We start from the raw sequence: 57,671 nt of genomic DNA on the forward strand, positions 1-57,671 counted from the left end.
GTCGCGGCCTCGGTCAGTGTCACGCAGTGGGTCATCGCCCCGCACCTGCATGAATTCCTCGCGGCCCATCCGCAAACCCGTGTCCGGTTTCTCAGCGCGATCTGGCCAGATGATTTCCTGAGCGCGCGCGCCGATGTGGAAATTCGGTTTGGATCGGCCAAACAGGTTGGCCGCGCCGCAACCCGTTTAGAGCCCAGCCAGTTGATCACGCTCAAATCCGCAAAGCTGGATCAGCCTTTCGACACCCTGCCACGCATCGAGGCCGTGGGCACATCGGGCGGATGGCGGGCTTGGGGGGATGCCTATGGCAATCCCGCCGCCCCCAGCCTGTTTGCAGACTCTTACGGAATGGCGCTGCATCTGGCCATGCAGGGGTTGGGCGTTGCGCTGGTCAGCGCCTTGCTGGCCCGCGATGCGGTTCAATCAGGCCAACTGATGCGCGCGCATCCCGGATCCCTGAACGCCCAAGAAGGATACTGGCTGTCTGTGAACGAAAGCCACCCCTCAGCCTTGCTGTTTCGTGACTGGCTGCTGACCAAGATCCAATCTGCGCACGCTTTGGACTAGTCCAGATAGGGCGCAGCCATTTCGTCCAGCACAGCCATGACGGATGCGACGTGATCGTGATCCAAAGCTGCTGCATGGGGCTCTGCAAAGCGGCCACTGTCATTGTCAAAATAACGGCCTGTTGCCGCTGAAAAACGAGGACCCAACGCTGCGTCAACGAGAATATCCGCCCCGATATTCAGATCACTGCCCGCCAAACCGAAACCTTCCTTGACCATCTTGGATGCCAGAAGCGAGCCAGGATTGACCGAAACGACAACCGGCCCATTCGGCATTTGCCCGGCAAGCGCCGCAGACCAGATGGTGATCGCAAGCTTGCTTTGCGCATAGGCTTCCATATCGCCCATGGCCCGAAAGCTCTGCATCGCCGACACATCCACAGGAGCCTGCGCCGCCGAGGACAGGTTCACGACGCGGCCCGACTGCGGCATTGAAGGCAGCAAAAGACGCGTCAGCACATAGGGGGCCAATGTATTGACCTCGAACCGGACATCCCGTCCGGTTTCGGTCAGAACGTCGGGGGTCTTCAGGACCCCAGCGTTGTTGATGAGGATGTCCAGCGACCCATGCCCAGACTTCACGTCTTGCGCCAGTTTGACCACGTCCTGCATTTTCGAAAGATCAGCCAAATAGGTGTCAGATCCAGCGCCGACCCGGGCTGCCGCTGCATTCAGACGGTCCCGATTGCGCCCGTGGATCAGAACGGTGTGACCGGCATTTGCCAGTTTTTCGGCCGTCAGCAGGCCAATGCCGTCTGTTGCCCCAGTGATCAGAATAGTCTTGCCCATTGCTACGCTCCCTCCGTTCCAAATTCCGGCAACAGATCCCGCGCGATCTGCGCCATTGTGTCTTCTGTATCCGCCCTGTTCAGCCGCAGGTTCAAAGCCACATGATTGATCCCATGGCGTTGAAGGTCCTGCAGATACGTCCTTAGGAAATTCACACCAGACGCAAATCCAAGATGGATTGGGTGCGGCGCGGCGTCTGGATCTGCCAAAAGGTCGACATAGAGCGATTGTATCACCGGCTTGTTCGGCAACTTATGTTCCGTGATCCTGTCACGGTAGGCAGCCACGCTTTGCCCCTGTGCCGCAGCATCCCGCGGGTAAGTGATCCACCCGTCTCCATGTGCGGCGACCCAGGCAGGTGATTGTTGCGCACCGCCTGTGATCATCAATGGGAGCCGTGCACCATCTGGTTTGGGCAACATGTCCAAACTGCCCCCCAAGCTGCCTTGTCGGGCATTCAAATTGGGGAAATCGTCGGCCATCGCCCGAATATAGTCAAAACTGTCCCGAAACCGCACACCACGGTCGGGATAGTCCATATTCATGGCCGGATACTCTTCGGGACGATCCCCGGACGCGACGCCAAGCAGCAGACGCCCCCCTGACAACACATCGACAGAAGCCGCCGCCTTTGCCACATGGGCCGGATGCCGCAATGGCAAGATGATCGACGCAACGCCCAGCGCAATGCGGCTGGTGGCCATGGAAAGCGCTCCGAGATAGACAAACGGATCAAAAACCTGCCCAACGTCACCAAAACTGGGCACATTGAACGGCACATCCCGCAACCATATCGCGGCAAAGCCCAATGCATCCGCCAACTTCACGCGTTCAATGTGCCGTGTCAGATCGGGCACCGCGCCAACCGCATAGGAATCGAGAGGCGCGACCAATCCAAGGGTCAGCTTTCCCGGTACAAATGCCGAATTGTAAGCCGCATTGATCTGTGGAAACGGCTGTCGGTGTATGTCCAAACTCAGGCCCCCTTCGGTGCGATCGCCCAGACAAACGCAGGAACGGCCCCTGCCAATCTGGCATGGTGTAGAATAGGATATTGCCAAATCCAAAATAAACGGCAGAATTTTGCATTCTTAATTCGGATTCTGGATATAATTGAATGGACACAGAAGCCCTTCGCCTGTTTGTGCTTGCCGCTGAAAAACGAAATATCAGCGCAGCGGGTCGCGCACTTGGTCTGGCGCCGGCGGTGTCCAGTGCCCGTCTGGCGAAACTGGAACAAACCGTGGGCGCTGACCTACTGCACCGGACAACCCGCAAGGTCGCACTGTCGATCGAGGGCACAGAATTCCTGCCTTTCGCACGGGAAATACTGGCCCAAGAGGATGCCGCGCTTTCTGCATTGGGTCGAAGGGAACATGTCATTTCAGGCAGGCTACGTTTCACGGCGCCCAGCACCTTCGCTCAACTCTACATCGCCCCAGTGCTGCCGCTGTTTTTGAAACAGCACCCCGGCATCACGCTGGATCTACACCTGTCCGATCTGCAGCTTGATCTGATCGAGGGAAGCTATGATCTGGCCCTGCGCAACACGGTCATGGCTGACAGCAGTCTGAAGGGTCGCAAACTGTCTGACGACACGCGTGTTCTTTGCGCGGCGCCAGAGTATCTCAGCGAATTTGGCATGCCCCGCACACCAGAGGATCTGGATCAGCATCGCCTCATTGCGTTTCGGGATCAAACGCCGCGATCTTTGGTTGGTCCCAACGGGGCAATCGCGCGCTTTGACACGCGCGCGGCTTCGGGCCGGTTGATTGTGGATGACGGCCTTAGCCAAAAGATCGCCACGATCCATGGTGCCGGAATATCGCTGAACTCTCTGTGGAGCGTGCAAAACGACTTGCGTGAAGGCAGGTTGCAGAAGGTCCTGCCAGACTGGCGCGGAGAGGCTGACTCGGCGCTTTGGCTGATTTATCCCAAAGCAAATGTACTGTCGCCCAAAGTCCGCGCGTTGATCGATTTTCTTTTGAAGCACGTCAAAGACAACGCTGACTTGGCGACGGCGGGATCGCCCGGCATTTAGCCAAAGACGACCCCGCCTAAATGGTCACGCAAGGCTGGGCAGCCAAAGGACGATCCAGGGGAACGTCACCAAAAGCGCAATTGTGATGGCGTCGGCGATAAAGAACGGCGTCACGCCGCGGAACACATCCTGCACCGAAAGATCATCCCGAACCCCGGCCACCACAAAGCAGTTCAGACCAATGGGCGGTGTGATCAGGCAAAACTCGGCCATTTTGACCACCAGAATACCAAACCAGATCGCACACATTGGGCCGCTCATCCCAAACGTGCTGTCCGCCGCGCTGACAAATTCGCCACCGTTCAGCGCCATGACCGCCGGGTAGACCACAGGCAAGGTCAGAAGCAGCATGCCGATGGCATCCATGAACATGCCCAGCACCGCATAGGCGAGTAGAATGCAAACAAGGATCAGCATCGGGCTGTATTCAAGCGAGGTGATCCAGTCCGAAAAGGCACTGGGCAGATCCGCAAAGCCCAGAAAACGGACGTAGACCAGCACACCCCAGATGATCGTAAAGATCATCACGCTCAGCTTGGCCGTTTCCAACAATGCCTCTTTGAGCTGCGGCCAGCGCATCCCGCGGTAAACAGCCATGAGAAAGACCACGAACGCGCCGATGGCCCCTCCTTCGGTCGGCGTGCCCCAGGCATCACCGCCAAAGGGATTGTAGACAAAGCAAATAATGGTCACGACCACAAAGATGATGGGTAATGCCGGAGGCAAGGACTCAAACCTTTCGCGCCACGTAAAGCCGCTCAGTGGCGGGCCAAAATCCTTGATCGTCAGAGCCATGGTGATGATCAGACCTGCGTAGATCAGCGCGGAAAACGCGCCGGGAATGAAACCCGCCAGCAGCAGCTTGCCCACGTCCTGTTCCACGATGATTGCATAGATCACAAGGATCGCAGAAGGCGGGATCAGGCTGGCCAAGGTGCCGCCCGCAGCAACCACACCCGCAGCGAATTGCTTGTTGTAGCCGATCTTCAGCATCTCGGGGATCGCGATCCGCGCAAAAACAGCCGAGGTGGCAACAGAAGCGCCCGATACGGCAGCAAACCCGGCTGTTGCGAAGACGGTCGAGACAGCCAATCCCCCTGGCACCCATGCGATCCAGCGTTTCGCCGCCTCGAACAGCGCTTTGGTCAGACCGGCATGATAGGCAAGATAGCCAATCAGGATGAAGGTGGGGATCAGGCTCAGCGCCTGACTGGACACTTTGGAGTGAGGCACCTGCCCGGCCGTCTTCACGGCCACCGTCAGTGCCCAACCAAAATCGTCGATGCCATAGTCCTTCTTGGCCCAGAATATCCAGATCAGGCCCAGCATTCCCGCCAGTCCGGCGGCAAAGGCCACGCGCATTCCCAGAACGACAAGCACCAACAGGCCGCCTGTCACCCAAATTCCAATTTCGATCGGTTCCATCAGTCCTGTTCTTTCACTTGCTCGGCTTCCATGCGCGCTTGTGTTGCGGCATCGGCGATCAGTGGCACGGCAATCGGACGGCCGGTCACTATGGCCCGGGCGTAGGCCCAGACCTGCAGGCAGAGCCGCAGGCACAACACCCCAAAGGCTAGGGGAGCCATCAGCTTTGCAGGCCAGATCGGCAGAGCGATGTCCATCGAGCTATCGCGGCTCCACATTGGTGCGCCAAAGTCGAAACTGCGCTGGAAATGCGCCCATGAGCCCCAGACCATCAGCGCCATGAGCAGGAGAACCGCCAGCGTGGTAATCAACTCGACGCTATAAAGCGCCCTGCCCTTCAAGGCGCTGACCAGAATGTCCATCCGAATGTGGCCGCCTTCGCGCATCACAAAGGATACGCCCATAAAGGCGATCAACGGCATGACCTGTTCGATCCAGTCCACATAACCCGGCAAGGGGGCATTGATTGCGTTGCGCCCGCTGACCGACACGACAGCCAGCAGCATCAGACTGAAGACAGCCAGTCCGCTAACAAGGGCAAAGCCGCGTTCAAGCCGCAATAATGCATGGTCAAACGCACTGAGCGCGCTGTCATCGGACAGCACGAGAGAGGGGGTCGCCATATTGGCCTCATGGAATTGTGTAGGAGGTCGAACCGGCCCCGCGATCCAGAAACCGCGGGGCCAAGCGAATTACATGCTCTCGGCAATCATGCCTGTGACCATGTCATAGAGCTCTTGGGCTGGCAGACCTGCCGCGCCGTTCTGCTCGATCCACGCAGCAGCCGCAGGGGCCGCGGCCGCCTCTTTGAACGCATCGATTTCTGCATCCGAGAATGTCACGGTCTCGATGCCGCGTTCCGCCAGCGCAGGGCCCCATGCTTCCATGGTCGCGCCATTGTAGTTGGCGATGTAGTGATCCAGCGACTCTTCGATCGATCCAAGCAGCGCTTCGCGATGTGCATCGCTCAGACCTTCAAGAGCATCGGTGTTCACCACCACCGGGCAGTTGACCGTGCCGGGGTTCAGGTTTGCTGTCCACCACGTGCCGTTTTCAATTGTTCCAAAGGACATATGCGCATGCGGTGCAAAGGCCACGGCCTTGACCACTCCGCTGTCCATGGCCTGACGAACCTCGGACGCAGACATGGAGGTGGGCACGGCGCCGATGGTTTCCATAGCTGCACCGATGCCGCCAGTTGCCCGGACGCTCAGACCGTCAAAGTCAGCGAGCGTGGACGGCGCGGCGCCCATACCGACGATGTTGTACTGCGGCAGTGGCGATGGCATCAGCAGCGTTGCATTCCAGCGCGCCAGATCGGCGACGGTCGCCGGATGCTCATAGACCGCCATGGACAGCTTCACTTCCTGCTCCAGCGAAGACACACCAAGGAACGGCAGTTCAAGCACGGTGATCGACGGATTCTTGTCGCGGTGATAACCTGCGCAGAACTGCGCCATTTCAAACGCGCCGATCGAGATGCCGTCAAGGTTCTCACGGTTCTTGGACAGGCCGCCGTAGCTGATGTTCAGCGTGAATTCGCCGCCTGTCTTCTCGCTGACCAGTTCGGCCAGTTTTTCGACGTGCTCGGTAAAGGCCCGGCGTTTACCCCAAAGCGAAACGTTCCACTCTGTCGCCAGTGCTTCACCCGCAAATGTTGCCGCGATGGTGGCCGCGACAGCGCCGCTCAGATACTTGTTCATTCCTTCTCTCCTCCCAAGGAAATACGATGGAATGGAATAAAGCAGGTTCTGGGCTGCGGGACTCATGAAGAAAAACGCGCGGGCCTGACGCACTGGCCTGCGGATTTCCGCAGAGCTGACATTGGCGACATAAAACCCCCGGATGTCAGAGCAGAGAATCCTTGTCCAAACCCAATTTGACGATCTTTTCGTTCAACGTGCGCCTGCCGATGCCCAGCGATTCCGCCGCGTCGTCCATACGCCCCTGATGGGTCTGAATGGCCCGGCCGATCACCTGTCTCTCAAAGGCTGCCACGGCCTCGCGCAGACCCGGACGCGCCGCCGGGTCCAGCCCCGTTCCAGAGATCGCATCCTGCATCGAGCCCGTTCCATGACGCGCCATCATGACCCGCCGTTCGGCAACATTGCGCAACTCCCGCACGTTTCCGGGCCAGTCATGTGCCAGCAAGGCAGACAGATCGGCATCCGCGACATCCGGCGGATCGATTTCGTACAAGGCACTGAATTCCTGCAAGAACCGCTGCATCAGCAGGGCCACGTCATCCAATCGATTGCGCAGAGGTGGCAGATGCAGGGCGAAACCATCAAGCCGATACAGTAGATCACGCCGCAACCGGCCCTCACGCGCGGCCTGCTCTGCGTCTTCGTTGGTAGACGAGATGATCCGCAAATCAACGGTCTGAACGCCGCCTTGGCCCGGCGACAGCACTTCGCCGGTTTCGATCAAGCCCAGCAACATCGGCTGCACGCCCAAGGGGCATGCGCAGATTTCATCCAGAAACAGCGTCCCGCCATTCGCGTTTTGTGCGATATGGGCCAGGTGCTCAGCACTGATCTGCGCTGCGCTGACCTTGACATAGGGCCCGTCACAACGGGCTGAAATATCGTGCAGCGCCCGCGCGACCAGATCCTTGCCTGTGCCTGTCTCTCCGTGCAGCAGCACTGATGCATCGCTTTCGCCAACCATGGTGATCGCTTCACGCAGACGGTGCATGTCGTTGGTCTGCCCCAGCAGAACCCGGTCCAGCCCGGACACCTGATGCAGGCGTTCACGCAGACGCATATTACGCGCGCGCATCTGGTTTTGTTCAGCGGCATGAGACAGGATCAGCAGCAGCCGCTTGGGGTCATACGGTTTTTCGACAAAGCTATATGCACCTGCGCTCATGGCTTCGACGGCCATCGGAATATCACCATGCGCCGAAATCAGGACGACCGGCTGCGTTACGGGCAAGGTCTTCAACAAATCTAGCCCGGTCATGTCCGGCATACGCACATCGCTGAGAATGACATCCGGATTGAACTGATCGATCCAAAGATGCGCTTCGGTCGCGCGCGCCAGCGCCTTGGCCGTCCAGCCCGCCGCTTCGATCAGATCAACCAGTGAATTCCGCATAAGCCGGTCATCATCAATGATCAGGATGCGATAGGCCGTCATTGGTTGTTCCCCGATTGGCGTTTTGGCAGTTCCACCCGAAAGACCGCCCCCTTGCCCGGATCAGAGCGGGCCGCGATCGTGCCGCCGTGATCGGCAACAATACCAGCTGAAATCGTCAGGCCCAGCCCCATGCCATTGCCGCTGGCCCGCGTTGTGGCGAATGGTTCCTTGAGATCCTCAAGGCTCTTGTCACCCAGCCCCGGCCCGGTATCGGCGACCTCAAACCAGACCGTATCCTGATCCGTTCCGCTGCGGATAACAATCCGCCGCTCAGGCGCGCCCTCGATGGCATCCAGCCCGTTGCGCACGATGTTTGTAACCACCTGTTCTATCCGCAAACGGTTTGCAAAAAGGCTGGTGTCATCATTCAGACCCGAAGCATCCACCGTTGCTGATCTGGCCTCAATGCTGGGTTCGAGCAGTTCCAGCGCATCGCTGATGATGTCGCGTAAATCGCATGTCTCGAAACTGTCTCGCCCCTTTCGCGAAAAGAACTTTAGCTGCTGCGTGATGTTTTCCATGCGCGCGACCAGCCCCTGCATCTTGTCGGCCAGAGGTGTTGGGCCCACCGTCATCTCGGATGCCGCGATCTGATTGCGCATAGCTGCGATTGGCTGCCCCAATTCATGGGTCACCGACGAAGCGAGCGTTCCCAATGCCGCCAGACGCCCTGCCCGTTCCAGCTCGGCTTGGGTCTTTTGCAGGTTTTGTTCGGCCAGTCTGCGTTCTTCAATCTCAACTGCGAGCCGGGTGTTCGCGTGGCGCAGCGCCGTTTCCTCGCGCTCGGATTCGCGAAGCGCCAGCCGTACCCGGCGCAACCGGTTGACCTGCAGAGCGCTAAAGCTGAGCAACACCAACGCCAGAAAAGCCCCGGTGGTCAGAGAGGCACGGGTCATCGCCGGATCGTCCGGCGCAAAAAAGTGCAACGACCAGCTATTGGGCAAATCTGCGGTGCGCAGATAGAGCAGGTCTTGTCCTCCGACCTGCGCGGTCTGCCGGTTCAGGTCGAATTCCCAGTCCAGAGCCTCAAGCGGTTCATTCCCGAATTGACGGGAGGCCAGAATGTTCTGCCGCTGGTCATTGGTCAGTCCGCCCAAGGTGCGGTAACGCCACTGCGGATCGGACGCCAACAGCACAACACCATCTGCATTGGCCAGAATGATCCGTTCGCCCGAGGCCTGCCAGGTGTCCTGCAAGGCAGACAGATCGACCTTGATGGCAATGACGCCCTTGGTGCCTTCGCCCGGTGGACGCACTGCCATGGCATAAAAGTAACCCGGAATGCCGGTGGTTGCCCCAATCCCGTAAAATTCGCCCAGCTCTCCGCGCATGGCGTCCTGAAAGTAGGGTCTGAATGCGTAGTTTTGCCCTTTGAAACTGCTGGGGCTGCTGGCGTTCGATGCTGCGATGGTCTGGCCAGTGCTATCCATCAGATACATCGCATCCAAACCGGCGCTTTGCGCAAAACGGGCCAGTCGATAGTCGAGATCGGGATCAACCGTGCCCGTAAGGCTGCGACCAACCACCGGATCAAGCGAGAGCAGAAAAGGCAGATGCGCAAAGTGTCTCAGCTCAGAGGTCAGCGTGCTGCGATAGAGGGTCAGTCGCGCGGCGGCCTTTTCGATTTCTTCAGCCTTGAAATAGGAAAACGAGGCCCAGTACAGCGCCACCGAGGCAACCATCAGCAAAGCGACGGTCAACAGACTGAAAAGGCGGTTCGGCATGGTCGGCCTCGGGCTGGCGGCATCCCCCTGCCGCGTGTGCCCCCATGTCATGCCGCATTCCGCGCGGTTTTCAAGGTACTTCGGTTACAAGCTCTTCAGAGATGTCAACAACGCGGGTGCCCCAGCCATCGCAGGCTTGGGCCAAACCGGGCGGCAAGGCGGTGTCCGTGAACACGGTATCCACGTCGGCCAGCGAACCGATCCGTGCAGGCGCGCTGCGTGCAAATTTCGTATGATCCGCCACGAGAAACGTCTTGCGCGACTGGCGCAGGATAGTCTGGCTGACGCTGACCTCCTGAATATCAAAATCCAACAGATCGCCGTCGCGATCCAGCGCCGAGCATCCGATGACCGCTAGATCGAACTTGAACTGCCGGATCGTCTCGGCCGCCAGCGTACCCACCAAACCGCCATCCGCGCGGCGCAGGCTGCCGCCCGTCACGATGATTTCGCAGCTTTTGTTGGCAACCAGAATGTTGGCGACGTTCATGTTGTTCGTCACCACCATGAGGTTTTCATGATGCAGCAACTCTTCTGCAACCGCTTCGGTCGAGGTTCCGATGTTCAGAAACAGCGAAACCCCGTTGGGAACCTCGGCTGCGCAGGCACGGGCCATGGCGCGTTTGGCCGATTGGTTCAGCGACCGGCGCTCTTCGTATCCGATGTTATGTGTGCCCGAGGGCAAGACAGCCCCCCCATGCACACGTTCCAATCGGCCTGCCTCGGCCAGATCGGTCAAATCCCGGCGGATCGTTTGAAGCGTCACGCCAAAGCGTGCCGCTAGCCCTTCGACAGTGACCTTGCCTTCGCGCCGCGCGATTTCGAGGATTTCCGGATGCCGGAAGGTCTGCGACATGATTTGTCTTTCATTCGTTTTTCGCCCGACATGTCGAGGCACAGGCACACAAACCCAAATCCAAGGCCAAATCAAACCCTATTGGCGAGCTAGGCGGCACAAACTCACAAAAACGCGCCCCTTGGTTACGCCCTTGCCTCGAAAAGTGGCCGCTTTTCACCGAAACGAACACAAACGAACATCACTGGCTTGCCTTTTTACCTCGATACGCGCAAAACGCATCTGAATTGAAACTGGGGTCGACTCATGCAAGGCAACACAGAAAAGCAGGTCAAAGACCTGTTCATCATTGGCGGTGGCATTAATGGCTGCGGGATCGCACGGGACGCCGCCGGGCGCGGATTGTCAGTCAGCTTGGCGGAAATGAATGATCTGGCCTCTGCGACGTCTTCGGCCTCGACCAAGCTGTTTCATGGCGGGCTGCGTTACCTTGAATACTTCGAATTCCGCCTTGTTCGCGAAGCGTTGATCGAACGGGAAGTGTTGCTGAAAGCAATGCCACACATCAGCTGGCCAATGCGATTTGTACTTCCTTATCATAAAGATATGCGGTTTGAATCTAACACGCCCACGTCCCGGCTATTGGGTTTCTTCATGCCGTGGATGAAAGGCAGACGTCCGTCGTGGCTGATCCGTCTGGGCTTGTTTCTCTATGACAATCTTGGCGGTCGAAACATCCTGCCCGGTACGCGCACCGTCGATTTGACTACCTCTGCCGAAGGCGGGCCGTTGGACGATCGCTTTGCCAAAGCCTACGAATATTCAGACTGCTGGATCGAAGATTCCCGTCTGGTGGTCTTGAATGCACGCGACGCACAGGCCCGTGGTGCCGAAATCATGACCCGGACCAAAGTCCTGTCTGCGCGTTCGGAAAACGGTATTTGGGAAATTGAAACGCAAAATATCGAAAATGGCGAAACGCGCACGGAATACGCCCGGATGCTCGTCAATGCAGGCGGTCCATGGGTCGGGGACATCATCCAATCCAAGGTCAGCCTGAATTCCCGCGAAGGCGTGCGTTTGGTTCGCGGCAGCCATATCGTGACAAAACGGCTCTTTGACCACGAAAAATGCTATTTCTTTCAGGGAACCGATGGACGCATCATTTTCGCAATCCCCTATGAGACCGATTTTACATTGATCGGTACAACGGACGCCGAACATGATGATCCGTCGACAAAGCCGGAATGCACCGATCAGGAGCGCGACTACCTGCTGAACTTTGCCAACGATTACTTCAAGCAGGAGTTGACCGCCGAGGATGTGGTCTGGACCTACTCGGGTGTGCGCCCGCTTTATGATGATGGCGCCAGCAGCGCCACGGCGGCCACACGGGATTACACGCTCAAGGTCGATGTCAGTACCGGTGCGCCAATCCTGAACATCTTTGGCGGCAAGATCACCACTTATCGGCGTCTTGCGGAAAGCGCACTGGAACACATCGGCAAGCATCTGGACGTGGCCAAAGACCCGTGGACCGCAGGTGCCCCCCTGCCCGGCGGAGATTTTGCGGTTGATGGTGTCGAAACGCTGATTGCCGAATTGAAACGGGCCTATCCGTTCCTGACCGATTTCTGGGCCAAACGCCTTGTGCGCGCCTACGGAACCGAAGCCTCGAAAATTCTGGGTGACGCCAACTCAGCTGAAGATCTCGGGCAGGACTTTGGCGCCACCCTGACCGAAACTGAAATCCAATGGCTGATGACACGCGAATATGCGCGCACGGCGCAGGATGTGGTCTGGCGTAGGAACAAGCTGGGGCTGAGACTGTCTGCCCAGCAGATCAATACGCTGGACGACTGGATGGCCCAAAATCGGGCAGAGGCGCCCGTCGCAGCCGAATAGATCGGCACGCGCCGGCCCCTGTGATCTAGGGGCCGACGCCAATGATTAGGCCACGATCACTCAGCCCAAAACCGCGCGGGTGACATCGCCCAGCTTTGAGGCGATTTCATCTGCTTCGTCGCGGGTCAGACAGAACGGGGGCGCAAAGCCAAGAATGTCGCCCTGTGGCATTGCCCGCGCAATCACACCGCGCTCAAGCAGCGCAGCGGCGAGACGTGGCCCGACCTTGTCAGCGGGATCAAAGAAGCCGCGTGTTTCGCGATCTTTGACAAATTCAACCGCACACAAAAGCCCTTCGCCGCGCACTTCGCCCACATGGGGATGAGACCCCAACGCATCCTGCAAGACGGCTTTTAAATACGCTCCAACATCGCGGGCATTCGCAATCAGATCCAGATCGTCGATCAGTTTAAGATTGGCCACGCCCGCAGCAGCGCCGATTGGATGGGCAGAATAGGTCCAGCCATGCCCGATAGGCCCGTTTTCGTCGGTCCCTCGCTCCAGCACGGCCCAGACCTTGTCACTGACAATGCTCCCTGACAGCGGTGCGTAGGCCGAAGTCAGTCCCTTTGCGATGGTGATGATATCAGGCCGCATCCCATAGTGATCCGATCCGAACATGCTGCCCAAACGGCCAAAGCCTGTCACCACTTCGTCCGCGATCAACAAGATGTCATGGCGGTCCAGCACTTCTTGAATCGCGGGCCAATAGCCATCAGGCGGCGGCACCAAGCCGCCGGTTCCCAAAGCGGGCTCGCCAATGAAGGCCGCGATGGTATCGGCCCCTTCCTTGGCGATCAGCGCTTCGAGGGCCTCAACACAATGCGCGACGAACTGTGCCTCGGATTGGTCATGGTCCGCGCGGCGGTAGTAGTACGGCGCTTCTGTATGAAGAACCTGAGCCAAGGGCAGATCGAATTTCTTGTGGAACAGCTCCAGCCCCGTCAGCGACCCGGTCATCAGGCCGGACCCATGATAACCACGCCAGCGCGAGATGATCTTTTTCTTTTCCGGACGCCCGAGGATATTTTTGAAATACCAAACCAATTTGATGTTGGTTTCATTCGCGTCCGACCCTGAAAGACCAAAGTAGACCTTGCTCATGTTCGACGGAGCGCGGTCCAGTACCATTTTGGCGAGGGTAATTGACGCCTCTGTGCCGTGACCGACATAGGAATGATAGTAGGCCAGTTCCTTGGCCTGATCCGCGATGGCCTGCGCGATTTCAGGACGGCCATAGCCGACGTTCACACAATAGAGCCCGGCAAAGGAATCCAGCAAACGATTGCCGTCACGATCCTCGATGTGACAGCCACTGCCTCCGGTCACGATCCGTTGCGGCAGATCTCCACGGGCAAAATCGGCCAGATGTGTGGATGGATGAAAGAAGTTTTCCCGGTCCCATTGGTCCAGTTGGTCATTTCTGAGCATTGGCTTACCCCAAGCCTTGGGCGGCGCGCCGCCAGTTGCAGAATGGAGAGCCTGTCGCGCAACGGCCTTGGGTGGCCCGAACGGCAAGCTCCGCTCCGCCCCGGCAGCAGCGCGCAATGCCTTTATTGCCTGAGACACCGAAAAACTAACCCAAGAGAAAACAATGCACCAGTTTGGATTGTGTGAAAGTCTCCGGTACCATCACAGCACTCTACCGGCGCCATACCGCTTGCCCGCCAAGATCCGATCTCCGAGCTGGATATCCTGCCCCGAGATGATCTGCAGGAACTGATCCATATCCAGATTGCGGCCAGTGATGATTGTGGCCACCGGGCCCTTGGGTTTTCTAAGTTTTCCAGCCAGCATCGCAGCCATACCGACAACGCAGGCGCCTTCGGCCACGATGCGATCTTCGAAGAACAAGACCTGCATGGCATCGCGGATCTCTGCTTCGCTCACCAGTACCACATCGTCAAGCAGTGCATTGCAAAGCGGAAAACTGAGCTGGTTGTTCAAGCCGATGCCACCGCCCAGACTGTCTGCCAGACTGGCGACCTCTTCCACCTCGACCGGGTGACCTGCCTTGATCGAGGCATGCATGGCCGCGCCGCGATCCATCGAGATGCCGATCACTTCGACAGCGGGGTTGATCGCTTTGGCCGCAACACAAATTCCGGCAGCCAGACCGCCGCCCGACAAAGGCACGAGGATGGTCTTGAGATCTGGCCGGGCCTCCATCATCTCAAGCCCGATGGTGCCCTGCCCCGCGATGACAAACGGATCATCAAAAGGCGAGATTTCAACCAACCCGTCGGAATGCACCAAACGCTGGCTTTCCGCCATGGCATCGTCCTGACTGGTGCCTGTGATGGAAACCTCTGCGCCCAAGGCCTTGATGCCATCGATCTTGGCCTTTGGCACCAGCTCCGACATGCAGATCACCGCACGCAGCCCTTTTTTGGCGGCTGCATAGGCAACCCCTCGGCCATGGTTGCCAGTCGAGCAACAGGTCACACCGCTAACGCTTTCGGGCAGGTTCATGACTGCATTGTAGGCTCCGCGCAGCTTGAACGCGCCAATCGGCTGCATGTTTTCAAGCTTCAGCAGGAAATCCTGACCACAAAGCCGACTCATGAATGGCGACGGCACCATCGGCGTTTGATCGGCAACGCCACGGATCACTTGCTGAGCCTTGGAAATATCTGCAAGTGTCACGGGCACGCTCTGGTCTCCTTTTGATTGGATACGCGGCGCCCGGCGCCGTATGTCTGGCACGGGGACAGCACCACAGGTTCAACAAAGGTGTCAACGGCCCCGGTCAGACACAGCGCTAAGGAGATCGCCTTGGACAGGCTTGAAAACACCATCGCCCTTCTGTCCGAGTTTGTCGCGTTTCCGACGATCTCTTCTGACTCCAATCTCGACATGATTGCCCGTCTGGCCAATCTGCTGGAGCAGGCCGGCGCACGCGTCGAAACCTTCCACAATCCCGAAGGCACCAAGGCCAATCTCTTTGCCACCATCGGTCCCGAGCGCGATGGCGGCATCGTTCTATCAGGGCATTCAGATGTGGTGCCCGTCACGGATCAGGAATGGACCCATGATCCCTTTGCGATGGTTCGGCGCGACGAAAAACTGTTTGGGCGGGGAACCTGTGACATGAAGGGGTTCATCGCGGCGGCGGTGAGTATGGCGCCGCTTTTTGCACAGCGCGCCCGCACGCGACCGATCCATTTCGCGTTCACCTATGAAGAAGAAGTCGGCTGCATCGGCGCGCAGGCTCTGGTCGAATCCCTGAAGGCCAAGGGCATTCGCCCTGCCGTTGGCATTATTGGCGAGCCAACAGAGATGCGCATCATCGAGGGTCACAAGGGGTGCTGCGAATACACCACTCGCTTTGAAGGGCTGGCCGGGCATGGGTCCGCGCCGGATCGCGGCGTGAATGCGGTGGAATATGCCGTGCGCTATGTGGCCCGTCTGATGGAGCTGCGCGAAACCCTGAAGACCCGCGCCCCCCACAACAGCCGGTTTGAGCCTCCCTGGACAACGATCAACACTGGCGCTGTCCATGGTGGCATTGCGCACAACGTGATTGCGGATCATGCAACGGTGGACTGGGAAATGAGGCCGGTTCAGGCATCGGACGGGCCTTTTGTGCGGCAGGACATGCAGGCCTATGTGAACGACGTGCTGCTGCCGCAAATGCGGGCCGTCTGGCCTGATGCGCGCATCGAAACGGAAACCATGGGCGAAGTGGGCGGACTGGAGCCCACCGAAACAAACGAAGCCAAGCGTATCGTCGCCGAGCTGACGGGTGCCAATGATTCAGATGTGGTCGCCTTTGGCACCGAGGCGGGGATCTTTCAGTCCATGGGCATGGATGTTGTGGTATGCGGCCCCGGTTCTATCGATCAGGCGCATAAGGCGGATGAATTTATCGAAATCAGCCAGCTTTCTCGCTGCCTCGACATGCTGGAACGGCTGGCCGGCAAGCTATAGTTCGTTTGACCTCGGGCGGGCGGTTGCGCGATGCTGACCGCGCAGCGCCCCTACGGCGTCACCCAAAACGGAGCCCACCATGAAGGCCTTTTTCGATCCGCGCCAAAAATCCCATGACCCGCAACACTTCATGGCGCGCGGACAACGGCTGCCCAGCCCAGAGGCGCCGAAACGGGCTGACATTCTTTTGCGCGGCGCACAGGCTGCGGGGTGCCACGTCGAAACCCCGCCTGACCACGGCCAAGCGCCCATCAGCGCCATTCACAGCGCCGAATACCTGTCTTTTTTACAAACCATTCATGCCCGCTGGAGAGCGATGCCCGGCGCCGGTGACGAGGTTATCCCGAACGTCCACCCTGCCAATCGCACCGACAGCTATCCCAGTTCGCCGATTGGGCTGGCGGGTTATCATCAGGCAGACACCGCATGCCCGATCTCGGCTGAGACATGGCACGCGGCCTACTGGTCGGCTCAAACAGCGCTGAGCGCCTCTGAAGCGGCGTTGAACGATGGCGTGGCCTATGCGCTGTGCAGGCCACCGGGCCATCACGCCTTTGGCGATCTGGCAGGCGGCTTTTGTTTTCTCAACAACGCGGCCATCGCAGCCGAACACCTGCGGTGCAAGGGGCTGCGCCCTGCAATTCTGGACGTTGATGTGCACCATGGGAATGGCACGCAAGGGATTTTCTATGAACGCAGCGATGTGTTGACCGTCTCGATCCACGCCAATCCAGAGGCGTTTTATCCCTTCTACTGGGGCCACGGGTCGGAACGCGGCAAAGGCGCGGGCCTTGGTTCAAATCTGAACCTGCCCTTGGCGCTCGGAACGGGCAACGACGGTTTCATCGCCGCGCTTGAAACAGCGCTGGACCGGATCACCTGCTTTGCTGCCGATGTGATCGTCGTGGCGCTTGGACTGGATGCGCATGAATCCGATCCGTTTCAGGGCCTGACGGTGACAACCGAAGGGTTCGGTGCCATTGCCGCTGCCATAAAGGCCGCCGGAAAACCCACCGTGCTGGTGCAGGAAGGTGGCTATGTCTCGGACGATCTGGGTGCCAACCTGACCCGGTTTCTTGACGGCTATCTGGGCCGCTGACCTTCCCTGACGCGGCCCAGTCAAAATAAAACACGCGCCCCAAAGGACGCGTGTTTCTTTGTCAAAGCTCAGTCGGGATCAGTTGCCGTAGGCGTAGGACGGCAACCAAGTCACCAATGCCGGATAGGCAAAGACAATCACCAGACCAAGCAGCTGAACCAGAACGAACGGGATCACGCCGCGATAGATGTGCGCCAACGAGATCTCGGGCGGACAGACCCCCTTGAGATAAAACAGCGCAAAACCGACAGGCGGTGTCAGGAACGAAGTTTGCAACGTGACCGCCACTAGGATCGCGAACCAAACCACCGACGGGTCATTGACCACTCCGAAACCATTGATCGCGAGATCAAGCGAAAGGATCACCGGCAGCATCAGCGGCATGATGATGATCGTGATTTCGATCCAATCCAGCAAGAATCCCAGCAGGAATACGATGAACAGGATAAAGCCCACGGTCATGTAGGGATCACCGTCAAAGGCATTCAGAACCAAGTGCTCGATGATTTCATCGCCGCCGTAACGGCGCAGAACAAAGGCAAAGAAGTTTGCCGCAAGGAAGATACCAACGATATAACCAGCGGTGTTCAAGGTTGACCGGCTGACATCCGCCATGACGCGCATATTAAGCTTGCCATTAAACAGCGCCAGCAAGGTTGCGCCCAAGGCACCGAGACCCGAAGCTTCGGTCGGGGTTGCGATACCGGCAAAGATCGAGCCAAGAACCAGCAGGATCAACAGCATCGGCGGCACGACGGCCAAGAGCACTTCCTTGATGACAGGCCAGCCCACCTCGTCCGCCTTTTCGGGCGCGGGCATCGCACTGGGGTTCAGAAACCCGTAGATGACGATGAAGACGATATAGAGCGCGCCCAGCAAGAGGCCGGGGAACAACGCGCCCATGAACAGATCACCCAGACTGATGGCAAGCTGATCGGACATGATCACCAACATGATCGACGGTGGGATCAGAATACCCAAGGTGCCCGCCGATGCGATGGTGCCTGTCGCAATCGGTTTGGAATAGTTCTGGCTCATCATTTGGGGCAATGCCATGACCCCTAGCAGGGTCACCGACGCGCCAATCACCCCTGTTGATGCCGCAAGGATGATACCGATCAGCAGAACTGTCAGGGACAAGCCACCACGCAGACCGCCGAACAGCTTTTGCATAGACTGCATCATGCGCTGTGCCACGCCGGACTGATCCAACATGAGGCCCATGAAAATAAACATCGGCAAGGCTACGAGAACCGGGTTTTTGACAATCGATCCGAACAGACGCCCGGACAGTGCCTGCAATTTCTGATAGGCTATGCCGGTGCGATCAAACTCGATGATGTCGCGGAAGGTGCCCCGGAAAGGATCTAGGAAGAATTCCGCGATCAGGACAAAGATCAGCGAAATCCCGACCAGAGCCATAGCCACGGGGATGCCGCGAAACAGCATGAAGATGAAACCACCGAACATGAAAAGAACAGCAATTTCGTTCAGGGTCAGGAACTGACCAAGAAAACTCAGCATCAGCGTGCCCTCCGCGCGTCACGCAGGATGGCAGCGCCAATCAGCATGAGTGTCAGCCCCAAAGAGATGACGATTGTGTATTTGATATCCCAAGGACCAGCCTCGAATTCGTCAAAGATTGGCTTGCGCGAAATCGTGCGGGGGATTTGCCCTTCGGGCAATGTCAGCCAGTGATAGCTGTACAGCACGTAGTAAAGGATCAGGTTTACGACGAACATTGTCGATGGGAATGCCCAGAGCAGTTTGCGGCCCAGCGTCGGTTCGGTCAGAACCTTCATCCGGCGCAGGTACATCGACCACAGCGCCACCGCCATCAGCACAAAGGACAGATTGAGCAGGATTTTCAGGATCCAGAGATTATGCAGGCCGTTGGGACTGTCTGAACCTTCGTCGGCCATGACCGAGGCGATTGCATAGCCAAAGGTCACGTCCCAGCTGAGAATGACAAAAGGCAAAAAACACCAGACCAGCGCAAAGATATCGATCCGCGCTTTGCGCTTGGGATCGTAGTTGTCATAGAAAATATCGACGCGCACATGGCTGTTGGTGGTCACCGCATAGGCCACGCCTATCAGAACCGCTGCACCGTACAGCCACCACTGGAAGTCATCCAACCATGCCTGATTGTGCCCAGCCTGCCGCAAGATGACCTGCGCACAGATAGCGATCATGAGGATCGGAAAGATCCAGGCAAAGATGTTGGAAATGCCAACAACCAGGCGGTCGCCCTTGTTGTGCTCGGCCCGGTCAATTTCGCCCGGGTCGTAAATCGCCACAGGCATTTCTGCCACCTGCGGATCGGTGCCATCCTGCATGATGTCAGCCCCCGTCAATTATTTTGGGTGTTTCGCGCCATAGTGCGCAGATGGGCAGGCCAAGCGGCCTGCCCAAATGGTGTCACGAGTACCGCAATCAGTTGCGTGGGCGCGGCAGGTAGATGGTGTCGCCCCAGGTTTTATAGCCCGCGCGGAATTCGCTCAGGTCATCCCAGACTTCCTTGAAGTAGGCGTCTTCTGCTGCCAGCTCTGCCGCCACTTCGTTCCATGTGCTTTCGAACACGGCCAGCTGCTCGGGCGTCCAGCTGCGGATGTTCACGCCATTCTGCTCAACGTTCTCAACCATCGCGCCAAAGTTGGTCGCTTCGCCTTCGGCATAGTTGGTTGTGATGTTGGCAAGGCAGGCGATTTCAATCTGCATCTGCGATGCTTCGTCCAGATCGTCCCAGCGATCCTTGTTGACCAGCAGTTCGAACATGGTCGCAGGCTGGTGCCAGCCGGGGAAGTAGTTGAACTTGGCGATCTGGTGGAAACCAAGACGCGCATCGATGCGGGGCATCGAGAATTCTGTCGCGTCAATCGCGCCGCGCTCAAGCGCCGGGAAGATGTCGCCACCTGCCAGCAGGGATGTCGAAACGCCCAGACGCTGCATCACTTCGGCACCCAGACCGAAGAAACGCATGTTCAGACCCTTGAGGTCATCAAGCGAGGTGATTTCGTTCTTGAACCAGCCGGATGTCTCGGGCGCGATAACGCCACAAGGCTGAACGTGCACGTTGTAGCCGTTCTCATCATACATGCGCTGCATGAGGGCGTGACCGTCATCATAAAGCATCCACGCGAGGAATTCGCCGGCCTCTGGGCCGAATGGAACCGCCGCGAACAGCGAAGCCGACGTGATCTTGCCCTGCCAGTAGCCGGACGTGGTGAAGGCCGCGTCGACAGAACCGTTGGACACAGCGTCCAGCGCTTCGAGTGTCGGGACCAATTCACCGGGATCGAAATGTTCAAATTCTACGTCGTTTGAAATGCCGTTGATCTTTGCAACGAAGTCGGTCGCCGCGGTGCCGAGGATTGGCAGGTTCTTACCGAAGGCAGACGTCATTTCGAACGTCTCCTGCGCCTGAACGGTGCCAGCAGCGATAAAGGCCGCGACTGCGGCTGTGGTAAAGGTTTTCATTGATGATCTCCTCCCTGAGATGCGTATTTACTCGCCGTTTTCCTCTGGCGGGCGGCGTGCATTCGGAACGTTGCCCGTTTGCCAGCGGCAGGTCAACCGCGAGTTGGTAACAAAACTAGACCAAAAACCCGCATGTCAAGAATTAGATGTGTTCTTTTCAGGCAATCAGCGCGATCGACCAGCCGTTAGCGCTAAAGCGATTCTACCTGTTCCAGCACCGTGGTCACCGCCCGCGCCAAGCTGTCCATCGCCCCTGCCAATTCGTCATCCGAAGCAACAAAGGGCGGCGCGAGCAGGACATGGTCACCGGATTTCCCGTCACGTGTGCCGGGCATTGGATAGCATACCAACCCCTCGGCAAAGGCCGCCTTTTTCAATTTGCCCGCGAGACCCAGCCGCGCATCGAACGGTGTTTTGCTGTCCCGGTCGGCAACAAATTCGATCCCCCAGAAAAACCCGCGGCCGCGAATGTCGCCAACATGTGGGTTCTGGCCGAAGCGGGCATGCAGCATGCCTGCGAAATCCGCGCTGCGTTCAGCCACCCGCGCAGGCAGGTCGTTGTCGAGCAACTCGCGCACCACGGCCAGCGCCGCAGCCGCTGCCACCGGATGACCCAGATAGGTGTGCCCATGCTGGAAGAACCCCGAGCCATCGCGAATGGCGTCGTAGATTTTTCTTGAGCTCAGCATGGCCCCAATCGGCTGATAGCCCGCGCCCAGCCCCTTGGCGATACACAGGATATCCGGCGCAACCTGATCGGCATTGCAGGCAAACAGATGCCCGGTGCGACCCATGCCACACATGACTTCGTCGAGGATCAGCAAGACACCGTAGCGGTCGCAGATTTCGCGAATGCGCTTGAAATACCCGGCAACAGCGGGCACCGCGCCCAAGGTGGCCCCCACCACAGGCTCGGCCATAAAGGCCATGACCGTGTCAGGCCCCAATCGCAGGATTTCCTGCTCCAGTTCATCCGCGACCCGTGCGCCATAGGCTTCAACCGTTTCATCGGGCTGGCGTTCGGCATATTCGTAGCAAGGCGAAATATGGCTGACATCCACCAGCAGGGGCGAAAACTGTTCCCGGCGCCATTCGTTTCCGCCGGCGGCCAACGCTCCGAGAGTGTTGCCATGATAGCTCTGGCGGCGCGCGATCAGGTGGCGGCGCTGCGGCTGGCCAACTTCCACGTAATATTGCCGCGCCAGTTTGATTGCGCTTTCGACCGCTTCGGACCCACCTGAAACAAAATAGACCCGGTCCAGATCGCCCGGGGCGTTCGCAATCAGCAAATCAGCCAGTTCCTCGGCCGGGTCCGACGTGAAAAAGCCGGTGTGGGCAAAGGCCAGTCGGTCAACCTGATCCTTGATTGCAGAAGCCACACGGGCGTTCGAATGCCCAAGACAGGATACCGCCGCCCCACCTGAGCCATCGAAATACCGCTTGCCTTGTGCGTCCACCAAAAAACAGCCATCGCCGCGCACGGCGGTTGGCAAATCACTGTGGCAATGGCGGGGAAATACGTGGCTCATGTCTGTCTCCAAAGACGAATCTGCGACAAGCGGACAGTGCCAGTCTATGTGCAGGACGCCGAATGGATGCAAAGAGTTTTGCCCATCCCAAATTAAAAAACCGTGCCGGGTCAATCATCCAGATATGTTTTCTCTGCACGCCCCCGATAGGCCTGCAGATACTCTTCGGGCACTTCGCTTCCGTCGGCCAGAAACGGCAATATCCCTTTGCGCAAAGACGCACCGCGCGCATTCATGATTTCATGGTCAGACTTGGTGACACGCTGCGCGTTGCGCCTGCCCCATTGCGCCAGCATACCGTAGAGCCGATCAATGACTTCCTGGTGGGCATCGTGCTTGGCGAGGTCGTGGAATTCGTCTGGATCCTCGTACAAGTCAAAGAGCATCGGGCGCATGCCGCCTTCGGCGTGCATCATCTTGTAGCGGCCATCAAAAACCATGAACAAACGGCATTCATTTGGCATGAGCCCAAGGCGCGCGGCCTGCTGCGTTGAGGAATAGTCGAATTCGGATATGGCATAGTCCCGCCAGTCCGGCGTCTCGCCTCGCAACCAAGGCAGCAGGGACCGCCCCTCGAGGATGTGCCCCGGAACCTCGCCGCCTGCTGCCTCAACAAAGGTTGGCGCGAGGTCGATCGACTCGACCAGCGCATCGCAGGTGGTGCCACGGGTCGTATCGGCCTCGGGGCGCGGATCATAGATGATCATCGGAATCTTTACGGATGGATTGTGGAACAGGTCCTTTTCTCCAAGCCAGTGATCGCCCAGATAGTCGCCGTGGTCTGATGTCAGCACGATCATTGTGCTGTTCAGCTGATCGGTTTGCTCAAGGTGATCCAGCAAGACCCCTAATTGATCGTCGCACTGTTTGATCAGCCCCATGTACGCGGGAATAACTTTGGAGCGCACCTCTTCGCGCTGAAACGCCTGCGCGATCTTGTTGCTCTGATAGGCCCCGAAGACAGGATGCGGGTCTTCGCGTTCGGCCGCGTGTCGGCGTGCGGGCGGCACGTGTTCAGGGCCAAACATGGCGTGGTAAGGCGCGGGCACGATGTAGGGCCAGTGCGGCTTGATATAACTCACATGCGCGCACCAGGGCGCCTTGGCCTGCTTGATGAATTCAATCGTCTGCCGCGTCAGCCACGGGGTTTCGCTGTCTTCCTCGCGAATGTTGGCCGGCTTATCGGCATTGGCAAAAATCCAGCCCGTGGCCACATCGTTGTTTTCATCCACGCCCGCATTGGCGTGATTGGCCCAAGGGTTGTCACCGGGATAGCCTTTGGATTTCAGATATTCGTTATAAGGCGAGCGTTTTTCGTCATAGAACCCATCCGGGCCCTGCGCCCATAACCCGTCATCCCGCTGCCATGCGTCAAATCCACATTCCGCCTGTCGCGCGCCAATGACACTGTCCGCCGCAAGCCCCAAGCGGGCCATGCCTTTGGCATCAGCCTTCATACGGGTTTTGCCGATCAGCCAGCAATCCATGCCGGACGCGCGCAAATGATCTCCGAGGGTCTGTTCGCCAACGCGTAATGGAAAACCGTTCCAGGCCGCCCCATGCGATGACACATAGCGCCCGGTGTAAAAACACATCCGGCTGGCACCGCAAATGGGCGATTGCACAAAGGCATTGGTGAACCGCACGCCCATGGATGCGACCCGGTCAAAGTTGGGTGTTTCCAGATGCGGATGGCCTGCGCAACTCAGATAGTCAAAACGCAGCTGATCATACATGATAAAAAGGATGTTCACGCCGGTATCTTTCGTCTTGGGCGACAGGTCAGTTCGCGCTGCGCATCAGTTGATTTCAGGTTCCGGCACCGGAGCGCCATAATCAGTTCGCAGGAAGTCAAAGTCACATCCCTTGTCGGCCTGCTCCACATGCTTGGAGAACATGACCCCGTATCCCCGCTCGTACCGCGGTTTCGGCGCAGTCCATTCCGCCTTACGGGCCGCCATGTCCGCATCAGACACATCGACGTTCAGCGATCGGTTCGGGATATCCATTTCGATGATGTCCCCGGTCCGGATCAGGGCCAGCGGACCGCCCACAAAGGCCTCGGGGGCGACATGCAGCACGCATGCGCCGTAGGAGGTGCCAGACATACGCGCGTCGGACAGGCGCACCATATCCCTGTGTCCTTGCTTGAGCAGGGCCTTGGGCATCGGGATCATGCCCCATTCCGGCATGCCCGGTCCGCCCTGAGGACCTGCATTGCGCAGAACCAGAACGTGATCCGGCGTCATCGGATAGTCTTCGTCATTGATGATCTCTTTCAGCTCAGCGTAGCTGTCCGCGACAATGGCCGGTCCGCGATGCTTTTGGAATTTCGGATCCATCGCGGCGGGTTTGATCACAGCGCCATCCGGTGCGAGGTTGCCGCGCAACACCGCAAGGCTGCCTTCATGGTAAACCGGGTTGGACAGCGGTCTGATCACGTCATCGTTGAAGTTTTCCGCGTCTGCGATGTTCTCGCCCATGCTCTGGCCGTTCACCGTCATGACGCCGAGATCCAGCTTGTCGCCCAACTCCTTCATGAGGGCCGGCAAACCGCCCGCATAAAAGAAATCCTCCATCAAATAGTCACTGCCCGAGGGCCGAATATTCGCAATCACAGGAGTGGTGCGGCCAATCTCGTCCAGATGATCCAGCGTCAGCGGAACCCCTGCCCTGCGCGCCATGGCGATCAGGTGGATGATGGCATTTGTGGAACAGCCTGTCGCCATGGCCACCGTGACGGCGTTTCGGGTGCTTTCCCATGTCATGATCTTGTCCGGGGTCAGATCTTCCCAGACCATATCCACAACGCGCCGACCGCACGCCGCGGCCATCCGTTTGTGCCCGGCATCCGGCGCAGGGATCGAAGACGCACCGGGCAAGGTCAGGCCCCATCCGTCCGCAATGCTCATCATGGTTGAGGCCGTGCCCATGGTCATGCAGGTGCCATAGCTGCGCGCAATACCGCCCTGCACACCGTCCCACTGATCCTTGGTGATCTTGCCTGCGCGCCGTTCATCCCAGTATTTCCAGACGTCTGTGCCAGAGCCCAGTTTCTGACCGGCATAATTGCCGCGCAACATGGCGCCCGCCGGCATGTAGATAAACGGCAATCCCATGCTGACCGCCCCCATGACCAAGGCGGGGGTCGACTTGTCACATCCGCCCATCAGAACGACGCCATCCACCGGATGTGAACGCAGGGTTTCCTCGACTTCGAAGGCGCCCATGTTTCGATAGAGCATCGAAGTCGGTTTGAGGAACTGTTCTGAAAACGCATGTACGGGCAGCTCAACCGGCATCCCGCCAGCCTGATACACGCCTTTTTTGACGAATTCGGCCCGGTCACGCAGGTGATGATGGCAGGGCGAGAGATCGGACCATGTGTTGATGATCGCAATCACGGGCTTGCCTTCCCAGTCTGCGCCATCAAGCCCCATTTGCATCGCGCGGCTGCGGTGTCCCATTGAACGCAGATCGTCCGGTGCAAACCACCGAGCCGACCGCAGATCCTGCGGCTTTTTCATGTCTCGCCCTCCTCACGATGCATTTTGTCGTACTATCCGGCCCGCGCGTGGCGCAAGCAACCCCCAGCGCACAGGGAAATCAAATCTAGGGCTATGGCACTTGGTGGATCACGCGCATATGTTAGCGCTAAATAGCTGCCGTCGCGGCCAACTCAGGGAGAGGGAGCGAGACTATGAGCAACGCCGACATCGGATTGGTAGGACTTGGCACCATGGGGGCGATGCTTGCCCTGAACATCGCCGACAACGGGTTTCGCGTTGCCGTTCACAATCGAACGACATCCCGTATATCTGAATTCATCAAGGACGCAGGCCCGCTTGCCGAAAAATTTGTTCCGGCTGAAACCCTGCAGGACATGATCGAGGCGCTGACACCGCCGCGCAACATCATCCTCATGGTGCCGGCGGGTGCCGCCGTGGACAGCCAGATCGCCGCCCTGCGCCCCCTTTTGGATGACGGCGACATGATCATCGACGCCGGTAATGCGAATTTCCACGAAACCCAGCGACGCGCCAAGGAAGCGCAGCAAACCGGTCAGGCCTTTTTGGGAATTGGCGTTTCAGGTGGTGCCGAAGGCGCGCGCTTTGGCCCATCGATCATGGGCGGCGGTGAGAAACAAAGCTGGGATCGGGTTGCGCCGATCCTGCAGGCGATCGCGGCAGACTACGACGGTCAACCCTGCGCCACCTGGATGGGCACCGATGGCGCGGGCCATTTCGTCAAAACCGTTCACAACGGCATTGAATACGCCGACATGCAACTGATTGCCGAAACTTACGGCATCCTGCGCGACGGCGCAGGCAAGTCTGCGTCTGAATGCGCAGGTATCTTCGAGACCTGGAACAAAGGGCCTTTGCAAAGTTACCTGATCGAGATCTCTGCCAAGGTTGCCGAAGCCCAAGATCCTGAAACCGGCAAGGCGATGCTGGACGTCATTCTCGACAAGGCCGGTCAAAAGGGTACCGGGCGCTGGACTGCAATCGAGGCCCAGATGCTCGGATCGCCCGTGCCCGTGATCGAAGCAGCGGTAGCCGCCCGCAACCTGTCAGCCGCTCTGGATCAACGGAGTATGGGCGAGGAATTGTTCGGATCCCTCAGTGGCTCGCTGCCACCCGAAGCGGCGGATTCCAAACTGCTGGAGCAAGCCTTGGTCGCGGGCAAGATCCTTTGCTATGCGCAGGGCTTTGACCTGCTGGCCCGGGCCAGCGCGGAATATGACTGGTCGCTTCCCATGCCTGACGTTGCAAAGGTCTGGCGTGCGGGCTGTATCATTCGGTCTGCCATGCTCGACGATATGGCCAGCGCCTTGGAAACAGAGCCGGTTTCGCTGTTCTTTGCCGAACCCTTCCGCAGCATGATCGCAGAGACAATCCCATCGCTGCGCAGGGTGGTCGTCGAAGCGCAAAGCGCGGGGTTGCCAGTGCCCGCGATGGCCTCTGCGCTGGCCTATTTCGACACGCTGACCCGTGTGCGCGGCACGGCCAATATGATCCAAGCGCAGCGCGACTATTTTGGAGCCCACGGTTTCGAACGCGTCGATCAGGACGGCAAAGATCTGCATGGCCCCTGGCTCGATCAGCATTTGAAAGAGTAATCAAAACAATGCACCCGGCCGCACTGAGCAATCACAGCGGTCGGGGTTTTCTGCGCCATTCAAGCGTTCCAGACCACCTTGGTTACGTCTGACACATCATATCCCGCAAGCCCCTCGGCACGCTTGCGGAAACGCTCGGACCGGCAAAACTGAACAAAGGTCTGCATGGGCGTCTCGAACCATGCTTTGCGGTCCACGAGAAGATCAAAGCGCTCTTCGATCACCGGAACAAATCCCAGCCCGTAGAGCTCTGCGATGGATTGCAGCCCAAAGGTCACGTCTGCCTCGTTGCGGCAAAGCGCCTGAACTGCGTCGTCTTCGGTGCGCGCCTCAGGCACCATGTCCAGATCACCCAAAGCAAGACCCGCATCCGCCGCCAGATGCGCAAAGAGACCAGCCGTGCCGGACTCAGCCTGACGCGGCACAAACCTGAGGCCGGACAGCGCGCCCAGCCCCGTCGGTTTTTCGAGCCCGTCGCGGTAGACAATCCCGCGGCGACGGCTGGCAAAGCGGATCAACACAGCATTTTGCTCACTGGCGACACGGGCGACGGCCTCGGTGTTCCACTGACCGGACCCTTCGTCATAGATGTGCAAACCGGCTGCGATCCCTTCGGCCTGACAAAACCGCGACAACCCATCATGCGATCCGTCAAAGTAGCTGGCCAATCCGCTGCGCGATTCTCGCAACGCCCAATCCAACAAGGGATCGTGGCTGCCCAGAACGACCGCGACCCTTGGCTTTGTTGCAGTGGCCACGCCGCCCGATTGCGCGCGGGCGATCCAAGCCCGCACTTCTGTGGCTGGAAACAACAGCTTTCCCGTGGCGCGCGAACACGGCAACGCCCCGGATGCCGCTAGATCATAGACTTTGCGTTCCTTAAGCCGCAGCAAGTCAGCAAGTTCGTGAACCGTCAGGAATTCCGGCTCGGTCGTCCCTTCCATGCTCATGATCCGCCGGCCTTCGCATTGGCGAAAAACAACTGCTGCCCGTCCACCTCATAGGTCGAAATAGCGGTCTGCCCCGTTGGTGACAAAAGCCAATCCACAAAGGTCTGCGCCGCTTCGGCGTGAACCGTCGGACATTTGGCGGGATTGACCGGGATCACGCCATATTGGTTGAACAAGGCCGCGTCACCTTCTGCCAGAATGCCGTAGTCTGCCTTGCCTCCAAAGCTGATCCATGTTGCGCGGTCTGTCAGGGTATAGGCACCCATACCGATTGCCGCATTCAAGGTCGCGCCCATGCCCGATCCGGTTTCACGGTACCACGCTCCCGAGGCAGCGATCGCATCCACGCCTGCATCCTGCCACAAGGCGCTTTCCTTTTTGTGGGTGCCGGAATCGTCCCCCCGGGAGGCAAACAATTCCCCGCTTTGCGCGATGGCGCGCAACGCCGTTGATGCGTTGGACTGCCCCTTGATGCCTGCCGGATCGGCCAGAGGGCCCACGATCACAAAATCATTGTACATCAGATCACTGCGTGACGTTCCGTAGCCGTCGCGCACGAACGCAAGCTCGGCGGATTTGGCATGCACCAGCAAGACATCTCCATCGCAATTGCGGGCATTGCGAATGGCTTGGCCTGTGCCGACTGCAACAACACGGACCTTGATCCCGGTTGCCTCACTGAAAGCCGGAAGCAGATGATCATAAAGACCCGAATTTGCCGTCGACGTCGTGGACTGCACGAGAATGCTGTCAGCCGCTTGCACAGGGATCGGCACCATCAGAGCCATTACGGCAGCGCATAGAACATCAGTGGGTTTCATTCAAAAATCCGTCCTTGGTTATGCGGGTATCCGGCCAGCCAGAAAATCGCGGGCCGCAGCGCTTTTGGGCTGGTCAAAGAAGTCTTTGGACGACTGGTGTTCGGCAATGCTCCCGGCATTCAGGAACACAACATCGTCCGCCATTCTGCGGGCTTGCCCAATGTCGTGGCTGACAAGGATCACGCGCAACCCGTTTGCACATGCGCCGGCCACCACGGTCTCGATCGCCCGCGTCGCAGCCGGGTCGAGACTGGCCGTCGGCTCATCCATCAGCAAAACATTGGGCCGCGTAGCCAAAGCACGGGCCAAAGCCAGCCGCTGCTGTTCCCCACCCGACAACAGCCGTGCCGGTTGCCGCGCCTTATGTGCCAGCCCCACATGCTCGAGCACGGCCAAGGCATCTGAACGGTCCAGCCCCCGCGCCTTGAGAACAAATTCCACGTTCGCCAAAACCGAGCGGCGCAGCAAAACCGGCTTTTGAAAGATCAAGGACTGATGCCTTGTGGCCTCAGCCGCTGGCAGCCCGTTCCAGTCGATGGATCCGCAGGTCGGTTCGATCAACCCATGCAGCGCGCGCAAAAACAGGCTTTTGCCTGCGCCATTGGGGCCCATGATCACCGTGCAGCCGCCGCTGCTCAGGGTAAGATCAATGCCCTTCAACAGTGTGTTGCCCTCAACGCAAAGCCCCAGCTGGAGGACACGCAGGGGCATCATCGTCCCGCCGGCGCTGCGCGCGATCTGTCCGCTTGCGTCAAACATAGGCATGCCTCCGGGCGGTCAGGCGCAATCCATGTACGGCCGCATTCACCCCCAGCGCGATCACCATCAGCACGATCCCCAGCCCCAGCGCCAGCCCCAGATTGCCCTTGGACGTTTCCAAGGCGATGGCCGTTGTCATGACGCGCGTCAGATGATCGATATTGCCGCCCACGATCATCACCGCGCCCACTTCGGCCACGGCGCGTCCGAAACCGGCCAAGGCGACCGTCAGCAAAGTGAACCGGCCATCCCAAACCAGGGCTTGAATTGTCTGAATCGGCGTCAGTGACAACGAGCGAAACTGCTCTGCATATTCACCATGCAAATCTTCGAGAACCTGACGGGACAAAGCCGCCACAATCGGCATGATCAGGATCGTCTGTGCGATGATCATGGCGGTCGGCGTGTAGAGCAGGCCCAAGAACCCCAATGGTCCGGCGCGCGACAGATGCAAATAGACGAGCAATCCAACAACGACCGGCGGCAGCCCCATCAGGGCATTCATCACCACCAACAAAACGCCCCTGCCCCGAAACTGGCGTGTTGCCACCAAGGCGCCCAAAGGAAACCCAAGCAGGCAGGCAATCAGCGTTGCGGTCACACTGACGTAGAGAGACAGAAAAACGATGGCCAGCAGATCGCTGTCGCCGGACAAAACCAGCGCTATGGCGATCGAAAAGGCCTCTCCGATTGACTGCATAATTTCCCATTGATGGCGACAGATAGGATATTTTGCAGTTAAACGGAAAATTTCACACCGGTAAAGCCGCAATAGTGCCTATTGCGACCAAAGCCTTGGGCTGATCGTGGAACTAGTCGGCGAGGCGTTTGCCGGCCTCGTCAAAACGCATCAGGGACTGCGCGGCCCATTCCAGCGCAACGGTGTCGCCTTCTAGCGGGATCGGATGGCTGGCATCCTGCCGTACAGTGATCATCTGACCCTGCGCCAATCGCAGATGTACCAACGTCTCGGCACCGAGCGCCTCTGCATAGGCGACACTGCCTTCGACCTGCCCGGATTGGGCGATCTGCATGTGTTCGGGGCGGATGCCGATTTGGGCTGCCCCCGTCTGGCCGATCAAAGCCGGTTCAATGAAATTGGTGGGCGGCGAGCCGATAAAACCTGCCACAAAGGCTGTCTGCGGATCGGCGTACACATCAAGGGGTGCGCCGATTTGGTCCGCGACCCCGCCGTTCATCACGATCATCCGGTCCGCCAGCGTCATCGCTTCGACTTGATCGTGCGTCACATAAAGTGAGGTCACACCCAGTTCGCGCTGCAACGCCTTGATTTCCAGCCGCATTTGAACCCGCAACTTCGCGTCAAGATTGGACAGCGGTTCGTCAAACAAAAAGACCGCAGGCTTACGCACGATCGCACGCCCCATGGCAACGCGCTGGCGTTGGCCACCGGACAGCTCACGCGGCTTGCGCGCCAGATAGGGCTCCAGCTGCAGCATCTTGGCCGCCTGAGCGACGCGGGTTTCAATCTCGGACTTTGGCGTTTTGGCGATCTTGAGCCCGTAGGCCATGTTGTCAAAGACCGACATGTGCGGATAGAGCGCGTAGTTCTGAAAGACCATGGCGATGTCGCGCTCCATCGGCTCTACGTCGTTCACGGCGCGCCCATCGATCCCGACCTCGCCCGAGGTGACGGTTTCAAGACCAGCCACCATACGCAGCAAGGTGGATTTCCCGCAGCCTGAAGGGCCGACGATCACGATGAACTCACCGTCTTGGATGTCGATGTCCACACCGTGGATCACCTCGGTTTTGCCAAAGCTTTTGCGCAGGTTTTTCAGAGTTACAGTCGCCATTACTTTTCGCTTTCAACAAGGCCGCGGATAAACAGTTTTTGCATTCCGACAACCACCAGAACCGGCGGGATCATCGCCAGAATAGAGGTTGCCATAATCACCGGCCAATCAGCCGTATCATCACCCGACGGGAACATCTGTTTAATCCCCATCACAATGGTGTTCATGTCCGGATCCGTCGTAATCAGCAGCGGCCAGAGATACTGGTTCCAGCCATAGATGAACAGGATCACGAAGAGCGCCGCGATATTGGTCCGGCTCATGGGCAGAAGAATATCAAAGAAGAACCGCATCGGCCCTGCCCCATCCACACGCGCCGCCTCGGCCAACTCATCGGGCACGGTCATAAAGAACTGTCTGAACAGGAATGTCGCCGTGGCTGAGGCAATCAGCGGCAGGATCAGGCCCTGATAGCTGTTCAACATGCCAAAGTTGGCGATCACCTCATAGGTTGGCACGATCCGCACTTCGACAGGCAGCATCAAGGTCAGAAAAATCAGCCAGAAGAACAGCTTGCGGCCGGGGAACCTGAAATAGACGATCGCAAAAGCCGATAGCAGAGAGATCGCAATTTTGCCCAGTGCGATACCAAGCGCCATCACCAGAGAATTGCCCAGCATCTGGGCAACCGGTGCGTTCACACCCGCGCTCAGCGCGCGGGCATAGTTTTCAAACAGTTTATCCCCGGGCAATAGCGGCATTGGCGGCCGCGCGATTTGTTGTTGCTCCACGGTCGAAGCCACGAAAGCCAGCCAGATCGGGAAAAAGATAAAGGCCACGCCAATGATCAGGCCCAGATGTGTAAGCCACAAACCCGCGCCGCGTTTTTCAACCATGCCGTTTTGCTGTGCCATCAGTAATGTACCCTGCGTTCGACAAACTTGAATTGCACCACTGTCAGGATCGAGACCAACACCAGCAGCACCACCGACTGCGCAGCGCTCGAACCCAGATCCTGCCCGACGAACCCATCGGCAAAGACCTTGTAGACAAGGATCGTCGTAGCCTGTTGCGGGCCACCGCTTGTGATCGTGTGGATCACACCAAAGGTTTCAAAGAAGGCATAGATGATGTTGACGACCATCAGGAAGAAGGTGGTGGGCGACAACAGCGGCCAGACAATTGTGCGGAAGCGTGTCCAGAACCTTGCCCCGTCGATGGCGGCTGCTTCGATTACGGACTTTGGAATAGCCTGCAGCCCGGCAAGGAAGAACAGGAAGTTATAGCTGATCCGGCCCCACGCGCTGGCGACAACCACCAAACCCATGGCCTCACCTTCGTTCAGAACGTGGTTCCAGTCATAGCCCAGAACTCCCAGATACCACGCGACCACCCCGACACGCGTGTTGAACATGAACAGCCATAAAACGCCTGCCACGGCTGGCGCGACGGCATATGGCCATATCAAGAGCGTGCGATAGGCGCCCGAGCCCTTGATCAGACGGTCGGCCAGAACCGCGAGGTAAAGCGCGACCCCCATGGAAACCACCGTGACCAAAATGGAAAAGATCGCCGTCGTGATGAACGAGGTCCGGTAGTACGGATCGCCGGCGAGATATTCAAAGTTGCCCAGACCCACCCACTGCATCGAAAGCCCGAAGGGGTCGGGAATATAAAGCGACTGCCAGATCGCCTGCCCGGCGGGGTAGAAAAAGAATATGGCCGTGATGATGATCTGCGGCGCGACCAGCAGAATTGGCAACCATATCCCTTTGAACGTGACACGTTTTTCCATATCTCAGCCCCCCATGATCCGCTTGCGGCGAACCTTCATGGCTTCGTTCGCTTCGGCAGTCCCATCGTGGAACGAGCCGAAAACCTTGTCCCAAGGCACCTCAAGCGAGCCGTAATTACATTCGAAATAGCGGTGGTGCATCTGGTGGTGGAACGTGCCCAGCGCCAAACGGCTTTTGTCCTTAACCACCAGCGCTTCGAACCCGCAATGCGTGCTGGCCGCAGTTAGCGTCAGATATTGCAGGTGGTTGATGATGTGCAGCGGATGCGCCCCGGCCACAAAGTGCACCAGAACCGACCCCAGAAAAATAACGTGTTCAACCGGATGCATGGACAGACCGGACCATGGCCCGACGTTCACATTGCGATGGTGTACGGAATGCACCCGCTTGTAGAGCGGCGGCCAATGCAGAAAGCGGTGAATCCAATAGAAATAGAAGCTTTCCCAGATCGGGATCAGAAAGAACAGCGCGACAAACCAGATCGGGTTGCTGTCCCAACTCACCAAAGGCATCCAGCCATTGGCAAGCGCCCAGAGCATCAGCACCTCGTATGCGGTCCAGACCGTGACCCCCGAAGCGAGCGACCAGAACATGTTGTCCACGATCTGCCCACCCATCGTGAATTGTTTGGCTTTGCGCGCCAAAGGTCTTGGGTCGAATTTCAACCGCTCGCCTTGCTTGCGATAGCCATGAAACCAAAGGTGCAATCCCCCCGCCACAATAGTGAACAGGATGAGATTGCGCAGATAGATCGCCGCGATCCAGCCCACCGAAAGGGTTTGTGCAACCTCTTGGGAAGGATGGAAAAATGCCCATGTCAGAACCGCCAGCCCGACTAGGATCAGGCGTTCGCTGATCAAGAACCAGCGGCTCCAGAACCAATATGCAACCGCCCCCGCGCGAAACGGTTTGCGGAACACAGGCGAGACCTGCAGCGGTACATTCGGTGTGTGGTTCCAGCCCGGCAGACTGGGTTTTTTATCGGTCATGACAGCGGCTCCGGTCGTCTGCGCCCGGTCAAGGGCGCAGACGGATTTCAGATACGCTTAACGTGCAGCTTGCTCGAAGCGACGCAGCAGCGCGTTCCCACGCTCTACCGCCGAGTCCATTGCTTCCTGAGCAGACTTGTCGCCGGACCAGATGGCCTCCAGCTCTTCGTCGATGATGCCGCGGATCTGGTCAAAGTTGCCCAGACGCAGACCTTTGGAATTGCCGGTCGGCTCTTTCGCGGTCATCTGGATCACGGCGATGTCCGTACCCGGATTTGCATCATAGAAACCCTGGCTCTTGGTCAGGTCACCCGCTTCTGCCGTGATGGGCAGATAGCCTGTGTCCTGGTGCCATTTGGCCTGAATATCGGCCGAAGACAGGAAATCCATGAAGGCGGCAACGCCAGCGTATTCCGCATCTTCGTGGCCTTCCATGACCCAAAGCGATGCACCACCGATGATGGTGTTCTGCGGCTCGGCTGCGACAGCTGTCCAATAGGGCAGCGGATGCACCTCAAAGGCAAACTCTGCTTCGGCGTTGATACCGGCATAGCCTGCCGAGCTTTCGGTGAAGAGCGCGCATTCACCGGCACGGAAGTTCGCGCCGCCTTCGTTGCGGCGACCAGCGTAGATAAACTTGCCGTCTTTTGCCCACTCACCCATTGCCGTGAGGTGCGCAACCTGGCCCGCACCGTTGAACGCCAGCTCTGTATCCGTACCGCCAAAGCCGTTGTCTTTGGTCGCAAACGGAATGTTGTGATAGGCCGAGAAGTTCTCGAGGTGGATCCAGCTCTGCCATGCGGTTGTCATCGGGCAGTCAACACCCGCGTCTTTCAGTTGATCCAGAACGGAACCAACCGCTTCCCATGTGCTGAGGTCCGCGTCAGCTGCGACGCCGGCTTCGTTCAACTTGTCCCGGTTTACCCAAAGAACAGGTGTCGAGCTGTTGAACGGCAGCGACAGCATGTTGCCATCAGGAGAGGTGTAGTAGCCTTTGACCGAGCCGATGTACTTGGACTGATCAAAGCCCTCGCCCATCACTTCGTAGACTGGTTTGATCGCGCCTTTGGCTGCCATCATGGTGGCCGTACCAACTTCGAAGACCATCAGGACGTGCGGCTGTTCACCAGCCCGGAACGCGGCAATGCCTGCGTTCAATGTTTCAGAGTAGTTGCCCTTGTGGCTTTGGACGATTGTGTAGTCGGACTGCGACGCGTTGAAGGTATCAACCTGTTCTGCGACCAATTCACCCAACCGACCCGTGAAGGCGTGCCAGAACTGAACCTCGGTCTGTGCCAGACCGCTGTTGGCAACCATCGTGGCTGCGCTGGCAAGCAATAAAGTCTTGATGTTCATGTTTTTCTCCCATTTTCAATTTTGAGCCGCCTCGGCGGCGCGTCGGGCATCTTGCGCGCCCTTTGCTGCCCACGCCGTGTAACGGCGCGGTGACAAACCCATACTTTGAGCATTTTTTTTTGAAAGCAAGCCTCGGTCAGCGCCAGGACACCGTCCGGTCCGCCGATACCACGCGGAATTAAATGATAGTTATATAAATATCAGATATTTAAGATCTGCGACGCAAGCCTACTAAAAATTTAAGAATAGGTCACAAGGCCCCTTGTCCCACCTGCTTTCCATCGACGAATTCCAGTTTATCCCATTCAAAACGAACACCGATTCCCGGCTCGGCGGGGGCGACGGCCAAGTGATCCTGCACCACCAACGGCCGGGCCGTGTAGCGATCAATCGGAAAACTATGCACTTCGAGCCAGCCAGCATGCGGTTGCGCGGCCATAAGCGAGACGTGCAGCTCCTGCATCCCGTGACTGCACACAGGAATCCCGTGTTCTTTTGCGAGCGCGGCCACCCGCAGCCAGCCGGTTATGCCGCCACAGTTCGAAGCATCCGGCTGGATGTAGGACAGTCGCGACTCTGCCAGCGCCATCTCGAATTCATGAATAGTGTGAAGGTTTTCCCCCATGGCCAGCGGCATTCCCGTTGCCTCTGCGATCCGGCCGTAGCCCTTGTAGTTATCCGGAATGATCGGCTCTTCGAACCAAGTGATGTCATACTTTTCGAATCCGCGCACGGCGGCAATCGCCTGCTCTTCTGAAAAGCCGTAGTTCGCGTCCACCATGAAAGTCGCATCAGGCCCCAGCAGGTTGCGGACAGCCGCGATCCGCTCAATGTCATCGGCCAGATCAGGCTGACCGATCTTGATTTTGACCGCATTGAAACCAGCGTCCAGATAGCCGCGCGTCTGATCCAGCAGCTTTGGCAGCGTAAAGTTCAGATCGATTCCGCCCGCATAAGCGCGGCACCGGTCTGACGCGCCGCCTGCCATGGCACAGAGGGACTGCCCTGTGGCAAGACCGCGCAAATCCCAAAGGGCAATATCAACCGCAGAAATGGCAAAGGATGCGATCCCGCCCCGGGCGACATAGTGCACGTGCCACTGCATTGCATCATACAGGTCTTCGACATCATCCGGGTCTTTGCCCGTCAGGAATGGAGCAAGGTCATGCTCGATCATTGCCGCGATGGCATGGCCGCCCTTGCCGCCGGTGTAGGTATAGCCTGTGCCCTGCAAACCGTCGTCCCGCGTGATCGTAACCGTGATCAGTTCGAAATGCGTATGATCCCCATGTTTTGCGTCGCTCAGGACCTCATCCAAAGGGATTTCAAAACGGCGGGCGCGAACATCTGTGATCAGGGGCATCTTTGTCTCCGGGCTATTTCGAAACACAACTCCGCGCAAACAACCCGATGTCAAGGTGTTGGTGTTTTTCAAAGATGATGGAAATCTATCATTTTGCATTTCAGCGATGACGTGCAATGAGAGCAAATGTTGTCAGTATCTGGCTGAATTCTACAAAGACTGTATCAAATCCGAAAAAACGAAAAATACTGACCGGTGAGGAAACCAAAATGCTGAACGTAGGACTTCTGGGCGCAGGCCGTATTGCGCTGGTGCATGCCAAGGCGATCGCGACAGACCCAAATAGCAAACTGGTTGCCGTTTCAGACTTTGTTCCCGAGGCCGCTCAGAATCTGGCGGATGCGCATGGCTGCGCCGTAGGAACCAATGAAACCATCATCGCCGATCCAAACATCGATGCCATTCTGATCGCCACCCCCACCGACACGCATTCCGATTTGATCGAAGCCGCCACCGCAGCAGGAAAGGCCGTGCTGTGCGAAAAACCCGTGGACCTGAGTCTCGAACGCGCGCGGGCCTGTCTGGCCAAAGCCTCAACGCATGGCAAACCGATCATGGTGGGCTTTAACCGCCGGTTCGACCCGAATTTCGCGGCACTCAAGGCAGCCATGGATGCAGGCGAGATCGGCAAGCCTGAATTGATGTCGATTACATCGTTCGATCCCGCGCCCCCGCCCCTGTCCTATGTGCGGGTGTCTGGCGGGCTGTTCCGCGACATGATGATCCATGATTTTGACATGGCCAACTTTCTGATGGGCACGCTGCCAAAGACTATCAACGCGGTTGGCAGCTCGCTGGTTGATCCTGAAATCGGCAACGCGGGCGACGTTGACACGGCTGCGGTCACTCTGACCTATGCGGACGGGCGCATTGCCGTCATCAAGAACTCGCGCCGTGCCAGCTTTGGCTATGATCAGCGGGTTGAAGTTCTGGGATCCGAAGGGATGCTCCAAGCACAAAACATGCTGGAAAACACGGTCGTCAAATCCACCGCGGACGGGGTTGTCGGGGCCAAACCGGTTCACTTTTTCCTCGAACGCTACATGTCGGCCTATCGCTCAGAGTGGGCCGCTTTCGTGGCGGCTGTGACGCAGGGCGCGCCTGTTCCGGTTGATCTTCAGGACGGCGTGGATGCGCTGGCCATGGCCGAAGCGGCAACTCTATCTGCGCAAAATGGCGCACCCGTAGACCTGTAAAACCCAACCAAAACTGCAAAACCAAGGGAGCCTCGGAATGAACGTTCGAGTTGGCATTTCACCTATCGCCTGGCAGAACGATGATCTGCCCGACATCACCGCTGGCTTCACCATGGAGCAAGCTCTGAAAGAAGCCCGCGAGATTGGCTATACCGGGGTGGAGCGTGGCCAGCGCATGCCTCAGGACACCGAAGGTCTGCGCGCCTATCTCGAAGCAGAGGATATCGTTCTCTGCGGCGGCTGGTGTTCAGGGAACCTGTTGGTCAACGATCTTGAGACCGAAAAAGCCGCCGTCTCCCAGCAGGTCGAACAGTTCATCGCACTGGGCGCGCCCTGCATCGTCTACGCGGAATGTTCAAACACCGTACAAGGCCAGATGAAAACACCCGTAAACGCGCGCCCGCAGCTTAGCCGGGACGAGGTCATGGCCTATGGCGCCCGCCTGACGGAACTGGCCGAATGGATGGCGGATCAAGGCATGCCTTTGGCCTATCACCACCACATGGGTTCCATCATCGAGAGCGAAGCGGATGTGGATGCCTTGATGGAAGGGTCTGGCGATGCCGTCGGTCTATGCTTTGATACTGGCCATCTTCTGTTTGGTGGCGGCGATGTCATGGCGACGCTTGATCGCTGGTCAGAGCGGGTCAAGCATGTGCATTTCAAGGACATCCGTCCCGAGATCGTCAAAGATGTCCGCGCCAATGACCGCAGTTTTCTGGACGCGGTCATCGCGGGGGCCTTTACGGTTCCCGGCGACGGTTGCATCGACTTTCAGGCCGTTGCCAACGCTTTGAAAGGCATGGATTATTCCGGCTGGATCGTCGTAGAGGCCGAACAGGATCCGGCCAAGGCACCGCCCTATGAGTATTCAGAGATGGGCTACAAGCACATCCTCGATGTCTGCGCGGCCGCCGGTCTGAAGGTCGTCAGCTGATTTGCAACACGGGTCGCTGCCTCGTTTGGCTGCGACCCGCCCGCCCGTTTCAGGCCAGCAGCGCGCTGCTTGGCTGAATGCGGCCCGTTACGATCCCGCGCCAGTTTTTGACCTCTGGGGTCATGAAGCGTTTCACGTCGGGATGCGCAGCGTCCAACACACCTAGACGCACCAGAATGGCTGCGATCGCACATTCTGCGGCCCGGGTTGCACCGTCGGAAATCTTTAGTGCGACGCCCAGACCGCGCTTGGGCAGGATCGCCACGAAATACCCTTCCGCCCCTGTCTTGAGCGCAACCGGCTCTGACGCGGCCCGCATCAACAAGGTGCAGGCCCGGCCACTGCCCGCCACCATCTGAGGAAAGGCATACATCGCCGCGGCCAGCGTCGCCGCGGCGTTGCTTTGCGTATCGCTGCGTTCATGCGCCGTCGCGAAATACGCCATGGCGCGCGCCATACCATGCATGCTGGTTGCAAAATTCGGAGCAGAGCATCCATCAATCCCGAAGCCAGGGCTGGTTTCCTGAGTGATCTCTTCAAAGGCGTCCTTGCAGGCCAACTGGACCGGGTGATCGGGATCGACATATTCGGGCCCCGCGCCCAGATGTTGCGCAAGGGTCAAAAAGCCTGCGTGTTTGCCCGAACAGTTGTTGTGCAACTGGCATGGGGCCTGGTCATCGCGGATCATCTGCAGCTTCAAATCCTTGTCGCGCGACGGCTGAGGGCCGCAGCGCAAATCGGTTTCCTGCAAACCCAGCTCTCCCAACCAAGCCGAGACTGCACTCACATGTTCGGGCGCGCCCTGATGCGAGGCACAGGCCAGCGCAAGCCGGCGCTCATCCAGACCACGTGCCGCCGCTGCGCCAGAGGTGATCAAAGGCAAGGCCTGAACCATTTTGGATGAACTGCGCGGCAGGACGATTTCCTTGGGATTTCCCCAAGAATCAACGATTTGACCGGTGCCGTCGCAGACAACAGCATGGCCGCTGTGAAGGCTCTCGGCCAGGGGGCCGCGCCAGACTTCGACCAATGGTTCAGCAGTCTTGTTCGAAACATGGGACATCTTGCACCTCACTTCTGAGCGAATATCTGCCAACAGGGCTTTAATTGCAGCGTTTTTTCAGGCTATTGTCGCCGCGTCGAGACTAAATGGCTTGTGCCAAAGCGAAAAGCGACAAGAAAATCGAGGCACGGGCAGTGACTTTGAGGCAAGGACAGCTGGAGGCTGCAAGTATGATTTCAGGTCTGGGGCGGATCGTGGGCGCTGGCGCGCTCGCACTCGTGATGGCGGCGGGCGCAAGCCACGCACAGGAAGCCAGCACCAACCGCGTGGATGCCATGACGGATTGGTCTGTGTTCGAAGGGGATAACCCCAAGGAATGCTGGGCCGTCAGCACTTTCAAGGAAAGCGTTAACACCAAGGATGGCCGAGTGGTGGCCGTGACCCGCGGTGAGATACTGTTGATGGTGTTCTACCGTCCGGGTGCGAACGTTAAGGGACAGGTTGCCTTTACCGGTGGTTATCCGTTCGCGGGCGGATCGACCGTGAACGTCAACATCGGCGGCACGCAGTTCGAACTCTACACCGAAGGTGAGTGGGCTTGGCCCGCAACTCCGCAGGATGACACCAAGCTGATCACCGCAATGAAGCGCGGTGCAAATGCTGTTCTGACCGCCCGCTCATCGCGCGGAACCACCACCAAAGATACGTTCTCTTTGCTGGGTTTCACGGCCGCGGTCGAGGATGCGGAAAAGCGCTGTTCGTAACAATCGCTACAGTTTGCTGATGAAAAGGGCCGGTCTTGATCGGCCCTTTGGTTTTTGAGCCGAATCCTGTAATGGCAGGCTTTCGGATGACACTGAGGATGCAGGGCCATGGCTGAACAGTCTGGACAAAACGCGCAAGCACCAATCACGCAAGACGTGATGACAATCCCGCGCAAGCTGCCGGAAGGCGGCAAGGTCAACCTGATCGGTTTGACCCGCGACGGTCTGCGTGCGGCCCTCATCGAAGCCGGAACACCCGAAAAACAGGCCAAGATGCGCACCGGGCAGATCTGGCAGTGGCTGTATCACTGGGGTGTCCGCGATTTTGGCTCGATGACCAATTTGTCCAAGGATTACCGGGCGCAACTGGCTGAACGTTTTGAAATCGCAATTCCCGAAGTCGTGTCCAAGCAGGTCAGCGCCGATGGCACGCGCAAGTATCTGGTGCGGATCGCGGGCGGTCACGAAGTCGAAGTGGTCTATATTCCCGAAACCGATCGCGGAACGCTTTGCATTTCCAGTCAGGTCGGCTGCACCCTGACCTGCTCATTCTGCCACACGGGCACGCAAAAACTGGTCCGCAATCTGACGGCGGCCGAGATCATTGGTCAGGTCATGATGGCCCGGGATGATCTGGACGAATGGCCGGAACCCGGCGTTGGTACCGGGGATGCCGGACCGCGCCTTTTGTCGAACATCGTGCTGATGGGCATGGGCGAGCCGCTCTACAATTTCGAAAATGTCCGCGACGCGATGAAGATTGCCATGGACGGCGAAGGCATTGCCCTGTCACGCCGCCGGATCACTCTGTCGACCTCGGGTGTCGTTCCCGAAATCGCCAAAACCGCCGAAGAGATTGGCTGCCTTTTGGCCGTGTCCTTTCACGCCACCACCGACGAGGTGCGCGACCGATTGGTTCCGATCAACAAGCGCTGGAACATCGAGGCGCTGCTGGATGCCCTGCGTGAATATCCCAAGGTCTCCAACTCTGAGCGGATCACCTTTGAGTACGTGATGCTGAAAGACGTGAATGACAGCGACGAAGACGCGCGGCGGCTGGTTCGATTGATCAGCGGCATCCCCGCCAAGATCAATCTGATCCCGTTCAACGAATGGCCCGGCGCGCCTTACCAGCGTTCGGACTGGGCCCGGATCGAGAGCTTTGCCGACATCATCTACAAGGCGGGCTACGCTTCCCCCATCCGTACCCCGCGCGGCGAAGACATCATGGCCGCATGCGGTCAGCTGAAGTCCGCGACCGAACGGGCACGCAAATCGCGCAAACAGATCGAGGCCGAAGTCCAACAGGGCTGAAACTCTTTACTTTTCAGACAGATGATGGCCGCCCCTGCATTCGGGCGGCCTTTTTCGTTGTCGGGCCGCGTCAGCATTGCTTGACATTTCCGACTATTTTTATCAGTTATTGACATCTGAACGAAGAATGACCGATGAAACACGAACCTTTTGCCCCAAAGCGCTTGACCGATTTGAAACCGGTCGAAGCCCGTTTGATCACCTTGCTGCGGCATGTGAATGCACACCGTGCTCCGCAGCGGGCCATTTGGTCAGATCTGCGCAGGGACATGACTTTCAAACGGGCCCGGTCCTGCTGGATGGCCGCAAGCAACATGCTGGACCTTCTGAATAGCCACGGCTGGCAACCGGCACCCCTTTCGGCACCGCGCTGCAAACTGCTGTCTCAGCACGAACAGACGCTGGTCCTTTTCGTCCTGTCCGCGACCGAACAACGCCGCGAAGAAGCCATGGAACAGGCCCTGTTCCTAATCCAGCCGCACAAGATGCCGGAACTGGTCAAACAGGCCGAACGTCTCGGAATGCCGCTGCTCTGTGCTGACTGCAAACGCAGGATTCTCGGTGATCGGACCTTGACCTTCCAGTGACAGGAACCCTTATGTTTGGCGAAAGCTTGCCAACCAAAGGTCCGACAATGGCCACTGCCACTTTGCGTTTTGAAGTCACAAATCTAAGCTGTGCGGGCTGCGCCGGACGGGCCGAGCGTGCGCTGGCTTCAGTTGCAGGCGTTGAACAGGCTGGCGTCAATCTGGCCAATCGCATGGCAACCGTCGCAGGTGATGCGGGCTTCTCAGAGCTGAACCAAGCCCTGCAAGACGCAGGATATCCGGCCCGAACCGAGGTGCGCACGCTCCAAATCAGGGGCATGCACTGTGCTTCTTGCACCCAAAGGATTGAGGCCGGGTTGATGGCCCTGCGCGGCGTGACGAAGGCACAAGTCAATTTGGCTTCCGAACAGGCCCGGGTCACGACCGTGCCGGGATTGGTCGAGCAAGAAGACCTGACTTCAACGATCAAGGCACTGGGGTTTGACGCCGAGCCGCTGGACTGCGACGATGTGGTCCCGCCCGATGCCTCTGAACAAGCGCAGCTGCGCCGGGATCTATGGATTGCGGGCATTCTGACCCTTCCGGTGTTTCTGGTCGAAATGGGCGGGCATCTTGTTCCACCGTTTCACCATTGGATCCATGGGACGATCGGCCAGCAAACCAGCTGGCTGCTTCAGTTCATTTTGATCACGGCGGTTTTGGCGATACCGGGACGGCGGTTTTACCGCATCGGCCTGCCGCTCTTGGCCAAGGGCACACCGGACATGAATTCGCTGGTCGCCTTGGGCACCTTGGCGGCCTGGGGATATTCCACACTCGCGCTATTTGCGCCTCAAGCGCTGCCCCAAGGCACGCGCGCCATCTATTTTGAAGCCGCGGGCGTCATTGTCACGCTGATCTTGCTGGGCCGGTTTCTAGAAGCACGGGCCAAAGGCCGTACAAGGGCTGCGATCCGGCAACTTGTGGGACTTCGCCCCGATACGGCGCAGGTCGAACGGGATGGTCAAATCGTCGACATTCCCGTGGATCAGATTGTGTTGGGGGATGTGCTGTCCCTGAAAGCGGGCGAACGCGTGGCAGTGGATGGGGCCGTGCTGACCGGGCGGTCATTCGTGGACGAAAGCATGATCACGGGCGAGCCTGTACCAAACGAAAAATCCGAAGGGTCGATGCTGGTCGCCGGTACCGTCAACGGCAACGGCGCGTTGCGGTATCGCGCCACGGCGGTGGGGCATGACACCGTGCTGGCCCGGATCATTGCGATGGTTCAGGAGGCACAGGGGGCCAAACTGCCGATTCAGGCGCTGGCAGATCGGGTGGTGCGTTGGTTCGTACCAATCGTCATGGCACTTGCGGCGCTGACCGTTGCGATCTGGCTGACCTTTGGGCCCGGACTGACCTTTGCGCTGGTGGCCGGTGTGTCCGTTCTGATCATCGCCTGCCCCTGCGCCATGGGGCTGGCAACGCCGACCTCGATCATGGTGGGGACCGGCCGTGCGGCAGAACTGGGCGTGCTGTTCCGCAAAGGGGATACGCTTCAACGGCTGGATACCGTTAAGGCAATCGCCTTTGACAAGACAGGCACCCTGACGCGGGGCCGTCCGGAACTTGCGGACCAATGGGCTGCGCCCGGGTTTGAAGCTTCCGATGTGCTCAGGCTGGCAGCCAGCGCCGAGACAGGCAGCGACCATCCGATCGCCCAAGCATTGATCCAAGCCGCAACAGACAGCGAAACGCCCCAAAGCGTCGAGGCGATACCGGGCTTTGGATTGCGTGCAATTGTTGATGGGCAGACCGTCTTGGTCGGTGCAGAACGCCTGATGAACCGAGAGGACATCAGCCTTGCGCCCCTTGAAAAAGCGTTGGCCTCGATGGCGGCCAAAGGGCAGACGCCCGTTCTGGTAGCTGTCGATGGCCGGATTGCTGGCGCATTCGCGGTCGCCGACCAAGTCAAACCCGAAGCGGCCCGTGCTTTGGCTGTCCTGCGCGAGCGGGGCATTTCGCTGGCCATGATAACCGGCGACACGGCTTCGGTTGCGCGCAATGTGGCTGCGGATCTGGGCATCGATCATGTGCAGGCCGAAGTTCTGCCAGAGGGCAAACGAGACGCCGTAAGACAATTGCAAATCGAACTGGGCGCAGTCGCCTTTGTTGGCGATGGGATCAACGATGCACCAGCGCTGGCCGAAGCCGACGTGGGCATTGCAATCGGAACCGGCACGGATGTGGCCATCGAAAGCGCCGACGTCGTGTTGATATCCGGCGATCTGGCTGGCGCTGTGACCGCCCTTGATGTGTCCAGGCGCGTCATGCGGAACATTCGGCAAAACCTGTTCTGGGCCTTTGCCTACAACGCAGCTTTGATTCCGGTGGCTGCTGGCATTCTGTATCCAGCCATTGGCATGCTGCTTTCACCGATGCTGGCCGCCGGGGCCATGGCGCTTTCGTCGGTCTTTGTGCTCAGCAATGCGCTGCGACTGCGCCGCATGGCCCCTGCCCTTGCCCACAATCCCGACGCGCAACGCAGAACATTGCAGCAGGAAGCACACGCATGAATATCTCTGAGGTAGGAAAACAGGCAGGCCTGCCCGCCAAGACCATTCGCTATTACGAAGAAATCGGTCTGGTCAGCCCCCGCCGGGATACCAACGGGTATCGGGTGTTTCAGGACAGCGACCTGCATAAACTGGCCTTTGTGGCCCGGGCCCGCGCCTTGGGGTTTTCCATCGAAGACTGCCGCCTTCTTATGGCGCTCTACGAAGACGACAGCCGCGCCAGCTCAGACGTCAAGAAGCTGGCGCAGGATCATCTGCGCCAAATCGACGAAAAGATTGCTGCGTTGCAGGGGATGCGCGACACCTTGGGGGATCTGGTGACGGCCTGCCATGGCGATGCGCGGCCCGATTGTCCGATCCTCAAGGATCTGGCCCGATCCAGCTAGGGCCGCCGGTCGATCAGGACGGGTACTTGTCCTGAAGGGCCTTGACCTGTTCCGCCGTCAATATCCGCGGATCCATACCCCGGGTCATCAGTGCCAGCTTTGCGGTTTCTTCCAGCTCTTCCATGGCGAAACTGGCGGCCCAGATATCCTTGCCCGCCACAACCGGCCCGTGATTGGCCAGCAGAACGGCAGTGCGTTTGCCGGCAAGCCCCCTGACGGCCTCGCCCATTTCAGGGTCGCCGGGCAGGAACACCGGCAGCAACTTGACCTTGCCCAGCATCATGACAGCGTAAGGTGTCAGCGGTGGCAACACATCATCGGGATCGATTTCAGGCAGCATGGACAACGCTGTTGAATGCGATGAATGCAGATGCACAACGGCCCCTGTGCCGCTGCGCGTTTCATAAAATGCGCTGTGCAGCGGGGTTTCCTTGGTCGGCTTATCGCCGCCCAGATGGGTCATGTCGGGTGCCAGCAGGCTGATGCGGGCCGGATCCAGGAACCCAAAGGAACTGCCGGTCGGCGTCATGAGAAGGTTCCCATCGGGCAACCGAACCGAGATATTGCCGGACGATCCGCGCGTCAGACCGCGGTCAAACATCGACTTGGCGATGCGGCAGATATCTTCGCGTGCTTTGCTCTCGATGCTCATGCACCCTCCATCTGCCGCAAGGCCTGCTCGAAAAAGTCTGGTCCGCCAAAATTGCCCGACTTCAAAGCCAGCGCCAGTTCACGGCCTTCAGCGCGCACCAGCGGGACCCCGGCGGCAATGCGTGGGCCTATGGCCAGTCTGGTCGCACCAAGCCCTGAAACCACGGCACCCGAAGTCTCACCTCCGGCCACAACGATACGCTGGACACCCCGGTCTGCCAGATGCGCGGCCAGATCCGAAAACAGTGTTTCAATTCGTCCGGCCACGGCCTCACGTCCAAACTGGTCCTGCGCAGCACGCACCACTACGGGGTCGGCCGAACTGTAGATCATCGGAACGCCGGGCTGCGACAGGGCCCATTCCGCCAGCGTTTCCACCGTGGCGGCACCGGACATGACCGTCTCGGCAGTGACTTCGCGCGACGCGGCCTTGGCGGCGTAGGTTTCGACCTGACCACGGGTTGCGCGGCTGCACGAGCCTGACAGCACGATACCCGCCCCGGTCACGGGCGCCCAGTTTGGTGTCGCGGGTTTAGCGCCAAAATTGGCCGGCAGACCCAAGGCTATGCCGGAGCCGCCACAGAGCAGGCGCGCCCCCGCGGCTGCGGCACCGATGGTCCAAAGATCATCATCCTGAATGGCGTCGACGATCACATGACCCTTTTCCGGCATCGCATCACGGATCGCCTGCGCGCCTGCCGCCACCACTCGGGCCGAAACATGACCGACTGGCTGGTCGGACTGAAGCGCCAACCAGCGCCGCAAATCCGCATCGGTCATTGGCGTCAGAGGGTGATCCTGCATGCCGCATTCGTTCAGCAAAGTTTCCCCGACGAAAAGGTGCCCCATATAGACCGACCGGCCGTTTTCCGGAAACGCCGGACAGGTGATGACCGTTTCGGCCCCCAGTTTTTCGGCCAGCGCATCAAGAACAGGGCCGATGTTGCCCTCGGGCGTGGAATCAAAGGTTGAGCAAACTTTGAAAATGATCTGCTCCGCACCCTGCGCACGCAACCAATCGCAGGCGGCCAGCGATTGCGAAACCGCTTCGGCCACTGGCGCGGTGCGGGATTTCAACGCCACCACCCCGGCCCCCAGATCGGGATCTGCAGGACCTTCGGGCACACCGATATATTGCGCGGTGCTCATACCGGCCTCGGCCAATGTCAGTGCGATGTCGGATGCACCGGTAAAATCATCTGCGACTACGCCAATTTTCACGCCATGATCCTTTCCGTGGGCTGTCCGTCTTGGGCCATAGGGCATAGCCAAAGGTCTCTTGTCCAGTGGCAGGGCACAGCGACCCGCGGGTTGATGCGGCATCACGTCCCGGCGTATTTCGACAATTTTCCACGATTCAAGCCCCCATCGCTGTGGACGTTCGGTGCCCTGTCGGCTATTGCCTGCGCATCAATGAGAGGTTTGTGCACCATGGCATACAATGACACCCCCGACATTATCTACACTATTGTCGACGAAGCGCCGCAGCTGGCATCCGGTTCGCTGCTGCCGATCATCAGCAGCTTTGCCAAGGCCGCTGGCGTCAGCGTTGGCACCCGCGACATTTCACTGGCCGGACGCATCATCGCAGCCTTTCCCGAAGGTCTGAGCGAAGAGCAGCGCCAAAACGATGATCTGGCCGCTTTGGGCGAGCTGGTCAAAACCGCCGATGCGAACGTCATCAAACTGCCGAACATTTCGGCTTCGGTTCCGCAGCTGGTTGCAGCCGTCAAGGAACTGCAAAGCCAGGGCTTTGACATTCCCGACTATCCTGAAGCACCTGAAACAGCCGCGGACAAGGCGGTCCGCGCCCGTTTCGATGCCATCAAAGGCTCGGCCGTGAACCCGGTTCTGCGCGAAGGCAACTCGGACCGCCGCGCGGCCGCCGCCGTCAAGAACTATGCCCAGAACAACCCGCACCGCATGGGTGCCTGGACCGCAGAAAGCAAAACACGCGTTGCTTCGATGTCGGGCGGCGATTTCTTTTCCAACGAAGCTTCGGCCACGCTGGGCGACGCAACCTCGGCCAAGATCGTGCACGTTGCAGCCGATGGGACAGAAACAGTCCTCAAGGACGGCGTCAGCTATCCGGCAGGCACCGTGGTGGATGCCACATTCATGTCCGCAAAAGCTCTGGACGAATTCCTCGTTGACCAGATTGCGCAGACCAAAGCCGAAGGCACACTGTTTTCGCTGCACATGAAGGCCACGATGATGAAGGTCTCCGACCCGATCATCTTTGGTCACGCGGTCAAAGCCTGGCTTGCGCCTGTTTTCGAACAGTTCGGTGCAGAAATGGACGAACTGGGCGTCAATCCGAACTCCGGACTGGGCGACCTGCTGGACCGGGTCAAGGATCAGCCTGCCATCATGGCCGCAATCGACGCCATCACGGCCGAACGTCCGCCCATGTACATGGTGGACAGCGACCGCGGCATCACCAACCTGCACGTCCCTTCTGACGTCATCATCGACGCCTCGATGCCTGCCCTGATCCGCGCGGGCGGCAAAGGCTGGGGCCCCGATGGCAAGGAAGCCGATTCAAACTGTGTGATCCCGGACAATTCCTATGCGCCGGTCTATGACGCGACGATCGAGTTTTTCAAAACCAACGGCGCCCTGAACCCGGCCACCGCCGGAACCGTTCAGAACCTCGGCCTGATGGCTCAGAAAGCCGAAGAGTACGGATCGCACCCGACGACATTTGAAATGTCTGCCGCAGGCACGGTCAAAATGGTTCTGGACGACGGCACTGTCATCCACGAACACAACGTTGATGCCGGAGACATCTGGCGTTCGGCGTCCACGCGCAAGGCACCGATCGAAGACTGGGTCAATCTGGCCATCGAACGGCAGAAGGCCACTGGCTACCGGGCGATTTTCTGGCTCGATGAGAACCGTGCCCATGACGCGCAATTGCTGGCCTACGTCAAACCGATCCTCGAAGCCAAAGGCGTCGCGGACAAGTTCGAGATCATGGCACCGCGCGAAGCGACCGTGGCGTCGCTGGAGACGATCACCAAGGGCGAGAACACAATCGCCATCACCGGCAACGTGCTGCGTGACTACCTGACCGACCTCTTCCCGATCCTTGAGCTGGCGACCAGCGCCAAAATGCTTTCGATCGTGAAACTGATGAACGGCGGTGGTTTGTTTGAAACCGGTGCCGGCGGCTCTGCACCAAAGCACGTTCAGCAGCTGATGGAAGAAAACCACCTGCGTTGGGACAGCCTGGGTGAGTTCTGTGCTTTGGGTGAATCGTTCAAGTTCCTTGCGGATGCGAAAAACAACGCCAAGGCCCGCATCCTCGGCGATGCCGTTGAAACAGCGACGCAGGGCGTTCTGGACCATGACCGCAGCCCCGGTCGCAAGGTTGGCCAGCCCGACAACCGCGACAGCCATTACTGGTTCGCACGCTACTGGGCAGAAGCCTTGGCCGCGCAGTCCGACGATGCAGATCTTGCGGCGCATTTTGCACCAATCGCAAAGGCGCTTGCAGATGGCGAAGAGGCTATCGTGTCTGAACTGGCGGCAGTCCGCGGCGCAGCAGCCGACACCGGCGGCTACTACCACACGGATGCGGCCAAGACCGCTGCTGTGATGCGCCCCTCCGCGACCCTGAACGCCATCATCGGCTAAGCGCGGAACGACAAACCATGCATTCGGCGCGCCAAGGGGCGCGCCGAAACCGCAGGCCACTCGGACCTACGCCTATTCAATCAAAAATCGATGCGACAAAGGCAGGCTGGCCCCACCAAGGGTTCGGGCGTCAGATCCGACATGGCCCGCCTCTATTCTTGGCAAGGTCAGACCGGTGGTGTCGTTTCGTGCAAGCGCCGCCTGCGTCTTGGAAACCAAAGCTTCGCGCGCGGGGTCAGGCAACCAGCCATCAATGCGCACGGCCTCTACATCCAGAACCGCGCTGGCCGACACGACGGCATAGGCCAAAGCATCGGCAGCGCTGTTGAGCCAGTCTTCCAACATCGCCTCGTCCACACGCCAGTCTTCTGTGTTTATCCACATACTCGAGGTTTCGAACCCGCTGGACAGCAGCGTCGCCTCGAGCACACCCAGGCTGGCAAGATCGATCAATTGGCAGGTTCCACCCTTTCCATCTGGCACAGGCAAAGGCCCCAAAGCCGCCGCATTCCCGCGCCCGGTAAACAGTTTGCCGTCCAGCGCCAAACCGCCGCCAATGAAGTAGCCAACGTAAAAATACAGAAAATCGCGCGCGCCATCCTGCGGGCCAAAGACCAGTTCGGCCCCACAGGCCGCGGATGCGTCATTTTGCAGAAAAACCGGAAAATCAAAGGCCGCTGCAATTTCCGCCCGGATATCGAAGTCACGCCATCCTTCCATTCTTTCCGGGGCGACATTCAGTTTGGCGGCCCAGTTCCACAGGAAAAAAGGCATTGCAATGCCGAGTCCGGCCACCCGTGTTCTTTGGTCGTCCGGCAGGTCAGCCAAAAGCGCCTCGATCTGTGACACCGCAAATTTGACCGTTGCCTTGGGCTCTGGATAGGCATGAACCCGCGTAGCCCGGTCAAGCACCTGCCCCTTGAAATCTGTCAGCACCAGCTCAACGGACCGGCGACCAATTTTGAGGCCCAGGAAATACGCCCCACCCGCCGCGAGCGCCATCGGCACCGAAGGCTGCCCGACCTTGCCGCGGATCGGATCGCCGCGTTCCAGCAGACCATCGCCCTCGAGGGCACGCATAATCACGGATACCGTTTGTGCGGACAAACCGGTTGAACGCGCAATATCGGCTTTGGCCATAGGGCCGTGCCGACGCAACAGCGTCAAAACAAGACGTTCATTGTGCGCACGCATCCCACTTTGATTGGAGCCACGCCCAAGGATTTCCGTCTCTTTATCAATGGCTTGCTCAACCGACTTCACGTTCAAGATGGCATCCTCCCTCGCTTGAGAATGCTTAGCACAATTGACCCTGTCAATAATAATTCATTCTGATTTATTTATTATTGACACTCGGAGCGATTCTCTGCTTCCCTTACGTCCGAGGGTTGCGCACCGCTGGCAAATGCTCGGCATGCGCACCCGGAAGAACGGCTGAAGCCGTTACCTTTGGGAGGAAAGACATGACGAATTTGACTAAAACACTTGCTATGGGCGCATCCGCGCTGGCCTTTTCGGCGACTATGGCCGCCGCTGGCGGGCATGCGACAACCGTTTGCCTAATCACGAAAACCGACACCAACCCCTTCTTCGTCAAGATGAAGGAAGGCGCGACAGCCAAAGCAGAAGAGCTGGGCATGACGCTCAAGGCCTTTGCGGGCAAAGTGGATGGTGACCACGAAACACAGGTTCAGGCGATCGAAACCTGCATTGCGGACGGCGCAAAAGGCATCCTGCTGACAGCCTCTGACACCTCTGCCATCGTACCCAACGTACAGCAGGCCCGCGAGGCCGGGCTGGTTGTTATTGCGCTTGATACGCCGCTGTCACCTATCGACGCGGCAGACGCAACCTTTGCAACCGACAACTTCCTTGCTGGTGAGCTGATCGGCAAATGGGCCGCGGCCTCACTGGGCGACGATGCCGCCAACGCGAAGATCGGCATGCTGGATCTGGCCATCAGCCAGCCAACGGTTGGCGTTCTGCGCGATCAAGGCTTTCTCACCGGTTTTGGCATCGACATCAAAGACCCGAACAAATGGGGTGACGAAGATGATCCGCGGATTGTCGGCAACGATGTGACCGCTGGCAACGAAGAAGGTGGCCGCAAGGCGATGGAAAACCTGCTGGCCAAGGATCCCGGCATCAATGTGGTTTACACCATCAACGAACCCGCCGCAGCCGGTGCATATGAGGCACTCAAGGCCATTGGCCGCGAAAACGATGTTCTGATCGTGTCTGTCGACGGTGGCTGCCCCGGTGTTCAGAACGTGGCGGACGGCGTGATCGGCGCGACTTCGCAGCAGTACCCGCTGCTGATGGCATCGCTGGGCGTTGAAGCGATCAAGAAATGGGCCGACAACGGCGAAAAGCCAGAGCCGACACCGGGCAAAGATTTCTTTGATACCGGCGTTGCACTGGTGACTGACAAAGCCGCCGATGGCGTCGAGTCGATTTCGGTCGAAGAAGGCAAGAACCTCTGCTGGGGTTAAGTACAAAACGTCGGACGGGGCCCCTGCCCCGTCCGATCCCGCGGCCTTGACCTGACCGGGTAAAGGCGCTCTGAATTTCAAAGACATCCAAGGCACGAGGGGACAACCATGTCCGAATCCGGCTCCAAAGGGCAGGACTACGAAGCATCGCTTGCAGCAGCCGATTCAAAGGTTGCCGAGTTTGATGATGAACAACGGGGCTTTGTGCACCGTTTGCAGCACTTCCTGCATTCAAACCCTTCAATGGTTCCTCTAATCGTTCTTGTCCTGTCTACCATTGGCTTCGGGCTTTGGATCGACTGGGAGCCCATTCAGGTCAGAATGGGCTGGGCCGCACTGGAAGACGTGTCCAATGGCCGCTTTCGGTTCTTCAACTCATTCACGCTGACGCTCATCTTGCAACAAGTTGCGATTGTGGGCGTTCTTGCGCTCGCTCAGACATTGATCATCCTGACTGCAGGCATTGATCTGTCGGTCGGCGCAATCGCTGTTCTGTGCTCGGTCATCATGGGACAATTCACGTTCCGCTATGGGATCCCTCCGTTTGTTTCAGTCATGATCGGTCTGGTGTTCGGCACCGCGATCGGCGCTGTCAGCGGATGGCTTGTCAGCCGGGTCAAACTGCCACCCTTCATTGTCACGCTCGGGATGTGGCAGATCGTTCTGGCCGCGAACTATCTCTATTCCGCCAATGAAACCATTCGCAGTCAGGACATCGAGGCACAGGCCCCCTTCCTTCAGCTGATGGGCTACAAAATGAAGCTGGGCGGAGCCACCCTTACGCTTGGCGTTGTGTCGATGCTGGTTCTGGCGCTAGTGCTGGCCTATGCCTTGCGGTCCACGGCCTGGGGCCGCCATGTCTATGCCGTGGGCGACGATCCAGAAGCGGCCGAGCTGGCCGGGGTCAACGTGCACCGCACCTTGATGTCTGTCTATATGCTGGCCGGTCTGATCTGCGCCTTTACCGCATGGGTGATGATTGGACGATTTGGGTCAGTTTCTCCCTCGGCCACCACAGGGGTCATCGGCAACATTCAAGCGATTACGGCCGTTGTGATCGGTGGGATCTCGCTGTTTGGGGGGCGCGGCTCAATTTTGGGGGCGCTGTTTGGCGCACTGATCGTTGGGGTTTTCGAATTGGGGCTCAGAATGTCTGGCGCAGATCCGCAGTGGACCTTCCTGCTCATCGGCGTGCTGATCATCGGCGCTGTCGCCGTGGACCAGTGGATCAGAAAGGTATCGGTATAATGGAACGCACACCCATTCTGCAGGGCAAGAATCTGGTCAAACGCTATGGCAAGGTCACGGCCCTCGATCACTGCGACTTCGAACTCTATCCCGGCGAGATCCTGGCGGTCATCGGCGACAACGGCGCAGGCAAATCCACCTTGATCAAAGCCGTTTCAGGCGCTGTGGTCCCGGACGAAGGTGAGGTCTTTCTCGATGGTCAGCGGGTCGACTTCAACTCTCCGATCGACGCGCGCGAAAAAGGGATCGAAACCGTTTACCAGACCCTCGCCATGTCCCCGGCCCTATCGATCGCGGACAACATGTTCATGGGGCGCGAAATCCGGAAAAAGGGTCTGATGGGCAAAGTCTTTCGCCAGTTGGACAAGGCCGAAATGGAACGGTTGGCAAGGGACAAGCTGAATGATCTCGGGCTCATGACGATCCAGAATATCCGGCAGGCAGTTGAAACCCTTTCAGGGGGTCAGCGTCAGGGCGTTGCGGTCGCGCGGGCTGCGGCCTTTGGGTCAAAGGTCATCATTCTGGACGAGCCGACCGCCGCACTGGGCGTCAAGGAAAGCCGTAAGGTGCTGGAGCTTATTCAGGACGTCAAATCCCGTGGCATCCCGATTGTTCTGATCTCGCACAACATGCCTCATGTTTTTGAGATCGCAGACCGGATTCACATTCACCGGCTCGGCAAACGGCTCTGCGTGATCGATCCCAAAGCCTTCTCAATGAATGATGCGGTTGCGTTTATGACCGGCGCGGCAGAACCGCCGCCCGAAACCATCCCGGCCTGATCCGAAAGCACACACTCTATGTACTTAGGCATCGATATTGGCACGTCAGCGGTCAAGACGGTCCTCATCGACGTGACCGGAACGGTCCTTTCGGATGCAAGTGTTGGGCTGAGCATACAGCACCCGCATGCAGGATGGGCCGAACAAGCCCCGGACGACTGGTGGCAAGCCGTGGTTAAAGCCGTTCGCTCCGCTTGTGCCGACCAGCCACCACCAAGCGCTATTGGTTTGTCCGGGCAAATGCACGGTGCGGTTCTTCTGGACAAAACCCACAGGGCCATCCGTCCCGCCATCCTTTGGAACGACAGCCGGGCCGAAGCGGATTGCAAATCGCTGAGCAACACACATCCGCATTTGGCGCAACTGGCCGGCGTGCGGGCCATGCCCGGGCTGACAGCCCCCAAACTTCTCTGGCTATCAAGGGAAGAGCCGAACAATTTCAAAGCGATATCCCATCTTCTTAGCCCAAAAGATTATATCGGGCTGCGCCTGCATGGCGCGTGCATAACGGACCCCTCTGATGCGGCTGCAACATGGTGGTTCGATCAGGCGCAGCGTGACTGGGCCCCTGCTTTACAAGCGGCAACAGCCAGTGATCCGGGTTGGTTTCCGCCCATTCTGGGCGGGACCGAACAGGCCGGACAACTCAGTCAATCCGCAGCCGAGCAACTGGGTCTGCCCCGGGGCATCCCGGTTGCTACAGGGGCCGGTGACGCCGTTGCCGGGGCCATTGCACTGGGCGCGGTGCGCGACGGGGATGGCTTTGTATCACTGGGCACGTCCGGCCAGCTTTTCGTGGTAACAGACCGTTATGCCGCAGCGCCGGATCAAGGGCTGCACAGCTTTGCGCACACCTTGCCCGGGCTTTGGTATCAAATGGCGGCGATGCTGAACGGGGCCAGACCCATGCAATGGTTCGCTGACATGACCGGCGCGCCAATCGAGACGCTGTTGGCCGAAGCCCAAGACGCCCCCCTTCCCGGCACGCCCATTTGCCTGCCCTATCTGACCGGCGAACGCACCCCGCACGGCGACAGTAAAATCCGCGGCGCCTTTATCGGCCTGAGCAATGACACGACGCGCGGACAAATGATGCGCGCGGTGATCGAGGCCATCGCCTACAGCTTTGCCGACGCGCGTGCCGCGCTCGAAGCGGCCCGGCCAATGCCCTGCACCCTCCAGGCCATAGGCGGCGGAGCACGCTCGGCACTTTTGCTGCAAACCATGGCGGACGTTATGGGTGTCACATTGAACCGCAGCGAAGACGCCGCGATCGGCCCGGCTATTGGTGCGGCTAAATTGGCCGCGATGTGCATCGGCGATCTGTCAGTATCAGACCTGCACCAGCCCGAAACACGGCAGGAATTCCGCCCCGATCCCGAGGCCTCTGCACGTCATGAAAGCCGATTGCGGCGCTATCGCGCGCTCTACCCGGCCTTGCAATCGCTGCCGGACACGTAGACACGCTCGCCCTTATCGAGCGTTGGTTTCAGCCCGGATTGCCGTGCTCAGCGGGTCAAAGCACCACCCCAGCGTCAGCGTGAAAGACGTCGGGAAAGCGGGTTTGTCAAAGCTGATCAGAGCCTGCCCCCAATTGGCGCTCGGGGCCTGCCCCGGCTCAGACAGCAGCGCGCCGCAATTGTTCGGACCAACACCGGTCCAATAGGCGCGATGCGTGTCACGGTTGGAATAATTGCCCGCGAGCCCCGGGATCACCAAACGCGCCGGCGTGCCATCCACATTGGTAAAAGTGAAAATCGCTGCGCCGTCCTGCTCATCCAGATAAACGATCTCGCCCATATCGCTAGACCAGGTTTCGTCCGCCATAGCGGCGGTTGTCGTCAGGGCGAGGGCAGCGGCGAGGATCAGGCGGTGCATGGGTTTGGCTCCTGTTGGTTGGAGCCGAGTGTGGCACAGGGCGAAGGCCGGGCGTAGTCAGGTATTCCTTGGCTTAAAACGAGCGCCAAGCCGGACCATCGACGGGCCGCGGTGCGGCGATCAGTCGGAATTTCTAAGACGCTTTATCCCAGCCACTGGCGCGCTAGGGATCAGCGGCGCGCATACGGCAGACCAATCGCCGTGCCGGGGGGCGGCCCGGCGATAGCGCGGCGCCCTGCGGGCTTGATCCGCGCTTCAATGAGTTTGGTCTCATCATTTCTACCAATCAGTACCCAAGAGTGTGCAATACAACGACAGTACCAATTGCCACCAGCATAGGAACAACAAACGATCGCACTGCCTCAGCCAAAAACGATCCGAAGTGGGAACGCATTCGTGGCCAAAACTTGTTTTTGTCGTATTTTTCGATTGTTGAGTAGCCAGCTCGGGTGAGGCTAGCATAGCACTCTTCAGACCACTCGCCAGACAAAGTGATTAGTCATGAGGCCTGCATGATTTTAAAAGCATGTCGGACTTCCGTATTTTGATCGTGCGCCTTCAGTGCCGTTTCGTTGAAGTCACCAGTAAATTTGGTTTCTCTAGCTGAGCCATGATCTGCGAAACGTACCCCTTCACCCAAATCATCTTGAGCGATCAAGCGTAGAAGGCGTTCTTCAATCTCAGAAGAGTACATTACCGACTAAGTCCGCCATGCAGCGTCGGCACATCCAGCGAAGCAAAGCCGTAATGCCGCAGCCAGCGCAGGTCTGAATCAAAGAAGGCGCGCAAATCCGGAATGCCGTATTTCAGCATGGCGATCCGGTCGATGCCCATGCCAAAGGCAAAGCCCTGCCATTCGTCCGGGTCTACACCTGCCGCGGCCAGCACTTTGGGGTGCACCATGCCGCTGCCCAGAACCTCAAGCCAATCGTCGCCCTCG

The 57,671-nt window shown here is 58.7% G+C and carries 51 protein-coding genes (2 of these 51 cut by a window edge); 18 read left to right on the forward strand and 33 right to left on the reverse strand.

Features of this window, described 5'->3' with window-relative positions; genetic code table 11:
• A protein-coding gene (locus tag PFY00_RS08680; RefSeq protein WP_271432136.1) for a LysR family transcriptional regulator crosses the window boundary here: on the forward strand, positions 1-567 show its 3' portion. The gene continues 291 nt to the left of window position 1, outside the view; the window shows 567 of its 858 coding nt (coding positions 292-858); its start codon lies off the left edge, out of view; it ends in the stop codon at positions 565-567.
• On the opposite strand, the gene PFY00_RS08685 is transcribed toward PFY00_RS08680, so the two are convergent.
• Positions 564-1,355, reverse strand: coding sequence for an SDR family NAD(P)-dependent oxidoreductase (locus PFY00_RS08685; protein ID WP_271432137.1), 792 nt, complete (start codon positions 1,353-1,355; stop codon positions 564-566). The two genes, PFY00_RS08680 and PFY00_RS08685, sit on opposite strands and share 4 nt — an antisense overlap.
• Before the next feature lie 2 nt (positions 1,356-1,357).
• Entirely contained in the window at positions 1,358-2,329 is a 972-nt protein-coding gene (locus PFY00_RS08690) for an LLM class oxidoreductase (RefSeq protein WP_271432138.1), read from the reverse strand.
• A 143-nt stretch (positions 2,330-2,472) separates the two neighbouring features.
• On the opposite strand from PFY00_RS08690, the gene PFY00_RS08695 reads away from it, so the two are divergent.
• Positions 2,473-3,396, forward strand: a complete 924-nt coding sequence (locus PFY00_RS08695; RefSeq protein WP_271432139.1) for a LysR family transcriptional regulator — start codon at positions 2,473-2,475, stop codon at positions 3,394-3,396.
• 24 nt (positions 3,397-3,420) lie between these two features.
• Here PFY00_RS08695 and PFY00_RS08700 read toward each other — a convergent pair whose 3' ends face one another.
• From PFY00_RS08700 to PFY00_RS08725, 6 genes are all read right to left on the reverse strand, one after another.
• Complete coding sequence (locus PFY00_RS08700; protein ID WP_271432140.1) at positions 3,421-4,821, reverse strand: TRAP transporter large permease; 1,401 nt, start codon at positions 4,819-4,821, stop codon at positions 3,421-3,423.
• Positions 4,821-5,444: a TRAP transporter small permease subunit gene (locus PFY00_RS08705; RefSeq protein WP_271432141.1), complete on the reverse strand. Its 624-nt coding sequence runs from the start codon at positions 5,442-5,444 to the stop codon at positions 4,821-4,823. The genes PFY00_RS08700 and PFY00_RS08705 overlap by 1 nt, the downstream gene beginning before the upstream one ends.
• A 69-nt stretch (positions 5,445-5,513) precedes the next feature.
• Complete coding sequence (gene dctP / locus PFY00_RS08710) at positions 5,514-6,524, reverse strand: TRAP transporter substrate-binding protein DctP (protein WP_271432142.1); 1,011 nt, start codon at positions 6,522-6,524, stop codon at positions 5,514-5,516.
• Between the two features lie 145 nt (positions 6,525-6,669).
• Positions 6,670-7,962: a sigma-54-dependent transcriptional regulator gene (locus tag PFY00_RS08715; protein WP_271432143.1), complete on the reverse strand. Its 1,293-nt coding sequence runs from the start codon at positions 7,960-7,962 to the stop codon at positions 6,670-6,672.
• On the reverse strand, positions 7,959-9,737 hold the full coding sequence (locus tag PFY00_RS08720; RefSeq protein WP_271432144.1) for a sensor histidine kinase: 1,779 nt from the start codon (positions 9,735-9,737) through the stop codon (positions 7,959-7,961). The genes PFY00_RS08715 and PFY00_RS08720 overlap by 4 nt, the downstream gene beginning before the upstream one ends.
• Positions 9,738-9,756: 19 nt before the next feature.
• Complete coding sequence (locus tag PFY00_RS08725; RefSeq protein WP_271432145.1) at positions 9,757-10,542, reverse strand: DeoR/GlpR family DNA-binding transcription regulator; 786 nt, start codon at positions 10,540-10,542, stop codon at positions 9,757-9,759.
• A 246-nt stretch (positions 10,543-10,788) separates the two neighbouring features.
• Here PFY00_RS08725 and glpD point away from each other — a divergent pair, with 246 nt between their 5' ends.
• The gene (gene glpD, locus PFY00_RS08730) at positions 10,789-12,387 is read left to right on the forward strand and encodes a glycerol-3-phosphate dehydrogenase (RefSeq protein WP_271432146.1); all 1,599 of its coding nucleotides are present in this window, start codon (positions 10,789-10,791) and stop codon (positions 12,385-12,387) included.
• Between the two features lie 60 nt (positions 12,388-12,447).
• Here glpD and PFY00_RS08735 read toward each other — a convergent pair whose 3' ends face one another.
• A complete protein-coding gene (locus PFY00_RS08735; protein ID WP_271432147.1) occupies positions 12,448-13,818 on the reverse strand; it encodes an aspartate aminotransferase family protein in 1,371 nt (456 codons plus the stop codon).
• Between the two features lie 201 nt (positions 13,819-14,019).
• On the reverse strand, positions 14,020-15,039 hold the full coding sequence (gene eutB, locus PFY00_RS08740) for a hydroxyectoine utilization dehydratase EutB (RefSeq protein ID WP_271432148.1): 1,020 nt from the start codon (positions 15,037-15,039) through the stop codon (positions 14,020-14,022).
• Positions 15,040-15,162: 123 nt separating this feature from the next.
• Here eutB and argE point away from each other — a divergent pair, with 123 nt between their 5' ends.
• Together argE and PFY00_RS08750 are read left to right on the forward strand one after the other, a co-directional pair.
• Positions 15,163-16,317, forward strand: a complete 1,155-nt coding sequence (argE, locus tag PFY00_RS08745; RefSeq protein WP_271432149.1) for an acetylornithine deacetylase — start codon at positions 15,163-15,165, stop codon at positions 16,315-16,317.
• 79 nt (positions 16,318-16,396) lie between these two features.
• Positions 16,397-17,416 carry a histone deacetylase family protein gene (locus PFY00_RS08750; RefSeq protein ID WP_271432150.1) on the forward strand — a complete coding sequence of 340 codons (1,020 nt, stop codon included), beginning with the start codon at positions 16,397-16,399 and terminating at the stop codon, positions 17,414-17,416.
• A gap of 78 nt (positions 17,417-17,494) precedes the next feature.
• On the opposite strand, the gene PFY00_RS08755 is transcribed toward PFY00_RS08750, so the two are convergent.
• The 6 genes from PFY00_RS08755 to araD all read right to left on the reverse strand — a co-directional run bounded on the left by PFY00_RS08755 (position 17,495) and on the right by araD (position 25,952).
• Positions 17,495-18,940: a TRAP transporter large permease gene (locus PFY00_RS08755; RefSeq protein ID WP_271432151.1), complete on the reverse strand. Its 1,446-nt coding sequence runs from the start codon at positions 18,938-18,940 to the stop codon at positions 17,495-17,497.
• Positions 18,940-19,755: a TRAP transporter small permease subunit gene (locus tag PFY00_RS08760; RefSeq protein ID WP_271432152.1), complete on the reverse strand. Its 816-nt coding sequence runs from the start codon at positions 19,753-19,755 to the stop codon at positions 18,940-18,942. Before PFY00_RS08760 ends, PFY00_RS08755 begins: the two co-directional genes overlap by 1 nt.
• Positions 19,756-19,852: 97 nt before the next feature.
• Positions 19,853-20,896, reverse strand: coding sequence for a TRAP transporter substrate-binding protein (locus tag PFY00_RS08765; protein WP_271432153.1), 1,044 nt, complete (start codon positions 20,894-20,896; stop codon positions 19,853-19,855).
• 191 nt (positions 20,897-21,087) lie between these two features.
• Positions 21,088-22,425: an aspartate aminotransferase family protein gene (locus tag PFY00_RS08770; RefSeq protein WP_271432154.1), complete on the reverse strand. Its 1,338-nt coding sequence runs from the start codon at positions 22,423-22,425 to the stop codon at positions 21,088-21,090.
• A gap of 110 nt (positions 22,426-22,535) precedes the next feature.
• Complete coding sequence (locus PFY00_RS08775; RefSeq protein WP_271432155.1) at positions 22,536-24,179, reverse strand: sulfatase-like hydrolase/transferase; 1,644 nt, start codon at positions 24,177-24,179, stop codon at positions 22,536-22,538.
• A gap of 45 nt (positions 24,180-24,224) precedes the next feature.
• Positions 24,225-25,952 (reverse strand): L-arabinonate dehydratase, encoded by a 1,728-nt coding sequence (gene araD / locus PFY00_RS08780; protein WP_271432156.1) that lies wholly within the window; start codon positions 25,950-25,952, stop codon positions 24,225-24,227.
• A gap of 173 nt (positions 25,953-26,125) precedes the next feature.
• Here araD and gndA point away from each other — a divergent pair, with 173 nt between their 5' ends.
• The gene (gene gndA, locus PFY00_RS08785) at positions 26,126-27,547 is read left to right on the forward strand and encodes an NADP-dependent phosphogluconate dehydrogenase (RefSeq protein ID WP_271432157.1); all 1,422 of its coding nucleotides are present in this window, start codon (positions 26,126-26,128) and stop codon (positions 27,545-27,547) included.
• A 59-nt stretch (positions 27,548-27,606) separates the two neighbouring features.
• Here gndA and PFY00_RS08790 read toward each other — a convergent pair whose 3' ends face one another.
• The 10 genes from PFY00_RS08790 to PFY00_RS08835 form a co-directional block, all read right to left on the reverse strand.
• Positions 27,607-28,497, reverse strand: coding sequence for a helix-turn-helix transcriptional regulator (locus tag PFY00_RS08790; protein WP_271432158.1), 891 nt, complete (start codon positions 28,495-28,497; stop codon positions 27,607-27,609).
• The gene (locus PFY00_RS08795; protein WP_408648450.1) at positions 28,494-29,318 is read right to left on the reverse strand and encodes a substrate-binding domain-containing protein; all 825 of its coding nucleotides are present in this window, start codon (positions 29,316-29,318) and stop codon (positions 28,494-28,496) included. The genes PFY00_RS08790 and PFY00_RS08795 overlap by 4 nt, the downstream gene beginning before the upstream one ends.
• A gap of 18 nt (positions 29,319-29,336) precedes the next feature.
• Positions 29,337-30,077 carry an ABC transporter ATP-binding protein gene (locus PFY00_RS08800; RefSeq protein WP_271432159.1) on the reverse strand — a complete coding sequence of 247 codons (741 nt, stop codon included), beginning with the start codon at positions 30,075-30,077 and terminating at the stop codon, positions 29,337-29,339.
• A complete protein-coding gene (locus PFY00_RS08805) occupies positions 30,070-30,777 on the reverse strand; it encodes an ABC transporter permease (protein ID WP_271432160.1) in 708 nt (235 codons plus the stop codon). The genes PFY00_RS08800 and PFY00_RS08805 overlap by 8 nt, the downstream gene beginning before the upstream one ends.
• Positions 30,778-30,889: 112 nt before the next feature.
• Complete coding sequence (gene ugpC / locus PFY00_RS08810) at positions 30,890-31,894, reverse strand: sn-glycerol-3-phosphate ABC transporter ATP-binding protein UgpC (protein WP_271432161.1); 1,005 nt, start codon at positions 31,892-31,894, stop codon at positions 30,890-30,892.
• Entirely contained in the window at positions 31,894-32,730 is an 837-nt protein-coding gene (ugpE, locus tag PFY00_RS08815; protein WP_271432230.1) for a sn-glycerol-3-phosphate ABC transporter permease UgpE, read from the reverse strand. Before ugpE ends, ugpC begins: the two co-directional genes overlap by 1 nt.
• A gap of 17 nt (positions 32,731-32,747) precedes the next feature.
• Entirely contained in the window at positions 32,748-33,629 is an 882-nt protein-coding gene (gene ugpA, locus PFY00_RS08820) for a sn-glycerol-3-phosphate ABC transporter permease UgpA (RefSeq protein WP_271432162.1), read from the reverse strand.
• A 3-nt stretch (positions 33,630-33,632) separates the two neighbouring features.
• Positions 33,633-34,619, reverse strand: coding sequence for a sterol desaturase family protein (locus PFY00_RS08825; RefSeq protein WP_271432163.1), 987 nt, complete (start codon positions 34,617-34,619; stop codon positions 33,633-33,635).
• Positions 34,620-34,676: 57 nt separating this feature from the next.
• Positions 34,677-35,975 carry a sn-glycerol-3-phosphate ABC transporter substrate-binding protein UgpB gene (gene ugpB / locus PFY00_RS08830; protein ID WP_271432164.1) on the reverse strand — a complete coding sequence of 433 codons (1,299 nt, stop codon included), beginning with the start codon at positions 35,973-35,975 and terminating at the stop codon, positions 34,677-34,679.
• Positions 35,976-36,225: 250 nt separating this feature from the next.
• Positions 36,226-37,338 (reverse strand): mandelate racemase/muconate lactonizing enzyme family protein, encoded by a 1,113-nt coding sequence (locus tag PFY00_RS08835; protein WP_271432165.1) that lies wholly within the window; start codon positions 37,336-37,338, stop codon positions 36,226-36,228.
• Between the two features lie 209 nt (positions 37,339-37,547).
• On the opposite strand from PFY00_RS08835, the gene iolG reads away from it, so the two are divergent.
• Entirely contained in the window at positions 37,548-38,534 is a 987-nt protein-coding gene (gene iolG, locus PFY00_RS08840; RefSeq protein WP_271432166.1) for an inositol 2-dehydrogenase, read from the forward strand.
• Between the two features lie 37 nt (positions 38,535-38,571).
• Positions 38,572-39,471, forward strand: coding sequence for a myo-inosose-2 dehydratase (gene iolE, locus PFY00_RS08845; protein ID WP_271432167.1), 900 nt, complete (start codon positions 38,572-38,574; stop codon positions 39,469-39,471).
• 49 nt (positions 39,472-39,520) lie between these two features.
• Here the strand turns inward: iolE and PFY00_RS08850 are convergent, their stop codons facing one another.
• Entirely contained in the window at positions 39,521-40,534 is a 1,014-nt protein-coding gene (locus PFY00_RS08850; protein WP_271432168.1) for an asparaginase, read from the reverse strand.
• A 221-nt stretch (positions 40,535-40,755) separates the two neighbouring features.
• On the opposite strand from PFY00_RS08850, the gene PFY00_RS08855 reads away from it, so the two are divergent.
• From PFY00_RS08855 to cueR, 5 genes are all read left to right on the forward strand, one after another.
• The gene (locus tag PFY00_RS08855) at positions 40,756-41,238 is read left to right on the forward strand and encodes an invasion associated locus B family protein (protein ID WP_408648453.1); all 483 of its coding nucleotides are present in this window, start codon (positions 40,756-40,758) and stop codon (positions 41,236-41,238) included.
• Positions 41,239-41,346: 108 nt separating this feature from the next.
• A complete protein-coding gene (gene rlmN / locus PFY00_RS08860; RefSeq protein ID WP_271432169.1) occupies positions 41,347-42,552 on the forward strand; it encodes a 23S rRNA (adenine(2503)-C(2))-methyltransferase RlmN in 1,206 nt (401 codons plus the stop codon).
• 134 nt (positions 42,553-42,686) lie between these two features.
• Positions 42,687-43,139 (forward strand): hypothetical protein, encoded by a 453-nt coding sequence (locus PFY00_RS08865; RefSeq protein ID WP_271432170.1) that lies wholly within the window; start codon positions 42,687-42,689, stop codon positions 43,137-43,139.
• A gap of 47 nt (positions 43,140-43,186) precedes the next feature.
• Entirely contained in the window at positions 43,187-45,655 is a 2,469-nt protein-coding gene (locus PFY00_RS08870; protein WP_271432171.1) for a heavy metal translocating P-type ATPase, read from the forward strand.
• Positions 45,652-46,041, forward strand: coding sequence for a Cu(I)-responsive transcriptional regulator (gene cueR / locus PFY00_RS08875; protein ID WP_271432172.1), 390 nt, complete (start codon positions 45,652-45,654; stop codon positions 46,039-46,041). Before PFY00_RS08870 ends, cueR begins: the two co-directional genes overlap by 4 nt.
• Before the next feature lie 13 nt (positions 46,042-46,054).
• Here cueR and otnC read toward each other — a convergent pair whose 3' ends face one another.
• Together otnC and otnK are read right to left on the reverse strand one after the other, a co-directional pair.
• Positions 46,055-46,693 (reverse strand): 3-oxo-tetronate 4-phosphate decarboxylase, encoded by a 639-nt coding sequence (otnC, locus tag PFY00_RS08880; RefSeq protein WP_271432173.1) that lies wholly within the window; start codon positions 46,691-46,693, stop codon positions 46,055-46,057.
• Positions 46,690-47,913 (reverse strand): 3-oxo-tetronate kinase, encoded by a 1,224-nt coding sequence (gene otnK / locus PFY00_RS08885; protein WP_271432174.1) that lies wholly within the window; start codon positions 47,911-47,913, stop codon positions 46,690-46,692. Before otnK ends, otnC begins: the two co-directional genes overlap by 4 nt.
• 210 nt (positions 47,914-48,123) lie before the next feature.
• Here otnK and PFY00_RS08890 point away from each other — a divergent pair, with 210 nt between their 5' ends.
• The gene (locus PFY00_RS08890) at positions 48,124-50,331 is read left to right on the forward strand and encodes an NADP-dependent isocitrate dehydrogenase (protein ID WP_271432175.1); all 2,208 of its coding nucleotides are present in this window, start codon (positions 48,124-48,126) and stop codon (positions 50,329-50,331) included.
• Between the two features lie 72 nt (positions 50,332-50,403).
• Here PFY00_RS08890 and PFY00_RS08895 read toward each other — a convergent pair whose 3' ends face one another.
• Positions 50,404-51,525 carry an ROK family transcriptional regulator gene (locus tag PFY00_RS08895; RefSeq protein ID WP_271432232.1) on the reverse strand — a complete coding sequence of 374 codons (1,122 nt, stop codon included), beginning with the start codon at positions 51,523-51,525 and terminating at the stop codon, positions 50,404-50,406.
• 269 nt (positions 51,526-51,794) lie between these two features.
• Between PFY00_RS08895 and PFY00_RS08900 the strand changes: the two genes are divergently transcribed.
• The 4 genes from PFY00_RS08900 to xylB all read left to right on the forward strand — a co-directional run bounded on the left by PFY00_RS08900 (position 51,795) and on the right by xylB (position 56,314).
• Positions 51,795-52,823 carry a sugar ABC transporter substrate-binding protein gene (locus tag PFY00_RS08900; RefSeq protein WP_271432176.1) on the forward strand — a complete coding sequence of 343 codons (1,029 nt, stop codon included), beginning with the start codon at positions 51,795-51,797 and terminating at the stop codon, positions 52,821-52,823.
• Positions 52,824-52,931: 108 nt separating this feature from the next.
• A complete protein-coding gene (locus PFY00_RS08905; RefSeq protein WP_271432177.1) occupies positions 52,932-54,071 on the forward strand; it encodes an ABC transporter permease in 1,140 nt (379 codons plus the stop codon).
• Complete coding sequence (locus PFY00_RS08910; RefSeq protein ID WP_271432178.1) at positions 54,071-54,853, forward strand: ATP-binding cassette domain-containing protein; 783 nt, start codon at positions 54,071-54,073, stop codon at positions 54,851-54,853. The genes PFY00_RS08905 and PFY00_RS08910 overlap by 1 nt, the downstream gene beginning before the upstream one ends.
• An 18-nt stretch (positions 54,854-54,871) precedes the next feature.
• Complete coding sequence (gene xylB / locus PFY00_RS08915; protein WP_271432179.1) at positions 54,872-56,314, forward strand: xylulokinase; 1,443 nt, start codon at positions 54,872-54,874, stop codon at positions 56,312-56,314.
• 12 nt (positions 56,315-56,326) lie between these two features.
• On the opposite strand, the gene PFY00_RS08920 is transcribed toward xylB, so the two are convergent.
• From PFY00_RS08920 to pheS, 3 genes are all read right to left on the reverse strand, one after another.
• The gene (locus tag PFY00_RS08920) at positions 56,327-56,731 is read right to left on the reverse strand and encodes a hypothetical protein (RefSeq protein WP_271432180.1); all 405 of its coding nucleotides are present in this window, start codon (positions 56,729-56,731) and stop codon (positions 56,327-56,329) included.
• A 499-nt stretch (positions 56,732-57,230) separates the two neighbouring features.
• Positions 57,231-57,425, reverse strand: a complete 195-nt coding sequence (locus tag PFY00_RS08925; RefSeq protein WP_271432181.1) for a hypothetical protein — start codon at positions 57,423-57,425, stop codon at positions 57,231-57,233.
• A protein-coding gene (gene pheS, locus PFY00_RS08930; protein ID WP_271432182.1) for a phenylalanine--tRNA ligase subunit alpha crosses the window boundary here: on the reverse strand, positions 57,425-57,671 show its end. Its footprint extends 824 nt past the window's final position; only the last 247 of its 1,071 coding nucleotides appear in the window; its start codon lies off the right edge, out of view — the gene reads right to left on this strand; it ends in the stop codon at positions 57,425-57,427. Before pheS ends, PFY00_RS08925 begins: the two co-directional genes overlap by 1 nt.

Source organism: Thalassococcus lentus, assembly GCF_028023555.1.
Taxonomy (GTDB): domain Bacteria; phylum Pseudomonadota; class Alphaproteobacteria; order Rhodobacterales; family Rhodobacteraceae; genus Thalassococcus_A; species Thalassococcus_A lentus.

Bases quoted from the DNA above. Each gene is read 5' to 3' on its own strand.
- PFY00_RS08850 (WP_271432168.1), bottom strand. From the start codon at position 40,534: ATGTCCCATGTTTCGAACAAGACTGCTGAACCATTGGTCGAAGTCTGG.
- PFY00_RS08790 (WP_271432158.1), bottom strand. From the start codon at position 28,497: ATGAGCATGGAAGGGACGACCGAGCCGGAATTCCTGACGGTTCACGAA.
- PFY00_RS08925 (WP_271432181.1), bottom strand. From the start codon at position 57,425: ATGTACTCTTCTGAGATTGAAGAACGCCTTCTACGCTTGATCGCTCAA.
- ugpE (WP_271432230.1), bottom strand. From the start codon at position 32,730: ATGGTTGAAAAACGCGGCGCGGGTTTGTGGCTTACACATCTGGGCCTG.
- ugpA (WP_271432162.1), bottom strand. From the start codon at position 33,629: ATGGAAAAACGTGTCACGTTCAAAGGGATATGGTTGCCAATTCTGCTG.
- gndA (WP_271432157.1), top strand. From the start codon at position 26,126: ATGAGCAACGCCGACATCGGATTGGTAGGACTTGGCACCATGGGGGCG.
- PFY00_RS08895 (WP_271432232.1), bottom strand. From the start codon at position 51,525: ATGCGTGCGCACAATGAACGTCTTGTTTTGACGCTGTTGCGTCGGCAC.
- PFY00_RS08835 (WP_271432165.1), bottom strand. From the start codon at position 37,338: ATGCCCCTGATCACAGATGTTCGCGCCCGCCGTTTTGAAATCCCTTTG.
- PFY00_RS08770 (WP_271432154.1), bottom strand. From the start codon at position 22,425: ATGAGCCACGTATTTCCCCGCCATTGCCACAGTGATTTGCCAACCGCC.
- xylB (WP_271432179.1), top strand. From the start codon at position 54,872: ATGTACTTAGGCATCGATATTGGCACGTCAGCGGTCAAGACGGTCCTC.
- dctP (WP_271432142.1), bottom strand. From the start codon at position 6,524: ATGAACAAGTATCTGAGCGGCGCTGTCGCGGCCACCATCGCGGCAACA.
- PFY00_RS08685 (WP_271432137.1), bottom strand. From the start codon at position 1,355: ATGGGCAAGACTATTCTGATCACTGGGGCAACAGACGGCATTGGCCTG.
- PFY00_RS08800 (WP_271432159.1), bottom strand. From the start codon at position 30,077: ATGTTTGACGCAAGCGGACAGATCGCGCGCAGCGCCGGCGGGACGATG.
- ugpC (WP_271432161.1), bottom strand. From the start codon at position 31,894: ATGGCGACTGTAACTCTGAAAAACCTGCGCAAAAGCTTTGGCAAAACC.
- PFY00_RS08755 (WP_271432151.1), bottom strand. From the start codon at position 18,940: ATGCTGAGTTTTCTTGGTCAGTTCCTGACCCTGAACGAAATTGCTGTT.
- PFY00_RS08765 (WP_271432153.1), bottom strand. From the start codon at position 20,896: ATGAAAACCTTTACCACAGCCGCAGTCGCGGCCTTTATCGCTGCTGGC.
- ugpB (WP_271432164.1), bottom strand. From the start codon at position 35,975: ATGAACATCAAGACTTTATTGCTTGCCAGCGCAGCCACGATGGTTGCC.
- PFY00_RS08715 (WP_271432143.1), bottom strand. From the start codon at position 7,962: ATGACGGCCTATCGCATCCTGATCATTGATGATGACCGGCTTATGCGG.
- PFY00_RS08920 (WP_271432180.1), bottom strand. From the start codon at position 56,731: ATGCACCGCCTGATCCTCGCCGCTGCCCTCGCCCTGACGACAACCGCC.
- PFY00_RS08825 (WP_271432163.1), bottom strand. From the start codon at position 34,619: ATGACCGATAAAAAACCCAGTCTGCCGGGCTGGAACCACACACCGAAT.
- otnC (WP_271432173.1), bottom strand. From the start codon at position 46,693: ATGAGCATCGAGAGCAAAGCACGCGAAGATATCTGCCGCATCGCCAAG.
- iolG (WP_271432166.1), top strand. From the start codon at position 37,548: ATGCTGAACGTAGGACTTCTGGGCGCAGGCCGTATTGCGCTGGTGCAT.
- iolE (WP_271432167.1), top strand. From the start codon at position 38,572: ATGAACGTTCGAGTTGGCATTTCACCTATCGCCTGGCAGAACGATGAT.
- glpD (WP_271432146.1), top strand. From the start codon at position 10,789: ATGCAAGGCAACACAGAAAAGCAGGTCAAAGACCTGTTCATCATTGGC.
- PFY00_RS08700 (WP_271432140.1), bottom strand. From the start codon at position 4,821: ATGGAACCGATCGAAATTGGAATTTGGGTGACAGGCGGCCTGTTGGTG.
- PFY00_RS08910 (WP_271432178.1), top strand. From the start codon at position 54,071: ATGGAACGCACACCCATTCTGCAGGGCAAGAATCTGGTCAAACGCTAT.
- PFY00_RS08695 (WP_271432139.1), top strand. From the start codon at position 2,473: ATGGACACAGAAGCCCTTCGCCTGTTTGTGCTTGCCGCTGAAAAACGA.
- PFY00_RS08905 (WP_271432177.1), top strand. From the start codon at position 52,932: ATGTCCGAATCCGGCTCCAAAGGGCAGGACTACGAAGCATCGCTTGCA.
- rlmN (WP_271432169.1), top strand. From the start codon at position 41,347: ATGGCTGAACAGTCTGGACAAAACGCGCAAGCACCAATCACGCAAGAC.
- PFY00_RS08855 (WP_408648453.1), top strand. From the start codon at position 40,756: ATGGCGGCGGGCGCAAGCCACGCACAGGAAGCCAGCACCAACCGCGTG.
- PFY00_RS08870 (WP_271432171.1), top strand. From the start codon at position 43,187: ATGGCCACTGCCACTTTGCGTTTTGAAGTCACAAATCTAAGCTGTGCG.
- PFY00_RS08865 (WP_271432170.1), top strand. From the start codon at position 42,687: ATGAAACACGAACCTTTTGCCCCAAAGCGCTTGACCGATTTGAAACCG.
- PFY00_RS08805 (WP_271432160.1), bottom strand. From the start codon at position 30,777: ATGCAGTCAATCGGAGAGGCCTTTTCGATCGCCATAGCGCTGGTTTTG.
- PFY00_RS08795 (WP_408648450.1), bottom strand. From the start codon at position 29,318: ATGAAACCCACTGATGTTCTATGCGCTGCCGTAATGGCTCTGATGGTG.
- cueR (WP_271432172.1), top strand. From the start codon at position 45,652: ATGAATATCTCTGAGGTAGGAAAACAGGCAGGCCTGCCCGCCAAGACC.
- PFY00_RS08735 (WP_271432147.1), bottom strand. From the start codon at position 13,818: ATGCTCAGAAATGACCAACTGGACCAATGGGACCGGGAAAACTTCTTT.
- PFY00_RS08750 (WP_271432150.1), top strand. From the start codon at position 16,397: ATGAAGGCCTTTTTCGATCCGCGCCAAAAATCCCATGACCCGCAACAC.
- PFY00_RS08900 (WP_271432176.1), top strand. From the start codon at position 51,795: ATGACGAATTTGACTAAAACACTTGCTATGGGCGCATCCGCGCTGGCC.
- PFY00_RS08760 (WP_271432152.1), bottom strand. From the start codon at position 19,755: ATGCAGGATGGCACCGATCCGCAGGTGGCAGAAATGCCTGTGGCGATT.
- PFY00_RS08705 (WP_271432141.1), bottom strand. From the start codon at position 5,444: ATGGCGACCCCCTCTCTCGTGCTGTCCGATGACAGCGCGCTCAGTGCG.
- PFY00_RS08725 (WP_271432145.1), bottom strand. From the start codon at position 10,542: ATGTCGCAGACCTTCCGGCATCCGGAAATCCTCGAAATCGCGCGGCGC.
- PFY00_RS08720 (WP_271432144.1), bottom strand. From the start codon at position 9,737: ATGACATGGGGGCACACGCGGCAGGGGGATGCCGCCAGCCCGAGGCCG.
- PFY00_RS08890 (WP_271432175.1), top strand. From the start codon at position 48,124: ATGGCATACAATGACACCCCCGACATTATCTACACTATTGTCGACGAA.
- araD (WP_271432156.1), bottom strand. From the start codon at position 25,952: ATGAAAAAGCCGCAGGATCTGCGGTCGGCTCGGTGGTTTGCACCGGAC.